53 protein-coding genes (2 of these 53 running past the window's edge) are annotated in these 55842 nt (G+C 69.6%); 34 read left to right on the forward strand and 19 right to left on the reverse strand.

The genetic code is table 11. The features are described 5' to 3' along the window. The 3 genes in view from ACQHIV_RS41750 to ACQHIV_RS41760 are tightly spaced (at most 26 nt apart) and all read right to left on the reverse strand, a layout consistent with a single transcriptional unit that may run on beyond the window. A protein-coding gene (locus ACQHIV_RS41750) for a helix-turn-helix domain-containing protein (RefSeq protein WP_427890255.1) crosses the window boundary here: on the reverse strand, positions 1-52 show its 5' portion. Its footprint begins 782 nt before the window's first position; 52 of the gene's 834 nt are visible here — the first part of the coding sequence; it begins with the start codon at positions 50-52; its stop codon lies beyond the left edge, outside the window. A 26-nt stretch (positions 53-78) separates the two neighbouring features. Next, on the reverse strand, positions 79-627 hold the full coding sequence (locus ACQHIV_RS41755) for a DUF6879 family protein (protein WP_427890256.1): 549 nt from the start codon (positions 625-627) through the stop codon (positions 79-81). Next, positions 627-824: a hypothetical protein gene (locus tag ACQHIV_RS41760; RefSeq protein ID WP_427890257.1), complete on the reverse strand. Its 198-nt coding sequence runs from the start codon at positions 822-824 to the stop codon at positions 627-629. The genes ACQHIV_RS41755 and ACQHIV_RS41760 overlap by 1 nt, the downstream gene beginning before the upstream one ends. A gap of 541 nt (positions 825-1365) precedes the next feature. Between ACQHIV_RS41760 and ACQHIV_RS41765 the strand changes: the two genes are divergently transcribed. Next, entirely contained in the window at positions 1366-1656 is a 291-nt protein-coding gene (locus ACQHIV_RS41765) for a hypothetical protein (RefSeq protein WP_427890258.1), read from the forward strand. A gap of 250 nt (positions 1657-1906) precedes the next feature. Here ACQHIV_RS41765 and ACQHIV_RS41770 read toward each other — a convergent pair whose 3' ends face one another. Continuing rightward, the gene (locus ACQHIV_RS41770; RefSeq protein ID WP_427890260.1) at positions 1907-2860 is read right to left on the reverse strand and encodes a hypothetical protein; all 954 of its coding nucleotides are present in this window, start codon (positions 2858-2860) and stop codon (positions 1907-1909) included. 61 nt (positions 2861-2921) lie between these two features. On the opposite strand from ACQHIV_RS41770, the gene ACQHIV_RS41775 reads away from it, so the two are divergent. Beyond that, positions 2922-3887: a helix-turn-helix transcriptional regulator gene (locus ACQHIV_RS41775; RefSeq protein WP_427890262.1), complete on the forward strand. Its 966-nt coding sequence runs from the start codon at positions 2922-2924 to the stop codon at positions 3885-3887. On the opposite strand, the gene ACQHIV_RS41780 is transcribed toward ACQHIV_RS41775, so the two are convergent. Beyond that, positions 3878-4360 carry a MarR family transcriptional regulator gene (locus ACQHIV_RS41780; RefSeq protein WP_427890264.1) on the reverse strand — a complete coding sequence of 161 codons (483 nt, stop codon included), beginning with the start codon at positions 4358-4360 and terminating at the stop codon, positions 3878-3880. The two genes, ACQHIV_RS41775 and ACQHIV_RS41780, sit on opposite strands and share 10 nt — an antisense overlap. A gap of 66 nt (positions 4361-4426) precedes the next feature. Here ACQHIV_RS41780 and ACQHIV_RS41785 point away from each other — a divergent pair, with 66 nt between their 5' ends. Next, positions 4427-5059, forward strand: a complete 633-nt coding sequence (locus ACQHIV_RS41785; protein ID WP_427890266.1) for an NAD(P)-dependent oxidoreductase — start codon at positions 4427-4429, stop codon at positions 5057-5059. Here ACQHIV_RS41785 and ACQHIV_RS41790 read toward each other — a convergent pair. Beyond that, a complete protein-coding gene (locus ACQHIV_RS41790) occupies positions 5004-5516 on the reverse strand; it encodes a hypothetical protein (RefSeq protein WP_427890268.1) in 513 nt (170 codons plus the stop codon). The two genes, ACQHIV_RS41785 and ACQHIV_RS41790, sit on opposite strands and share 56 nt — an antisense overlap. After that, positions 5513-6472: a P1 family peptidase gene (locus tag ACQHIV_RS41795; RefSeq protein ID WP_427890270.1), complete on the reverse strand. Its 960-nt coding sequence runs from the start codon at positions 6470-6472 to the stop codon at positions 5513-5515. Before ACQHIV_RS41795 ends, ACQHIV_RS41790 begins: the two co-directional genes overlap by 4 nt. A 104-nt stretch (positions 6473-6576) precedes the next feature. Here ACQHIV_RS41795 and ACQHIV_RS41800 point away from each other — a divergent pair, with 104 nt between their 5' ends. The 3 genes from ACQHIV_RS41800 to ACQHIV_RS41810 are packed head-to-tail and all read left to right on the forward strand — an operon-like array spanning position 6577 to position 8205. Then, positions 6577-6840 carry a phosphoribosyl-ATP diphosphatase gene (locus tag ACQHIV_RS41800; protein ID WP_427890272.1) on the forward strand — a complete coding sequence of 88 codons (264 nt, stop codon included), beginning with the start codon at positions 6577-6579 and terminating at the stop codon, positions 6838-6840. Between the two features lie 50 nt (positions 6841-6890). Further along, positions 6891-7739, forward strand: coding sequence for an ATP phosphoribosyltransferase (gene hisG / locus ACQHIV_RS41805; RefSeq protein WP_427890273.1), 849 nt, complete (start codon positions 6891-6893; stop codon positions 7737-7739). A 1-nt stretch (position 7740) separates the two neighbouring features. After that, complete coding sequence (locus ACQHIV_RS41810) at positions 7741-8205, forward strand: PH domain-containing protein (protein ID WP_427890275.1); 465 nt, start codon at positions 7741-7743, stop codon at positions 8203-8205. Here the strand turns inward: ACQHIV_RS41810 and ACQHIV_RS41815 are convergent. Beyond that, on the reverse strand, positions 8183-9064 hold the full coding sequence (locus tag ACQHIV_RS41815; protein ID WP_427890277.1) for an aldose 1-epimerase family protein: 882 nt from the start codon (positions 9062-9064) through the stop codon (positions 8183-8185). The two genes, ACQHIV_RS41810 and ACQHIV_RS41815, sit on opposite strands and share 23 nt — an antisense overlap. Positions 9065-9155: 91 nt before the next feature. Here ACQHIV_RS41815 and ACQHIV_RS41820 point away from each other — a divergent pair, with 91 nt between their 5' ends. From ACQHIV_RS41820 to ACQHIV_RS41830, 3 genes are read left to right on the forward strand one after another with little or no spacing between them, the layout of a single operon-like run. Next, the gene (locus ACQHIV_RS41820) at positions 9156-9494 is read left to right on the forward strand and encodes a YciI family protein (RefSeq protein WP_427896670.1); all 339 of its coding nucleotides are present in this window, start codon (positions 9156-9158) and stop codon (positions 9492-9494) included. Further along, entirely contained in the window at positions 9494-11161 is a 1668-nt protein-coding gene (locus tag ACQHIV_RS41825) for a DUF6596 domain-containing protein (protein ID WP_427890278.1), read from the forward strand. Before ACQHIV_RS41820 ends, ACQHIV_RS41825 begins: the two co-directional genes overlap by 1 nt. After that, a complete protein-coding gene (locus tag ACQHIV_RS41830) occupies positions 11158-11946 on the forward strand; it encodes a class I SAM-dependent methyltransferase (protein ID WP_427890280.1) in 789 nt (262 codons plus the stop codon). The genes ACQHIV_RS41825 and ACQHIV_RS41830 overlap by 4 nt, the downstream gene beginning before the upstream one ends. Here the strand turns inward: ACQHIV_RS41830 and ACQHIV_RS41835 are convergent. Together ACQHIV_RS41835 and ACQHIV_RS41840 are read right to left on the reverse strand one after the other, a co-directional pair. Further along, positions 11900-12571, reverse strand: a complete 672-nt coding sequence (locus ACQHIV_RS41835; RefSeq protein WP_427890282.1) for a uridine kinase family protein — start codon at positions 12569-12571, stop codon at positions 11900-11902. The two genes, ACQHIV_RS41830 and ACQHIV_RS41835, sit on opposite strands and share 47 nt — an antisense overlap. Continuing rightward, the gene (locus tag ACQHIV_RS41840) at positions 12558-13046 is read right to left on the reverse strand and encodes a hypothetical protein (protein ID WP_427890284.1); all 489 of its coding nucleotides are present in this window, start codon (positions 13044-13046) and stop codon (positions 12558-12560) included. The genes ACQHIV_RS41835 and ACQHIV_RS41840 overlap by 14 nt, the downstream gene beginning before the upstream one ends. An 88-nt stretch (positions 13047-13134) precedes the next feature. Between ACQHIV_RS41840 and ACQHIV_RS41845 the strand changes: the two genes are divergently transcribed. Next, the gene (locus ACQHIV_RS41845; RefSeq protein WP_427890286.1) at positions 13135-13626 is read left to right on the forward strand and encodes an SseB family protein; all 492 of its coding nucleotides are present in this window, start codon (positions 13135-13137) and stop codon (positions 13624-13626) included. A gap of 52 nt (positions 13627-13678) precedes the next feature. On the opposite strand, the gene ACQHIV_RS41850 is transcribed toward ACQHIV_RS41845, so the two are convergent. Genes ACQHIV_RS41850 through ACQHIV_RS41860 form a run of 3 tightly spaced genes read right to left on the reverse strand, consistent with a single transcriptional unit; the run spans position 13679 to position 17381 of the window. After that, positions 13679-16210 carry an FtsX-like permease family protein gene (locus ACQHIV_RS41850; RefSeq protein ID WP_427890288.1) on the reverse strand — a complete coding sequence of 844 codons (2532 nt, stop codon included), beginning with the start codon at positions 16208-16210 and terminating at the stop codon, positions 13679-13681. A 14-nt stretch (positions 16211-16224) separates the two neighbouring features. Further along, positions 16225-16959, reverse strand: coding sequence for an ABC transporter ATP-binding protein (locus tag ACQHIV_RS41855; protein WP_427890289.1), 735 nt, complete (start codon positions 16957-16959; stop codon positions 16225-16227). Further along, positions 16956-17381 carry a DUF1707 SHOCT-like domain-containing protein gene (locus ACQHIV_RS41860; RefSeq protein WP_427890291.1) on the reverse strand — a complete coding sequence of 142 codons (426 nt, stop codon included), beginning with the start codon at positions 17379-17381 and terminating at the stop codon, positions 16956-16958. Before ACQHIV_RS41860 ends, ACQHIV_RS41855 begins: the two co-directional genes overlap by 4 nt. 142 nt (positions 17382-17523) lie before the next feature. On the opposite strand from ACQHIV_RS41860, the gene ACQHIV_RS41865 reads away from it, so the two are divergent. After that, positions 17524-18237 (forward strand): TetR/AcrR family transcriptional regulator, encoded by a 714-nt coding sequence (locus tag ACQHIV_RS41865; protein WP_427890293.1) that lies wholly within the window; start codon positions 17524-17526, stop codon positions 18235-18237. Between the two features lie 63 nt (positions 18238-18300). After that, positions 18301-19461, forward strand: coding sequence for a serine hydrolase domain-containing protein (locus tag ACQHIV_RS41870; RefSeq protein ID WP_427890295.1), 1161 nt, complete (start codon positions 18301-18303; stop codon positions 19459-19461). On the opposite strand, the gene ACQHIV_RS41875 is transcribed toward ACQHIV_RS41870, so the two are convergent. Both ACQHIV_RS41875 and ACQHIV_RS41880 read right to left on the reverse strand, forming a co-directional pair. Further along, entirely contained in the window at positions 19451-20611 is a 1161-nt protein-coding gene (locus ACQHIV_RS41875) for a glycoside hydrolase 5 family protein (RefSeq protein ID WP_427890296.1), read from the reverse strand. The genes ACQHIV_RS41870 and ACQHIV_RS41875 overlap by 11 nt on opposite strands. A gap of 40 nt (positions 20612-20651) precedes the next feature. Then, positions 20652-21668, reverse strand: coding sequence for a LacI family DNA-binding transcriptional regulator (locus tag ACQHIV_RS41880; RefSeq protein WP_427890297.1), 1017 nt, complete (start codon positions 21666-21668; stop codon positions 20652-20654). Between the two features lie 84 nt (positions 21669-21752). Here ACQHIV_RS41880 and ACQHIV_RS41885 point away from each other — a divergent pair, with 84 nt between their 5' ends. The 3 genes from ACQHIV_RS41885 to ACQHIV_RS41895 are packed head-to-tail and all read left to right on the forward strand — an operon-like array spanning position 21753 to position 24831. Beyond that, complete coding sequence (locus ACQHIV_RS41885) at positions 21753-23051, forward strand: ABC transporter substrate-binding protein (RefSeq protein ID WP_427890299.1); 1299 nt, start codon at positions 21753-21755, stop codon at positions 23049-23051. Then, entirely contained in the window at positions 23051-23929 is an 879-nt protein-coding gene (locus ACQHIV_RS41890; RefSeq protein ID WP_380202308.1) for a carbohydrate ABC transporter permease, read from the forward strand. The genes ACQHIV_RS41885 and ACQHIV_RS41890 overlap by 1 nt, the downstream gene beginning before the upstream one ends. Then, positions 23926-24831 (forward strand): carbohydrate ABC transporter permease, encoded by a 906-nt coding sequence (locus ACQHIV_RS41895; RefSeq protein ID WP_427890302.1) that lies wholly within the window; start codon positions 23926-23928, stop codon positions 24829-24831. The genes ACQHIV_RS41890 and ACQHIV_RS41895 overlap by 4 nt, the downstream gene beginning before the upstream one ends. Here the strand turns inward: ACQHIV_RS41895 and ACQHIV_RS41900 are convergent. Next, a complete protein-coding gene (locus tag ACQHIV_RS41900; RefSeq protein ID WP_427890304.1) occupies positions 24821-25663 on the reverse strand; it encodes a phosphotransferase in 843 nt (280 codons plus the stop codon). The two genes, ACQHIV_RS41895 and ACQHIV_RS41900, sit on opposite strands and share 11 nt — an antisense overlap. Before the next feature lie 61 nt (positions 25664-25724). Beyond that, on the reverse strand, positions 25725-32009 hold the full coding sequence (locus ACQHIV_RS41905) for an RHS repeat-associated core domain-containing protein (RefSeq protein WP_427890306.1): 6285 nt from the start codon (positions 32007-32009) through the stop codon (positions 25725-25727). Positions 32010-32154: 145 nt separating this feature from the next. On the opposite strand from ACQHIV_RS41905, the gene ACQHIV_RS41910 reads away from it, so the two are divergent. The 7 genes from ACQHIV_RS41910 (at position 32155) to ACQHIV_RS41940 (ending at position 42626) form a co-directional block, all read left to right on the forward strand. Continuing rightward, a complete protein-coding gene (locus tag ACQHIV_RS41910) occupies positions 32155-36195 on the forward strand; it encodes an RICIN domain-containing protein (protein ID WP_427890308.1) in 4041 nt (1346 codons plus the stop codon). Between the two features lie 45 nt (positions 36196-36240). Next, the gene (locus ACQHIV_RS41915) at positions 36241-36921 is read left to right on the forward strand and encodes a TetR/AcrR family transcriptional regulator (protein WP_427890310.1); all 681 of its coding nucleotides are present in this window, start codon (positions 36241-36243) and stop codon (positions 36919-36921) included. Next, entirely contained in the window at positions 36918-37934 is a 1017-nt protein-coding gene (locus tag ACQHIV_RS41920) for an FAD-dependent oxidoreductase (protein ID WP_427890312.1), read from the forward strand. The genes ACQHIV_RS41915 and ACQHIV_RS41920 overlap by 4 nt, the downstream gene beginning before the upstream one ends. Positions 37935-38154: 220 nt before the next feature. Beyond that, positions 38155-38871, forward strand: a complete 717-nt coding sequence (locus ACQHIV_RS41925; RefSeq protein ID WP_427890314.1) for an ABC transporter ATP-binding protein — start codon at positions 38155-38157, stop codon at positions 38869-38871. Further along, positions 38868-41372: an FtsX-like permease family protein gene (locus tag ACQHIV_RS41930; protein ID WP_427890316.1), complete on the forward strand. Its 2505-nt coding sequence runs from the start codon at positions 38868-38870 to the stop codon at positions 41370-41372. The genes ACQHIV_RS41925 and ACQHIV_RS41930 overlap by 4 nt, the downstream gene beginning before the upstream one ends. After that, positions 41362-41799 carry a hypothetical protein gene (locus ACQHIV_RS41935; RefSeq protein ID WP_427890317.1) on the forward strand — a complete coding sequence of 146 codons (438 nt, stop codon included), beginning with the start codon at positions 41362-41364 and terminating at the stop codon, positions 41797-41799. Before ACQHIV_RS41930 ends, ACQHIV_RS41935 begins: the two co-directional genes overlap by 11 nt. Then, entirely contained in the window at positions 41796-42626 is an 831-nt protein-coding gene (locus tag ACQHIV_RS41940; protein WP_427890319.1) for a hypothetical protein, read from the forward strand. The genes ACQHIV_RS41935 and ACQHIV_RS41940 overlap by 4 nt, the downstream gene beginning before the upstream one ends. Here ACQHIV_RS41940 and ACQHIV_RS41945 read toward each other — a convergent pair. Then, the gene (locus tag ACQHIV_RS41945; RefSeq protein WP_344746950.1) at positions 42605-42979 is read right to left on the reverse strand and encodes a DUF1844 domain-containing protein; all 375 of its coding nucleotides are present in this window, start codon (positions 42977-42979) and stop codon (positions 42605-42607) included. The genes ACQHIV_RS41940 and ACQHIV_RS41945 overlap by 22 nt on opposite strands. Before the next feature lie 294 nt (positions 42980-43273). Between ACQHIV_RS41945 and infC the strand changes: the two genes are divergently transcribed. The 6 genes from infC to ACQHIV_RS41975 all read left to right on the forward strand — a co-directional run bounded on the left by infC (position 43274) and on the right by ACQHIV_RS41975 (position 47280). Continuing rightward, positions 43274-43951 carry a translation initiation factor IF-3 gene (gene infC / locus ACQHIV_RS41950; RefSeq protein WP_380202322.1) on the forward strand — a complete coding sequence of 226 codons (678 nt, stop codon included), beginning with the start codon at positions 43274-43276 and terminating at the stop codon, positions 43949-43951. Between the two features lie 81 nt (positions 43952-44032). Next, complete coding sequence (gene rpmI / locus ACQHIV_RS41955) at positions 44033-44227, forward strand: 50S ribosomal protein L35 (protein ID WP_141853049.1); 195 nt, start codon at positions 44033-44035, stop codon at positions 44225-44227. 80 nt (positions 44228-44307) lie between these two features. After that, positions 44308-44700: a 50S ribosomal protein L20 gene (gene rplT / locus ACQHIV_RS41960; RefSeq protein WP_131367113.1), complete on the forward strand. Its 393-nt coding sequence runs from the start codon at positions 44308-44310 to the stop codon at positions 44698-44700. A gap of 20 nt (positions 44701-44720) precedes the next feature. Then, the gene (locus tag ACQHIV_RS41965; RefSeq protein ID WP_427890323.1) at positions 44721-45524 is read left to right on the forward strand and encodes a TrmH family RNA methyltransferase; all 804 of its coding nucleotides are present in this window, start codon (positions 44721-44723) and stop codon (positions 45522-45524) included. Beyond that, positions 45521-46411 (forward strand): CehA/McbA family metallohydrolase, encoded by an 891-nt coding sequence (locus ACQHIV_RS41970; RefSeq protein WP_427890324.1) that lies wholly within the window; start codon positions 45521-45523, stop codon positions 46409-46411. Before ACQHIV_RS41965 ends, ACQHIV_RS41970 begins: the two co-directional genes overlap by 4 nt. A 161-nt stretch (positions 46412-46572) precedes the next feature. Beyond that, positions 46573-47280 (forward strand): hypothetical protein, encoded by a 708-nt coding sequence (locus ACQHIV_RS41975; protein WP_427890326.1) that lies wholly within the window; start codon positions 46573-46575, stop codon positions 47278-47280. Here ACQHIV_RS41975 and ACQHIV_RS41980 read toward each other — a convergent pair. After that, positions 47270-47974: a TetR/AcrR family transcriptional regulator C-terminal domain-containing protein gene (locus ACQHIV_RS41980; RefSeq protein WP_427890328.1), complete on the reverse strand. Its 705-nt coding sequence runs from the start codon at positions 47972-47974 to the stop codon at positions 47270-47272. The genes ACQHIV_RS41975 and ACQHIV_RS41980 overlap by 11 nt on opposite strands. A gap of 55 nt (positions 47975-48029) precedes the next feature. On the opposite strand from ACQHIV_RS41980, the gene ACQHIV_RS41985 reads away from it, so the two are divergent. From ACQHIV_RS41985 to ACQHIV_RS42010, 6 genes are all read left to right on the forward strand, one after another. After that, the gene (locus ACQHIV_RS41985; protein ID WP_427890330.1) at positions 48030-49550 is read left to right on the forward strand and encodes an MFS transporter; all 1521 of its coding nucleotides are present in this window, start codon (positions 48030-48032) and stop codon (positions 49548-49550) included. A gap of 13 nt (positions 49551-49563) precedes the next feature. Next, positions 49564-50460, forward strand: a complete 897-nt coding sequence (locus ACQHIV_RS41990) for a hypothetical protein (RefSeq protein ID WP_427890332.1) — start codon at positions 49564-49566, stop codon at positions 50458-50460. Next, positions 50453-50797: a hypothetical protein gene (locus ACQHIV_RS41995; protein WP_427890334.1), complete on the forward strand. Its 345-nt coding sequence runs from the start codon at positions 50453-50455 to the stop codon at positions 50795-50797. The genes ACQHIV_RS41990 and ACQHIV_RS41995 overlap by 8 nt, the downstream gene beginning before the upstream one ends. A gap of 86 nt (positions 50798-50883) precedes the next feature. After that, positions 50884-51993 (forward strand): phenylalanine--tRNA ligase subunit alpha, encoded by a 1110-nt coding sequence (pheS, locus tag ACQHIV_RS42000; protein WP_427890335.1) that lies wholly within the window; start codon positions 50884-50886, stop codon positions 51991-51993. Further along, positions 51993-54566 carry a phenylalanine--tRNA ligase subunit beta gene (locus ACQHIV_RS42005; protein ID WP_427890337.1) on the forward strand — a complete coding sequence of 858 codons (2574 nt, stop codon included), beginning with the start codon at positions 51993-51995 and terminating at the stop codon, positions 54564-54566. The genes pheS and ACQHIV_RS42005 overlap by 1 nt, the downstream gene beginning before the upstream one ends. A 151-nt stretch (positions 54567-54717) precedes the next feature. Next, positions 54718-55842: the 5' portion of a gamma-glutamyltransferase gene (locus ACQHIV_RS42010; RefSeq protein ID WP_427890339.1), read on the forward strand. Its footprint extends 420 nt past the window's final position; the window shows 1125 of its 1545 coding nt (coding positions 1-1125); it begins with the start codon at positions 54718-54720; its stop codon lies beyond the right edge, outside the window.

Raw genomic sequence — 55842 nt, forward strand, 5'->3', positions numbered from 1 at the left:
GGAACTCACGCAGCACGCCTGCTAGATCGCGACCACTCGAAGTGTCGTCCATACCAGTCATACGCGGCCGGGCTTCTCCTACTCTCGGTGGTTGGCTCGCCAGTACTCGGGATGCTGGTTCCACCACGCATCGAAGTCCGTGCCGGCTGCGAGTGCGGCATCGCGGGTCCGACGATACGGTACGACGTCGTCCGCGAGGCTCGCGCCGAGATACACGCCCTGTGCGTCGTAGTGCATCCGCAGGACGGTCTGGTCATCCATGAGCCAGAAGTCCTCGAGTATCTCGATCCCAGTGGGCAACTCGGTCTCGGTGAGGTCGAGGATGTGGATCTGTTCCCCGGCCGCCGCGTTCGGGACGTATCCCCACTCGCATTCGTAGCGAAGGTAGCCGGTCAGGGGAGTGCGCAGGACGTGGACACGGTGGCGGAGTTTTCCTGCAGCTCGTTCGCTGCGTAACTCGTCGAGCCATGGCCCCTTCCGGTCCGGGTCCGGGTCGGGCTCACCGGCGATATAGCGCGCGACGTCACCGCCGTCCGAGCCGACGTCATAGTGATCGAGCGTTTCGAGGCGGAAGGCGCTACGTCGATAGCCTTCGAAGATCGCGTCGACCTCGTCCTCAGGCAACATCAACGGCTCTCCCAAAGACTTCTGGGGAACCGGATGACGACTTCATCCGGTCCGGCCGTTGCCAGCAGCTCGTCGTCATCTCGGACGATCGAGCCGACAACGTAGACGGAGTCCGGATCGCTGTCCTTGGCCCAAGCGGCTGGACAGGTCTTCTTGTCTGGGCACTCATCACCGGCAAGTCGTCGCAGCTCTGACATCGGTCATCCTCCGTCGATCAAGGGCAGTGTCAGGGTCAGTCTACATAATTGCTCACAGGATTGGAATATGACGCCAAGAAGTCCCGATGGCGACTTGATATTCCAAGTAACCTAGGAATACTCTCTTCCGGTCGTGCTCTCTCGAGCCTCGACGGATACCTCAGGCAGGCTCCAGGGAGCGCAGATGAGCGAAGCGAGATCAACGCCGACGGGGGACGTACTCGACGAGGTGCGCAGAACCCTCGATGAGCGACGGCCCGCGGAGGAGACAATGCGGGCGATCCGGCGCCTCCTCGAGCCTGAGGCCGTGCGGAGGCCCGTCGAGTTCACTGATCGTGGCTGGCCGGTCCTGCGGCCGGCCACGGACCATGCGTCAATGGCTGGGCGCACTTCGCTCCACGGCGAGAGTGTGCACGCTGCCGGCGACCAGTCGTAGCAACTGCGGCTCCGGCAACGTCCATCCGTGGACCGAGGTTCCCGGACACAGGCAAGGGACATTCATATGGCACACCCACCATCGGATGAGCGGTACGCCGGGGAGTTGGCCGAGACTGCCGCTGCGGATCCGGCCTACTGGTATGCGTGCGGGTTCATGGACGGCAACCCGCCGCTCGGCGGTCTGCTGCTGGCATACCTTGCAGATGAGTTTCCGCCAGGTGCCGATGCCGATCACGGAGATGTCGCGGTTGCCGTCATGGCGCGGATGTTCGCCGATGCGTTCGCCTGCTGCCCGCACAGGCATGTCGAGCTCGCCTTCATGCAGTGGATGGGTCGCGCCCTGCCTGTGGAGTGGTCTGCCGCGTCTGGTCCTGATCTATCCGCCCGACCGTGAGGAGCAATCAGGCGGGGGATGGTTCCACACTCACCATCCATTACCTGCCCCTGCGCCCACAGGCCGCGCCAAGGGCCCACAGTCGCCACCGGCCACCCTGCATTTCACTCGCGGGCCTCCGCCTAGCAGTCACACGCCGGCGGCAGCCGGCAAAAAGCCGGCGCCAGCCGGTGGGTGGGTGGGAGCGCGCGGAGCGGACGCGTCTGAGGAGCAGCGCGACGAAGCTAGCGGCTGCGGAGCACGTGGGGGCTTATTCCTCCACGCGGGTGTGTTCCATGTACCAGTTGACGGTCCAGGTGTTTCCGCCGTCTGTGGAGAAGGATTGTTCCCAGGCGGCTTTGTCTGTGCCGGGTGTCCAGAGGAAGCGGACGTCGATCGGTTCGCCTTCCCACACGTCGGGGCCTTCGAAGGTGCCGGTGTCGTTGGTGAAGGAGCCGATGACTGGGGTTTCCAGTTGGCCGCGGGTGCTGTTGATCCAGTGGATGGACCAGGTGCGGGTCGCCGGGTTGAACAACCGGAACGTCGCGCCGCGGAAACCCTCGCTCGGGAACCAGCCTTCGTCGAAGCTGATCGCTCCGTCGAAGTACGTCGTGGCCTGCATCGTCGCGTCGTGTTCGTACCAGGTGAAGGGCTCTCCGAGGACTGGCCGCCGGCGGCGGTTGTGGAAGGACCAGCGGCCGATGAGGAAGTCGAAGTTGTCGGTGACTTTCGGGATGTCGAGCGCCGGCGGCGGAGTCGGCCGCCGCCTGAAGTCCATGATCCAGTTGGTTTCCCAGGTCGCGCCGCCGTCGGCGGAGTACGCCTGCTCCCAGTGCGCGGCCTCCGCGGTGATGTCGGACCACTCGTAGCTGCATAGGATCGGTCGGCCTTCGTGTGTGTCCTCGCCGACCAGCCGGCACCGCGTCCCGTCGGCGGACCACCCGCCGTGCACCGGCGGATACAGCTCCATCGTGGTGCTGTTGACCCACCAGATGCTCCATTGCCTGCTCACCGGATCGAACAGCCGCAGCGAGAGGCCGTACGTCCCCTTCGTCGGGAAGCGCATCTCGTCGATGCTGATCTGGCCGTCGAAGTACGTCCGCGCGCTCGTGGTTCCGTCGTACTCGAGCCACTCGTCGCATCCGGCGAAGGCCTGCTTCAGTGTGCGGTGGTGTACGTCGAAGTACCCGTTGAGGAAGTCGAAGTCCCCGGTCACCTTGTCCATGCGTCCAGCGTGCGAGCAAAACCTGACAACCCATGGCAGTGATCCGAACTAACCTCGGTGTATGCGTTCGAGCCGGCTGCTTTCGATCCTGCTGTTGCTGCAGACGCGTCGGCAGCTGACGGCGCGGGAGCTTGCTGACGAGCTCGAGGTGTCGCTGCGGACGATCTACCGCGACGTCGAGGCCCTCGCGGCTGCAGGTGTCCCCGTGTACGCCGACCAGGGCCGTGCAGGCGGGTATCGCCTGGTGGAGGGCTACCGCACCCGCCTGACCGGCCTGACCGAACAGGAAGCGGCTGCCCTGTTCCTGGTCGGTATGCCCGGTGCTGCCGCAGCACTCGGGCTGACGGCCGAGACGAGTGCGGCCGAGCTGAAGCTGCTCGCAGCGCTCGCCCCGGACCAGCGGGACCGGGCTGGTCGCTTGAAGAACCGCTTCCACCTGGACCTGCCCGCTTGGTACCAGGATGCAGAGAACTCACCACAGCTCGCAGCCGTCGCCGACGCCGTACTGCACGACCGCCGTGTCCGCGTGCTGTACCGCAGGTGGGAAGAGCCCCGCGAGGTCGAGCGGCTGCTCGAGCCGTACGGCCTAGTACTCAAGAACGGCAGCTGGTACGTCGTAGCCGCAACAGCCGGCGGACTACGCACGTACCGCGTTTCCAACATCCTGGAGCTCACACCGACCGACGAGCAGTTCGAACGCGCTGACGGCTTCAACCTGGCGCAGTACTGGCAAGAACACCTGGAGGGGTTCGACAGGACACGCTTCACCGCGCAGGCGGTCCTCAAGGTGTCAGCCAGGCTGGCCGGGAGGACGTACGACATCTCGTATCCGGCACTCGTCAAGGCCGTCGCGGCCGCCGTACCGGAGCCGGACGGGAGCGTTGTGGTGACGGTCCCGATCGAGTCGGTGCAGAACGCTGCAGCCACGCTGAGCCGCTTCGGTGACGCCCTAGAGGTGCTGGAGCCGCAGGAGCTCCGGGCTGAGCTGAAGGAGCTCGGCCGGAAGCTCCACGACCTCTACTCCTGACCCAGCTCCCCGTTGGCTCGCTGCCCGGCCTCCGTGCTGCGCCTTAGGAAGTCAGCGATGACCGTGAGCTCAGCCTCGCTGTAGTCCTCGAGTACGTCGTCCATCGCGCCGATCATCGGCTGGTACAGCCGGAAGACCTCCGTACTGCGGTCCGGAAGCACCCGGATCGCCACGCTCCGTCGGTCCGCGCGGGCGCGGTCGCGGGCGATCCAGCCGCCGCGTTCGAGCCGGTCGAGGATGCCGGTCAGCGTGGCCGGGTGCAGCCCGGCCTGGCGGGCGAGGGCGCTCGGGGTGAGCGGTCCGTTGCGGGCGAGGACGTCGAGGCAGTCGAGGTCGACGTCCTTGAGCGCCAGCTTGCCGCCGATCTGGTGGTTGAGCAGCGCGAGCTGGATCCGCAGATCGCGGAGCGCGGCTTTGATCTCGTTCCCGGTCCGCCGGCGGTGCCGTACGTCACCTTGTTCTGTCTGTTCCATATATTATGATTTCCGTACTATATGAGTTGCAGATGAGATTACGGTAGCGCACAGGAGGCGGTTCGGATGCGGATCACGGTGTTCGGCGCGACGGGCGGGATCGGCGGCCACGTCGTACGGCAGGCGCTGGCGGCCGGCGAGAAGGTGACGGCGGTGGTCCGTACGTCGTCGGCGTTCGACCTGGAGCACCCGTCGCTGGAGGTCGTCCGGGTGCCCGGGCTGGACGCGGCGGCCCCGCTGCGCGAGGCGATCGACGGCAGTACGGCGGTCATCTCAGGCGTCGGCGCCCGCGGGCGAAAGGACGGGCCGGTCGCGTCCCGCAGTACGAAGTCGATCCTCGCGGCGATGGACGCGGTCGGCGTACGGCGGTTCGTCGCGGTCAGCGCGGCACCGCTCGGGCCGACGCCCGGGGACTTCCTCAACAAGCGGGTGGTGTGGCCGCTGATCAACGCGTTCGCGGCCGAGGTGTACGCCGACCTGCGGGTGATGGAGGCGGACATCATGGGCAGCGCCGCGGAGTGGACGATCGTGCGGCCGCCGAAGCTCAACGGCAAGCCGTTCACCGGGCACTACCGGACGGAGGCCGGTGGGACCGTCAGCCGTGGGTATCTGATCTCGCGTGCCGATGTGGCCGACCTGATGCTCAAGTCGCTGAGTGACCCGGCGTTGGTGCGTCGGCCGGTTGGCGTTGCGTACTGAGGTCGCGCGACAGGTGGGAACGGCGGAGGCCGTGGGTGAGTAGGTAGCGCAGGTCAGGGGCTGTGTCGTACATGAGTTGGGTGTGGAAGTAGTTCACGTACTCCAGGACGGCGGCTGCGGTGAAGACCAGGCCTGGTGCGGTTTTGGCGCCAGGGTGCTGTAAGAGCGACCAGATGGTGTAGACGCCGCCGGCAGCCAGCAGTAAGAGGTTCCAGCGGCGGGCGTGGGTGAACCAGCGCGCGCCAGGCAGGGGGCTGCGGGGGCGTTGGCGGAGCTTGAGGTGCCAGTAGGCGGCGCCTTGGAGCAGCAGCAACGAGAAGAGCGCGTAGCCGGTGAGGTTGGCGGCTGTTGCCGGTAGGTCGACGACTTGGAACCAGATGACGTACTGCAGGGGGATGTTGACGAGTTCGAGGGTGGCGAGGGAGCGGAGGCGGCGGGTGATCCGGGAGCGGGTCACGCGGGCGGCCGGATCCTGTGGTGGGGGACCGCTTGGGCGGTGCGGTTGCGGAAGCCGGTAGTGGTTCGGGCCATGGTGAGGGAGTTGAGGAGGGCTTCCTCGACCGATTCGGTGACGGCCTGGAACGGGGTACGGAGGTCGCGGTCGGCGTAGGACGGCGTACGGCTGGTGGTGAAGGCGATCGCGTAGTCGCCGGAGCCGGGGGCGTAGTCGGAGCCGACGCGGGCCATCGCGAAGATCGCCCGCCGCGCGAGGCGGCCGAGCTGGCGGGAGTCGAGCGGGAGGTCGGTCGCGACCACGATCATGCAGGAGTTGCCGTCCGCGTCGATCGGCTCGGCGGGGATCGGCCGCCCGAGCACGGTCAGCACCCCGGAGAAGTTCGCCTGCACCAACGCACCGACAGTTCCTTCAGTCAGAGTTCTGGACGAGGTGCCGATGCCGGCTTTGAAGCCTAGGGCGGCTGTGCCGGTGCCGGCGCCTTCGCAGCCTTCGAGGGGGAGGGCGGAGGAGGCGGTGTCCAGGGCGGTGTGGACGTGGGCGGGGGTGATGGGGCGGCGGCGGATGTCCGAGAGGTGGCCGTCGTTGGTCTCGCCGACGACGGGGTTGAGGCTGGTCGCCTTCGGGTCGCGGTCGAGGAGCCAGGTCACGAACGCGTCCGCGACCCGGAACGTGCTCAGCGTCCCCGTCAGCAGGATCGGCGTCTCGATGACGCCGAGCTCCTCCACCTGCGTCGTTCCGATCAGCTTCCCGTACCCGTTGCCAACAGCAACCGCCGCCGGCAGCGTCGCCTCCCAGCCGTCCGGGACGATCGCGGTAACGCCGGTGTTCACACCGTCGCCGGTGACGGTCGTCTGCCCGACACGCACCCCAGGTACGTCGGTGATCGCATTCAGCGGCCCCGTGGGCAGACTGCCGACAACCACCCCCAGCTCGCGAACTCTCCGAGGACTCTGCATCCGGTTATCGTCACCCACAGGCCGCAGCATCTCACCGGCCGGGGGTCCGCCTGCCGGACCTGGCGACGAGGGCGCTGCTGGCGCCCCGTAGGCTGGGCGGCGCGATGAAGACTTTTGACGAGCTGTTCGCCGAGTTGGGTGAGAAGGCGCGGACGCGGCCGGAGGGTTCCGGGACCGTGGCGGCGCTGGATGCCGGCGTGCACGCGATCGGCAAGAAGCTGGTCGAAGAGGCCGCCGAGTCCTGGATGGCCGCCGAGCACGAGGGCAAGGAGCGGGCCGCGGAGGAGCTGTCGCAGCTGCTGTACCACGCCCAGGTGATGATGCACGCGCTCGGCCTGGACCTCGAGGACGTGTACCGACATCTGTAGGAGCCGCCTCCACAGATCACCGGTTCACACCCCCAGAAAGGGCAGTCGCCATGCTGCGCGTCGCAGTACCGAACAAGGGCTCGCTGAGCGAAGCCGCCATCGGGATCCTCACCGAAGCCGGCTACAAGCAGCGCCGGACCACCAAGGACCTCACCCTCACCGACTCGGCCAACGAGGTCGAGTTCTACTACCTGCGCCCCCGCGACATCGCCGTGTACGTCGGCGAGGGCACCCTCGACGTCGGGATCTCCGGCCGCGACCTGGTGCTCGACTCGCACGCGGACGCGGACGTGATCATGGGCCTCGGGTTCGGCTCGTCGACGTTCCGGTTCGCCGGAAGGCCCGGGGTCGCGGACTCCGTGAAGGACCTGGCCGGCAAGCGGATCGCCACGTCGTACGCCGGGGTGCTCCAGGACCACCTCGCCGAGAACGGTGTCGAGGCGTCGGTGGTCCGCCTGGACGGCGCCGTCGAGTCGGCCGTCCAGCTCGGCGTCGCGGACGTGATCGCGGACGTCGTCGAGACCGGTACGACGCTGCGCCAGGCCGGGCTCGAGGTGTTCGGCGAGCCGATCCTGCAGTCCGAGGCGGTGCTGATCAAGCGGCACGGCGTGGACGTCCCGCCGAACGGCCTGCAGCAGCTGGTACGCCGGCTCGAAGGCGTCCTGATCGCGCGCAACTACGTGATGATGGACTACGACATCCGCGCCGAGGACGTCGACGCGGCCACCGCGGTCGCGCCCGGGCTGGAGTCGCCGACCGTCTCGCCGCTGCACCGGCAGGGCTGGGTCGCCGTCCGGGTGATGGTCCGGCGGGCCGACGCGCAGCGGCTGATGGACCAGCTCTGGGAGGTCGGCGCGCGCGCCATCCTGACCACCGACATCCACGCCTGCCGGATCTGAGATGGCGTCCCGGGACCGGCTGCTGACGTTCCATCCCCGGATCGTGTGCGCGATGTCGGCCGGGATGGGGCTGTCGCTGATCGCCGTGTTCGGGGTGATCTGGTTCCGGCTGTCGCCGGCGGACCGGGCGACGTTCGACTGGTTCCAGCGGATCACGTTGCTGGCGTTCTTCGGCGCGGTGCTGTGGATCCTGTACCGGATGTCCACGCTGCGGGTGACGGCGTACCCGGACCGCTTGCGGGTGCGGAACGTGTTCAAGTCGTACACGCTGAAATGGTCCGAGGTGACCGCGCTGCGGTTCCGCCCAGGGGACGCGTGGCTGCAGCTGTTCGATGCCGCCGACAACCGGATCGGGATCCTCGCCGTACAGGCCTCGGAGGGGGCGCGGGCGACCCGCGCCGCCAAGCAGCTGGCGGCGGTCGCCCGCGAACACGGCGCCGGCGCTAGACCGATACCTGGAACGTAGTCGTGTGGGACTCGCCCGGCCGCAGGACGATCAGGTCCTGACCGGAGCGGAACGCGTCCGGCGGGCAGGTCATCGGCTCGACGGCGAGCGCGCTCCGGCCGACCGGTTCGCCGGTGAACAGCTGCAGCCACTTCGTGTCGCTGCTCAGGACGGACCGGTTGCCGGTGTCCGGGTCGGTGAGGGTGACCGACCATGTGCCCGGCAGGTCGGTGAACGCGTTGTCGATGACGGTGGCGCCGATGCTGCGGCCGCCGCGGAAGTCGTACGCCGACCCTTCTACCGGAACCGAACCGGTCGGGGCCATCCTTTCCGACAGTTCCAGGCGCTCGGCTGCTTCGAACTCGAGTACACATTCGTCGAGCGGGCGTCCTACCGTCAGATACGGATGTGCTCCGTAACCGTACGGCGCCGCGGTCCTACCAATGTTCGTAGCGGTTGCTGTTACTTGCAGGTGATCGGTGAGGCGGTAGGTGACGCGGAGGTCGAGTTGGTGCGGGTAGCCGGGTTCGCCGTGGAGGCGGTGGGCGAGCTCGACGGTGGACTCGTCGGAGGCGTCGTCGGTGCGGTGCCAGTTCGCCCAGCGGGTGAGGCCGTGGATGGCGTTGTGCCGGGCGGGCTCGCTCAGCGCGAGGTGCTGGGTGACGCCGTCGAACGTGTACTCGCCGTCGGTGATCCGGTTCGGCCACGGGAACAGGTGCTGGCCGATCCCCGCGTGCGCCAACTCGTCCTCGCCGTACCCGAGCAGCACCGGGCGGCCCTCGTACGTGAGCCCGCGCAGCCCGCCGCCGACACTCACCACGGTCGCCTCGTACCCGCCGCCCCGCAATCCCCACTGATCACCCGAAGGCAAGACACTCATGCCGCCAATCCTCACCCAACCTGTCCACAGATGGCGAACCCGTTCGTGGTGATGGTGTAGACAGCCACCCAGGAGGTACGACGTGAAATACATGCTGCTGATCAACGCCGGTGAGCTCGACCCACGGAACGCGCCCGTCGGGTGTGAGCCGGAGGACTGGATGCGGTTCGACAAGGAGATCCAGGACGCGGGCGTGGTGGTCGCGTCCGAGTCGCTGGCCGACCTGGTCACCGCGACCCGGGTCCAGGTCGCGAACGACGGCAGGCGGACCGTGGTCGACGGGCCGTTCGCGGAGACGCGGGAGGTGCTCGGCGGGTTCTACGTGATCGACGTACCGGATCTGGACGTCGCGCTGGAGTGGGCCGCGAAGTGCCCGGGGTCGCGGGGCGGCGGCTCGGTCGACGTCCGGCCGGTCGCCGACTTCGGCTGATGGACCAGGTCGGGCACGTCTTCCGGGAGGAGCGCGGCCGGTTGCTGGCCGCGCTCGCCCGGCGGTTCGGCGACCTCGACCTGGCGGAGGAGGTGACGTCAGAGGCGATCGAGGCGGCGCTCACCCGCTGGCCGGTGGACGGCGTACCGCCGAACCCGGGCGGCTGGCTGATGACGACCGCCCGGCGCAAGGCGGTCGACCGGCTCCGGCGCGACCAGGTGTACGCCGCGAAGCTCGCGATCCTGCAGGTCGAGGCGGACCGCCCCGCGCCGCAGGCCGTCGGCGACGAGCTGCCCGACGAACGGCTGCAGCTGTTCTTCACCTGCGCGCATCCGGCCCTCGCGCCGGAGGACCGTGGCGCGCTGACACTGCGCTGCCTGGCCGGGCTGACCACGCCGGAGGTGGCCCGCGCGTTCCTGGTGCCGACCGCGACGATGGCGAAGCGGATCGTCCGGGCGAAGAAGAAGATCCGCGAGGCCCGGATCCCGTTCCGGGTCCCCGGTCCGGACGAGCTGCCGGAGCGGCTGCCCGGCGTACTGCAGGTGATCTACTCGGTCTTCACCGAGGGGTACGCCGCCAGCTCCGGGCCGTACCTGCAACGCCTGGACCTCGCCGAGGACGCGATCCGGCTGGCCCGGATCCTGCACTGCCTGCTCCCGTCGGAACGTGAGGCGGGCGGTCTGCTCGCGCTGATGCTGCTGATCCACGCCCGCCGCGACGCCCGCAGCGGACCGCACGGCGCGATCGTGCTGCTCGAACACCAGGACCGCGCCCGCTGGGACCACGACCTGATCGCCGAAGGCCGCGCCCTGGTCGTCGCTGCGCTCACCGGCGGTCCCGCCGGACCGTACGCCGTCCAGGCCGCGATCCACGCCGTCCACGACGAGGCCCCCGACTTCGCCGCCACCGACTGGCCGCAGATCGTCCAGCTGTACGACGTACTCCTCGAACTCGAGCCCTCCCCGGTGATCGCGCTCAACCGGGCCGCCGCGATCGCGTTCCGCGACGGCCCCGAGGCCGGGCTCGCGCTCCTCGACGAGATGGCCGCCGAACCGCGGCTGCGCGACTACCACCCGTATGCCGTCGCGCGGGCCGACCTGCTGCGCCGGCTCGGCCGTTTGCCCGAGGCAATCACCGCGTACGAGCAGGCCGTCGTACTCGCGGGATCCGAACCGGAGCGTGCGCACGCCCGTGACCAGCTCGCCGAGTTGGGGCAGACTGCCGCCATGGAGACCGTTTACGAAGCGGCGGGTGGGTCCGAAGGTCTGGTGCGGCTGGCGGCCGCATGGCACGAGCTGGTGATGGCCGATCCGGTCGTCAGCCACGCGTTCCACGGCGGGGCGAAGCCCGATCACACCGAGCGGCTGGCGGCGTACTGGGGCGAGGCCCTCGGCGGGCCGCCGGCGTACACGACGACGTACGAGACCGAGGCGTTCGTCCAGCGGCTGCACTCCGGGAACGGCGAGCACGACGAGATGAACCGGCTTGCGATCGACTGCTTCGACCAGGCGATGACGGATGCCGGCCTGACCGACCCGCGGGTCCGCCAGGTGCTGCACGACTACTTCGCCTGGGCCACCTTCAACACCATGTACCAGCACCGCGGCGAGGACATCCAGGACGGCCAGGCGGTCGTCCAGTGGTCCTGGGACGGGCTGCAGGCGTGACCGACCGGCTCTCCCGGCTGGCCCAGAGCTGGGACCAGGCGGCCGAGGGCTACGAGCAGTACTTCGTCCCACGCTTCGCGCCGTGGGTCCGCACCGCCGTCGACACGCTCGGGTCGTCACTGCCGGACGGCCCGATCCTCGTACCGTGCTGCGGCACCTTCCCCGAACTCGACCTCCTCGCCCCACGCTTCCCCGACCGAAAGCTCGTCGGCCTAGACCTCTCAGCCGAGATGGTCCGCCTAGCCCGCAACCGCGCGGGGGGATTGGCCGAGGTGGTGCAGGGGGATGCGGGCCGGCTCGATCCGGGGTGGGGGGCGGCGGGGGTGGTTTCGGTGTTTGGGCTTCAGCAGCTTCCGGATCCGGTGGCGGGGATCCGATCCTGGTACGACGTGCTGCGACCCGGTGGCCGGCTGTGTGTCGTGTACTGGCCGGAGGTCGCGGAGGAGAGCGGCCCGTTCGCGCTCCTCGACAAGGTCGTCGGCCACGCCGACAGCGCCTGGGAGGACGCGTTGATCCCCGCCCTCGACGGCGCGGTGATCGAACGCGACGAACTCGTCTCGTACCCGATGGTGCACCCCGACGCGGCGGCGTACTTCGACGCCGCCAACCTGCACGGCCCGCTCCGGGCGCGGGCGCTGGAGCGCGGTGACGCGTACATCGCCGACCTCCGCGCGCGGTACCTCGCGGAAGCACCCGTGGGCGAGTGGACCCACCACCCGCGGGCGCGCCTGATCGCCGTCAGGAAGCAGCCGAATCGTGGAGAGGCAACGCCACCGACGTCGTGACCAGCTCGAGGGCCGGGTCGAACGGGATCGACGAGTTGCCGTCGACGACCACGTGCGCCCGCGACCGGGTCGCCTGCTCGGCGAAATGGTCGCGCTCCCACCGCATCCACTCCAGCCAGTGGTCGCGGAGCGCCTCGCCGTCGCGTTCGATCCCGCGGTCCAGGCGGACCTGGTTGGACGTCTCCACCCACAGCCGCAACGACTGCCAGTGCGCGGCGTCCCGGTCGCAGGCGGTGACACCCTCGACGATCAGCAGGTCGACGGTGTTCGGTACGACGTGCAACTCGTCGTACGCGCGCTTGTACCAGTCGTACCGGCGGTAGCGCCCCTCGCGGCCGTCGGCCAGCCGTTGCAGGACGTGGTCGCGGAGCAGAGCGAACCCACGCTCGGCGCCGGTCCAGCCGTCGTACAGGTCGTCCATGTGGATCACGGACGTGTTCAGGTCGCGCAGTTTCGCGCGGGCCTCGAGGCGGGCGGCGACGGTGGTCTTGCCGGAACCGGCCGGTCCGTCGACGCCGATCAGCCGGGTCCTGCCCAGGCGCGGGGGGCCGGCCTGAACGTTGTCCAGCAGCGAGTCGATGGTCAGGGGCGAGCCGTGGTCAGCGGCTTTCTCAGTTGATTCCATGGCGCTTCAGGATGTCCTCGATCTCGTCGAACTCCGACGATTCGGGCTGCTTCGCCTTCCCCTTTGACGGCTTGGCAGCTTGTGCGGTGGCGGCTGACGCCGGGGCGGGACCGGTGGCGGTCAGCTCTCCCGCGGGCGAGGCGGGTTTCTTCTTCTCCGATGCCTTGGGTGTGCGGCCGCGGGCGACGCCGGACACCACGTACAGCACGACCGAGACGCCGAACAGCGCGACTCCGGCCCACACGGTCGGCGAGAAGATCAGGTGGGCCGCCCAGCTCACGACCGAGCGTACGACCTCCCAGAGAACCTTCAGCAGGCCGGTCATGTACAGCGACACCGGCAGCAGCGACCAGGCCACCCCGCGCGTCCCCGCCGCGATCCCGCGGCGCCGCCAGGCGAACCACGAGCCGATCAGTCCGAGCAGCGTCAAGCCTGCGCAGAGCGGCAGTAGCGTCGAAGCGTCGTAAGTAGGCACATGTCCAGGCTCGCACAGATGGCGCGTGAACCAAGAGGGGAACAGCCCTGACGTACCCCTGAAACAGTGCACAGGGAAGAATGCAGCCGTGCAACCAGAGCGGCGCTTGGCCTTCACCGGGTTCGACAACGACGACGGTACGGCGGATCCGGCGCTGGCGGCCGCGCTGGCCGCCGGGGACGACGGCGCGGTGCTCGCGGCGCTCACCCGGGCCCGCCTGCTGGTGCCGGTGGTGGCGATGCTCGGCGAGGTCGAGTACGACGCGAACGGGCTCGCGCAGGACAAGACCTCCGACATGGCCGTCGTACTGCTCCAGGGGCAGGACGGGCGGAACGCGCTGCTCGCGTTCACCGGCACCGAGAGCCTGGCCCGCTGGGACCCGGCGGCCCGCCCGATGCCGCAGCACACGAAACTGGTCGCCACCGCGGCGGTCCAGGAGGGCGCGGCCGCGATCGTCCTGGACATCGCCGGCCCTGCTCCGGGCGTGATCGAGACCGACGACGTACGGCGCCTGGCCGCCGGCCTCCAGGTCGTACGCCTGGAAGACGGCGGCTACGCGTGGGTCGAACCCACGGGCTGACCCGCTCCCCGGAAAGAACTTCGCGCCTGGTGACGACTTCTTTCCGGAAAGCTCACCCGACCGGTGAGCTGAGGGCGTCCATCGGCTTGGTGCGCATCGCGATCCGGCCGGTGATCGCGGTCGTCGGCAGCACCAGCAGCAGTACGACGGCCACCCAGGCGAGCAGGATCCACGCCGGCCCGGACGGGATCGGCCAGCCGCGGGTCGCGACCGCGATCGGGAACACCGTGAACGCGGCCGTGACCAGCCCCGCGACCAGCCCGAGCGCCGCGATCAGCAGCCCCTCCAGGCCGAGCATCCGGGACACCTCGCGGCGGGTCGACCCGGTCAGCCGCTGGAGGCCGAACTCGCGCCGCCGGTCCAGGACCGCGACCGCGATCGTGTTGATCGAGGCGATCGCCGTGTACGCGACCGCGATCGCGGCGAGCAGATAGCCGATCCACGCGTCCACGCCGAGCCCGGTGTCCAGCCCGTCCGCGAGCCCGCTCCGGCCGCTGATCGACGTACCCGGCCACTGCGAGAGATCCAGCTTCTTGTTGCTCGTCTTGAGCAGCAGTTGGTTGGGGAGACCGGTTGTGGTGTGGGCGGCGAGGAGTTGCGCGGGCAGCAGGAGGGATTCGTAGCCGGACGGTCCCTCGGCCAGCGCGACCACCTTGAGCTTGACCAGTGCGGCGTCGCCCAGCCGTACGCCGAGTTCCGAGCCGACGTCGACCTTCAGCTTCTTCGCCGTACCGGGCGGGATCGCGATCGTGTTGCCCGTGAGGTCGTCGAGCGAGCCCTTCTTCACCTTGCCCTTGTAGACCGGACCGCTCAGGCCGAGCAGCGGCCAGGCGTCGCTGGTGTGGGACTTGTCGTACGGCGCCTCGATCCAGCCCTTGCTGCGGACCAGTTCGGAGACCTTGGTGACGCCCGGCATGGTCCGGGCGGCGGTGGTCAGCGAGGCGGGGATGCCGCCGGTCGTGGAGGTGATCACGACGTCGCCGTCCAGGTTCTCGGTGAAGGCGTCGACGGCGGCCTGCTGCTGGGTGGTCTGGGAGTAGATGTTGCCGATGGCAATCGCCGTGGCGATCGTGATCGGGACCAGGATCGCGCCGAACTGGACGGCGCGGACACGGAGGTTGATCACGGCCAGCGTCCCGCTGGTACCGCGCTTCTCGACCAGGCGGGTGATGCGGGGGATGAGCGCGCGCTGGATGACGAGCGGAGCGAGTACGGCGACCGCGATCGAGCCGGTCAGCCCGGCCGGGCCGCCGATCGCCGCAGCGTTGGCAGGACCCATGAACGGGGTGGAGAGCGCGATCGCGACGGTGCCACCGGCGAAGACCAGGCCGACGAGCAGCCGGACGCGGCCGACGGCGACGTTCGGTACGGCGGCCTCGGCGAGCGCCTGGATCGGGCGGATCCGGGCGGCGCGGGCGGCGGCGAAACCTACGGTGAGGCGCAGTACGGCGAAGGTCAGTACGGCGGCGCCGGCGAACGGGAGCGGGCCCTGGTCGAACCGCAGCTGCGGCGGGACGATGCCGCCGTCGGCCAGCATCCCGAAGATCCAGGTGCCGGCGATCCGGCCGCAGAGGAGGCCGAGGACGAGGCCGAGTACGCCGACCACCATGGTCTCGGCGATCACCATCTTGCCGACCTGGCGTGGGGTGGCGCCGCTGGCGCGGAGGAGCGCGAGTTCGCGGCGGCGCTGCCGGACTGAGAGGCCGATCGTGGCGGACACCACGAGCGCCATCACCACGGCCACCATGCCGCCGAACACGCCGGACATGATGATCAACGGGAGGCTGGTCGCAATCCCCGAGAACTCCGCGACACCTCGCTCGTCGCCGGTGTAGGCCTTCACCCCGGCCGGGAGGTCGAGCCGCTTCACGAGGTCCCGCAGCGACGTACCGTCCGCCGGAAACACTCCGATCGCATCGATGCCGGCCGGTACGTCGGCATCCGAGAGGAACACCGTCGGCACGTCCACCTGGTGCTCGGCGACCGCCGTACCCGCGAGCGTGTACGTCCGCGGCTGACCCGCGACGGTGATCGTCTCCTGCTCACCAGGCTTGCTCGATCCGACCAGCCGCTCGTCCAGCACCACCTGTCCGCTCCGCGGCGCATGCCCGTCGGTCAGCCGGTACGGCGTGAGCGCAGCGGACGCCCACCCGTGCCCGGCAAGCACACCCGCGCCGGGGTCGGTCGCCCCCGCGCCGTCGGCACCCGACGTGCTGGCCGTGCCGGGCCTCCCGCTTGGCCCGCCCGCGCCCGCGGCGGGGGTGAGGGCTGCTGGGAACGAGCGGTCGGGGACTGCCTTCTCCACGCCTGGGGTGTGGGTGAGTTGGGTGAGGAGGGCGGGGTCTACGCGGTGGCGTTCTGGGAGGGCGGCTGAGCCGCTGCCGTCCGGTGGGTGGTAGGCGGGGTCGCCGGTGACGACGATGGGTGCCGCGGCGAGGCGTTGGGGTGGGGCGTTCAGGCGGAGGCCGGTTTCGAGGAGTCCGCCGGCGGCGCTGAGCAGGGCCCCGCCGAGCAGGACCGCGACGAATATCGCGAGGAACGCGGCGGTCCGATACCGCAGGGTGGTGACGGCGAGGCGCAACATGAGTCAGATCTCCCTCAACGGACTGTGGTGCTCAGATGGGCGAGTTCGGTGGCTACGGAGTCGGGGGTGGGGCGGGTGGACTCGGAGACGATCCGGCCGTCGACGAGGAAGACGACGCGGTCGGCGTACGACGCGGCGACCGGGTCGTGGGTGACCATCACGATGGTTTGACCGAGTTGGCGGGACTGGTCGCGGAGCAGCGTGAGGACCTCGAGGGCGGTGGTGGTGTCGAGCGCCCCGGTCGGCTCGTCCGCGAACGTGATCGCGGTCCGCCCGGCCAGCGCTCGCGCAATCGCGACCCGCTGCTGCTGTCCACCGGACAGCTCGCTCGGCCGGTGCCGGACCCGTTCGCCGAGCCCGACGCGCCGGATCACCTCGCTCACCCAGGCGTTGTCCGGCTGCTTCCCGGCCAGCGTCATCGGCAGTACGACGTTCTGCCGCACGGTCAACGCCGGCATCAGGTTGAACGACTGGAACACGAACGCGACATGCTCCCGCCGCAACTCCGTCAACGCCGTCTCGTCGAGCCCGTCCAGCGACTGCCCGGCCAACTCCACCGACCCGGCCGAAGGCACGTCGAGCCCGGCAGCGCAGTGCAGCAACGTGCTCTTCCCCGACCCCGACGGCCCCATCACCGCGGTGAACGACCCGGCAGCAAACCCGTACGTCACCCCGGCCAGCGCATCGACCGCGCCGGGCCCGACGCCGTACACCTTCCGTACGTCGGTCAGCTGCACCGGCGCGCTCATGCCGCGACCAGCACGTCGCTCTTGCGGTGGTACGACTCGTTCGTCCACCACAGCATCGCCACGATCGCGCCGAGACCGAGGTCCGACCACAGCCACCACGGCCCGTCGAAGTGACCGAAGACCGCGAGTGCCATCCAGACCACGAACTGCACGACACAGGCGACCAGCCACACCCCGGTGAAGGCCTGCAGCGCCAGCGTCAGCCCGCGCGGCGGGGCGGCGTTCGCGACGCCGGACAGGATGTTCCGGAGTTCGCCGCGGGTCCGGGCCGCGAGCACCCGCTGCTGCCGGTCGCTCGCCTGCGACGGGGTGAGGGCGGCCTGCCGTACGGCGCTGTCCAGCCGGGCGATCGCGGCGCGGCGGTCGGTGTCCGTGAGCGCGACCTGGTCGGGGGTCAGCAGGCCTTCGAGCAAGGTGTTCATGGGGGTGGGTCCTTTCGAGTGGGTTCCGATGTGAAAAAGCGTAGGGGTTGAACAGTTTCGGCCGCGCGGTGCTCAGGACCCGTTTCGAGGTGGTGCTAGCACCCCTGTTCGGCGCCGTCCGGCGTACGACAGGATGGGAGGTATGACCGAGGACCGCGGGGCGCTGCCGCCCGGGCTCGCCCTGTCCTGGGGCGTGCAGCCAGTGCAGCGGCGTGGGCCGAAGCCGGCCCTGACGGTCGAGCAGATCGTGGCCACCGGCATCGAGTTCGGCGACCGGGACGGGTTCGAGGCGATCTCGCTGCAGCGGATCGCCGGCCGGCTCGGCGTCACCACGAACGCGATGTACCGGTACGTCCGCTCCAAGGAGGAGCTGATCGTGCTGGTCCACGACAAGGCGATCGGCCCGCCGCCGGAACTCCCGGACGGCTGGCGGCCGGCCGCGATCGCGTGGGTCGATGCCCAGGTCAAGCAGTACGCCGAGCGCCCGTGGCTGCTCGACGTACCGATCCGTGGCGCGCCGGCCACGCCGAACATCCTGCGCTGGGTCGAGGTGATGCTCGCCGCGCTCGACCAGACCGGCCTGAACCAGCACGACAACCTCGGCTGCCTGATGCTGCTGGACGGCTGGGCGCGCAACTACGCGGGTCTCGCGCGGCAGCTCGGCAACCGCGAGGGTACGCCGGTGCAGGCCGAACAGGTCGGCCGGTTCCTGGTGCCGCGGCTGCTCGAGGGCGGCTACCCGACGGTGGCGTCGCTGTACCTGAACGCGGAGTACCAGGACGAGCTCGACGACGACCTGGAGTTCGGGCTGGCCCGCATCCTCGACGGCATCGAGGCACTGATCGCGAAGCAGTAACGCCGGCGAAACAGCCTGCGGAGTTGGATCTCAGTGGTCATCGATCACGTGAGGAGCACTCCCTTGGCACAGCAGAGCAGCAGGCGTACCTTTCTCCGGCGGTCCGGTCTGGCCGTCGTACCGGTGGTTGCCGGCGGCGCCTCGGCCCGGCCCAGCTCCGCGCGGGAGCCCAGGTCGTTCGACGAACTCGAGAAGTACCTGGACAAGCTCCAGGCCGACGATTCGTTCTCCGGCACGGTCCTGGTAGTGAAAGCTGGTCGTCCGGTCGTGTCCCGCTCGATGGGGTACGCCGATCGGGAGCGGCGAATCCGCAACCGGGCCGACACGATCTTCTGCCTCGCCTCGGTGACGAAGATGTTCACCGGGGTGGCGATCGGGCAGCTCGTGCAGCGGGGGTCGCTCGACCTGGTCGATCCGATCGGCAAGTACCTGAGCGGGTTCGAGGACGGGATCGGCGACAAGGTCACGATCCAGCAGCTGCTCACCCACACCTCGGGCCTCGGCGACTACATGCAGCTCCCCGGGTACTGGGAGGAGTCCGCGACCTGGACGACGCCGCAGCAGGCGATGGACGGCGTCCTGCGCTTCATCCGCTCCGAGCCGCTCGCGTTCGCGCCGGGCACGGCGGCGAAGTACAGCAACTCCGGCTTCCACGTCCTCGGCTGCATCGTGGCGAAGATCGCGGGCGTCTCGTACTACGACTACATCCGCACGAACATCTTCCGCCCGGCCGGTATGACGTCGTCCGACTTCACCCTGCTCGGCCAGTGGCGGACCGACCCCCGGTTCGCGCATCCGTACCCCACCGACGAGTCCGGCAAGCGGTACGACGCCCTCGCCGCGGGCAAGTTCGGCCTGATCGGCACCCCGGCGGGCAACGCGTTCGCGACCGCGCCCGACCTGGTGCGGTTCGTCAAGGCGCTGACCGGTGGCAAGCTCCTGAGCCCGACGTGGCGGGACGTGTTCGTGACGCCGAAGTTCTCGCAGGGGACACTGCCGGCCAAGCCCGGGCTCCCGGCGATCATCAACTTCTTCGGGTACGGCGTGGACAGCTCGATCCTCAACGGCGGACTGATCACCGGCCACACCGGCGGAGCACCGGGCGTCAGCACCAGCGCCGAGTGGTACCCGGAGCTCGGGTACACCGCCGTACATCTCGGCAACTACGACCCGGCCCCCGGTACGAACGTCAACCAGGAGCTGCGTCAGGTGCTCACGAGCTGATCCGGACCGGGCCGTCCGCGCGGGCCGCGACCCACCGCAGATGGAACTCGCTGCCGGGGGCAACTTCCGCGCGTCGGCCCGGTTCGGTCCGCAGATCGACCGGCGCCCGCAGCGTCGCCACCGGCTCCCGCCGCGGTACGCCGTTCAGCCGGACGTCGGCGATCACCTCCGCGAACGCCTGCGCGGCCGGTTTCCGCTGATGATCGACGGTGAACAGCCCGAGGTCGTACTCACGGTCCGGGAAGTCCAGCAGCCGCCGGTCGATGTCGTGCGACGACCACCAGGTCACGCCGTACAACGCCGGATTCGTCAGCACGCTCGAGACCGTACGGCGGGTGAACTCGGCCTGCAGGTCGACGGGAATGTCCGGCCCCGGTACGCCGACCTCCTGCAGCCACACTGGCCGCTCTGGCGCCAGCGACCGGGCCAGCTCGATCAGGTAGTCGGCATGCGTGAGCGTGGCCGGCCCGAGCGGACCGTCCACTCGTGAGACCCCGTTGAAAACCCACGAGTGCACGGTCGTCAGGTCGCCCAGGTCCACGGCGTCGGCCGCGAGGAACGGGTGGTCGCCCTTGTACCAGGCGTCGTCGAAGACCGAGTGCAGCCCGAGCACGTTCGGCGCCGCCTTCTTCAGCGTGATCAGCAGCTCGTGCGCCCACGCCGTCGAGGTCGCCGCGGTGGTGGAGCTGTCCGGCCAGAGGTTGTTGACCTCGTTCCCGAGCGTGATCGCGAAGACGTTCGGCCGGCTCGCGACCGCGCGCGCCACGGTGTCGACGTACGCCGTGAGGCCCTCGCGGACCGTCGGGTCCTCGAACAGGCTGCTCTTGTGCCAGGTCAGCACCCACGACGGCAGGAAGTCGAAGCTGGACAGGTGCCCCTGGATCAGGTCGACCGCGACGGTCAGGCCGTGCTCGGCGGCGGCGTCGATGGTGTCCAGCAGGTCGGCGATCGCCTGCTCGCGGATGATCGCCCGGTTCGGTTGGATCCATGGCCAGACCGGGAACACCCGGACGTGGTCGAGGCCCATCCCGGCGAGGTCCGCGAAGTCCCGCCGGACCGCGTCGCCGTCGTAGTCGAGCCAGCTGTAGAACCACCCCGCCGACGGGACGTAGTTCGCACCGAACCTGGGCGCGGTGGTCTGCAATGCCATGGCGTGGATGCTAAATCGGTTTAGGCCGGTAGCGCAAACATTACGCGGGTGGTGCGGTCGACTCGCGCACGGTGAGCACCGGATCGGCGCTGCGCCGGTTGATCACCGTGCTCGGGTCCGCGAGCGTGTCCAGCAGCACCTCGGCGGCCTGCCGGCCGAACTCGAAGGTGTCGCGGGACAGCGCGGTCAGCGCCGGGTGCATCAGCTGGGTCAGGATCGAGTCGTCGAACGCGACGATCGACAGCTCGCCGGGCACCGGCACGCCCATCTCCATCGCGACGCCGAGGCCGGCCACCGCCATCACGTCGCTGTCGTAGACGATCGCGGTCGGCCGGTTCGGCTGGGAGAGCAGCTTGCGGGTGATCGCGGCGCCCTCCGCGTCGCTGAAGTCGGTGGTCAGCGACGGCGCGTCGAGCAGCCCGAGCCGCGGTGCCGCGTCCCGGACCGCGCGGATCCGGCGCTGCGTGTGCTGGAAGTCCGGCGTACCGGCGACGTGCGCGATCCGCCGGTGGCCGAGCGCGGCCAGGTACTCGACGATGGCCAGCATCGCGTCCCGGTCGTCGGCCCAGACCGAGGCGAGCGCGCCCTTGCCGCCGCGGCCGCCGATCACCACGGCCGGCAGCTCGAGCGCCTTGAGCTCGTCGATCCGCGGGTCCTTCACGGTCAGGTCGACCAGGATCACGCCGTCCACCCGGTGCTCCGAGGCCCACCGCCGGTACACCTCGATCTCGGCCGCGGTGTCCTCGACGATCAGCAGCTGCAGCGAGATCGACTCCGCGGACAGGCCGGACTGGACGCCGGACAGCAGGTGCGCGAAGAACGGCTCGACGCCGAGGGTCCGGGCCGGGCGGGCGATCACCATCCCGACCGAGTCCACCCGGGACGCGCCGAGCGCGCGCGCCGCGCTGTGCGGCCGCCAGCTCATCTGCTCGGCGATCTTCAGGATCCGCTCGCGGGTCGCGTCGCTGACCCCCGGCCGGCCGTTCAGCGCGAACGACACCGCACCCTTCGACACCCCGGCCCTGGTCGCGATGTCCGCGATCGTCGGTCTCGCCATCGTGGTACCTCCTGCCCTTGACAGCGGATTCTACGATGTGGATAGTTCGGGAGCTATACCGGTTTATCAAATCCAGGAGATCCCATGCGTAGACGCCGTCCGGCGCTCGTGGCACTTCTTGCCGCCGCCGCCCTCACCCTCGCCGGCTGCGGCCTCGGTTCCGAGGACTCCGGCAGCAGCAGCGGCGGCGCGAAGCCGACCGTGGACGCGAACGCCCAGGTCACCGGTGAGGTCAGCTTCCAGACCTGGGCGCTGAAGCCCAAGTTCACGTCGTACGTCGAAGGCGTGATCAAGGCGTTCGAGGCGAAGTACCCGGGCACCCACGTCACCTGGCTGGACCAGCCGGGCGACGGCTACGACAAGAAGGTGCTGAGCCAGGCGTCGGCCGGCCAGCTCCCGGACGTGACCAACCTGCCGCCGGACTTCGCGCTCTCGCTGGCCAAGCAGAACATGCTGCTCGACGTGGCGGCCGCGGACCCGAAGATCAAGGACGAGTACGTCGAGGGCGGCGTCCAGGCGTACGAATACCAGGGGATGAGCGGCACGTTCGGCTACCCGTGGTACCTGAACACCGACATCGACTACTGGAACGCGACCAAGTTCGCCGCGGCCGGCCTGGACGTGAAGAACCCGCCGAAGACCTTCGACGAACTGCTCGCGGCCGCGAAGACGATGCACGACAAGACCGGCGGCAAGGAATACCTGATGAGCCGGCTGCCGGGCATCGGCGACTTCACCAACGCCGGGATCAAGATCCTCTCCGACGACGGCAAGAAGTTCGTGTTCAACACCCCCGAGGCCGCCGCACTGCTGGACAAGTACCGCGACGCCTACAAGGCCGGGTACATGCCGCGCGACATCCTGACCAACGAGTACCTGGGCAACTCGAAGCTCTTCACCCAGGGCAAGGTCGCCTGGACCACCGGTGGCGGCAACGCGATCCAGGACTTCATGAAGGACAACCCGTCGCTGAAGGGCAAGGTCGTCCCGTCGCCCGCGCTGGACACCCCGCCGCTGTACGTGCAGGGCCTCTCGGTGTCGGCGAAGACGAAGAACCAGGCCGCCGCGATCGCGCTCGCCCGGTTCGTCACGAACGCCGAGAACCAGGCCGCGTTCGCGAAGATCGTGAACATCTTCCCGTCCACCAAGGCCTCCGCGCAGGACCCGTACTTCTCGAAGTCCGACGGTACGCCGGAGAGTGACGCGAAGGTGCTCGCGTTCCAGTCGCTGGCCAAGGCGAAGAACCTGCAGCCGCCGGTGATCAGTGGCGCGACCAACGACTTCATCGGTCAGCAGATCTCGTTGGCCATCTCGGGCAAGATCTCGTCGCAGGCCGCCCTCGACGCCGCGGTGGCGAAGGCCAACCAGCTGCTCACCTCCTGATGCGTTACAACCGGTGGTTCACCCCGTGGGTGCTGGTGATCCCGGCACTCACGTGGTTGCTGGTGTTCAACCTGTGGCCGTCGATCAACACCGTCATCCTGTCGTTCACGAACGCCAGGCCGATCGGCGGCGGCCACTTCGTCGGGCTGAAGAACTTCGAGACCCTCCTGCACGACGAGCAGCTGCGCTGGGCCTTGCTGAACAGCGTGATCTACATGGTGGTCTGCCTGCCGTTCCTCACGGTCCTGCCGCTGCTGCTCGCCGTACTGGTCGAGAAGAAGCTGCCCGGGATCACCTTCTTCCGTACGGCGTTCTACACACCAGTGGTCGCGTCCGCGGTCGTCGTGGCGCTGATCTGGCAGTGGATCCTCGACGACCGCGGCCTGGTCAACGGGCTGGCCGAGAAGCTCGGGTTCATCTCCGGGCCGCTGCCGTTCCTGTCCGACCAGTGGCTGTTGTTGCTGAGCGCGATCAGCCTGACGATCTGGAAGGGGCTCGGGTACTACATGATCATCTACCTGGCCGCTCTCGGGAACGTCGGGCGGGAGCTGCACGAGGCCGCGGCGGTCGACGGGGCCTCGCCGCTGCGCCGGTTCATCCACGTGACGATCCCCGGCGTCCGCGGGACGATGATCCTGATCTCGATCCTGATCTCGGTGTCGGCGCTGCGGGTGTTCTCGGAGCTGTTCATCCTGAGCGGCGGCAAGGGCGGTCCGGGCGGCCGGGACAACTCGGTCGTGATGCTGATCCAGCAGTACAGCCAGGGCTTCGAGGGCAACCTCGGGTACGCGTCGGCGCTGTCGATCGTGCTGTTCTTCGTCACCGTCGTACCGATGCTGGTGCTGGCGCGCCTGAACCGCAGAGGAGCCGAGGCATGACGGCTGTGACCGAGCGACCCGTCTCGAAACCTTCAGCCTCTCCGGCCGGCAAGCGGAGTCGTGCGTTCGGGTTCAACTCGGTGTCGCCGCGGGAGAAGGTCGCGCGGTACGTACTGCTGGTGTTCGTGCTGCTGATCACGATCGGGCCGTTCCTCTGGCAGCTGTCGACGTCGCTGAAGGGGTCCGGCGAGGACATCTACACCCGGATCCCGCGGCTGCTCCCGGCGCAGCCGACGTTCGCGCACTACAAGGAGGTCACCGACACGATCCCGGTGCTCGACTACGCGCGGAACTCGCTCGTGGTCGCCTTCCTGGTGGTCGGCGGCAACATCATCGGCGCGTCGCTGGCCGGGTTCGCGATCTCGCGGCTGCAGTTCCGCGGGCGCAAGCTCGTGCTCGGACTGTTCCTCGCGACGCTGGTGCTGCCGGGCGAGGTCACGATCATCTCGCAGTACGTGACGGTCCGGGAGTTCGGGCTGGCGAACACGCTGGTCGGCGTCGCGCTGCCCGGCATGATCGGCGCGCTGAACGTGCTGCTGATGTACAACGCGTTTCGTTCGTTGCCCGTCGAGGTGGATCAGGCGGCGGTGGTGGACGGTGCGAACGCCTGGCAGCGGTTCCTGTACATCGGCCTGCCGTCGGTGCGCGGGACGATCAGCGTGATCGCGATCTTCGCGTTCATCGGCGCCTGGGACGACTTCCTCTGGCCGCTGATCGTGCTCACCGACCCGAACAAGTACACGCTGACCGTCGGCTTGCAGTACCTGTCCGGCACCTTCAGTAACAACCCGCGGCTGATCGCGGCCGGCACGATGATCGCGTTCATCCCGATCGTGATCGTGTTCGCCACCCTGCAACGCTTCTTCTTCAAGGGCGTCGAGGAAGGCGCGGTCAAGGGATAGGTACGGCGAACTCCAGCCAGTGCGTGACGTCCGCCGCCGTGTGATGGCGGATCGACCAGTCGACTTGGCGCAGCGCCATGTGAGCCCAGTAGAGCCGCAGTACGTCGGGTTCGAGGGCGTCCTGGAGCAGCTCGTCGAACCAGCCAACGTCCGCGCCGGGCAGCCGGACGTGGGCGCTGAACCGCAGCGTGACCAGGCCGAAGCGCCGGTCCCCGCGGCCGATCCCGTCCCAGTCGACGATGCCGGTGATGGTGCCGGCATCGTCGACCAGCACGTTCCCTGGGTGGAAGTCCAGGTGCACCAGGTCGTCGCCGGTCATCCCACCCGGCTCGGCACGCCCGACGTCGCGGATCCAGCCGAGCAGCTTCCGGGTCCGGTCGTCGTACCGCTCGAGCGACTCGTGCAGGCAAAAGCCGGGGCCGCTCTCGAGCAGGTGCATCGACGGCACCGGCAGTTCGGGCGCAACCCCGGCGAACCGGTCCGCCAGCGAGATCATTGCCTCCAGCAACGCCCGGTCCACCGTCGCCGGCGCCCGCCCCGGCAGCCGCTCCTGCACCACCCCGCCGTCGGCGACCAACTGGTACCGCGGAACCGGCAGCCCCGTTCCCCGCGCCGCGTCGAGCGCCACCGCCGTACGCCGCAACTCGCCGACGTCCCCGGCCGCCCGCGTCAACACCCCGTCCCGCCCGTCCGGCCACCGCACGAACGCCGCCCCCACCTCACCACCCGCCGCCTCCCCGACAAACTCCAGCCCGGCCCCGGTACTGCGGTTCACCTCGTCCACCAACTGACGCGCGTCGAGCTTCGGGACAGGAGGCGGCAACTCGCTCATCCGCCGACCGTACCGAACCAACGCGGAACGGGCGCCCCGATTCCCCGGGGCGCCCGCGCGCTCAGCAGCCAGAGCCCATCGCGTAGATGTGCTTGCACTCGTAGTTCGGGTTGTCGGGACCCACCGGCACAGTCCTGGTGACGTCGGCCCAGACGTTCTTGAACCACTGGACGACGTCCAGGCCCCGTCGGATATCCGCCGGGCTCGGTGTGAGCATCGCCCGCCCGCAGGCACCCCAGTCGACGCCGTGTGGTCCGTTCACGCAGTTCCACAACCCTGCCGCGAGCTGCGGGCCGACGAACGCGATCGCTCCGAGGACGCACCCGACGCCCAGTGACGCTCCGCAGGCGATCCCGGCCCCGAGCGCGCCCGGGAACGACGCGATCCAGGTGAAGGTCCAGTTCACGTCACCAGGGTCGTTCTGCCCGTAGGGGTTGTCCTGGTTGTCGGCGTCCGGCGGCGCGCCACCGCCGGAGGCGCCACCTCCTCCTCCCTTCGCGTGGTCGTCGATGGCGAAGGCGGCGGCGAGGGCATTGACCGAGTTGGCTACGCGGTTGACCGATTCGGCGGCGGCGCGGAGGCCGTTCATGGCGGCGTCGATCTCCTTGGCCCGGTCGGGGACCCAGCGTTTGACGGTTTTTGCGACCTCTTCCAGGACTCTGACGAGTTCGTGGACGATGTGCACGATCTGGCGGATCCGGACGATCGTCTTCACCGCTTCGGAGCGGAACAGTGCGGCGAGTGCGTAGTTGTGGAAGACCTGCGCCACCATGCTGGCGAACGCGAACAGATACGCCTTCACGACCAGCGTGACGATCTCGCGGCGGTACTCGATGATGCGTTTGGTGACGACCTTGATCCGGGTCTTCAGCTCCTTGACCACGTCGTACACGTAGCGCTGCCCGTCGGCGTCGCTGAAGGTGACCGGGCTGTTGTTCGCGTACGCGTAGGCGTTGAGCTGTTGTGGATCGTTGAAGTCGACGACCGGGTCGGCCGAGACGAACTTCCCGAGCGCCGCGTCGTACTCACGTGCCCCGAGATGGGTCAGCCCGGTCGACGTGTCCTCGGTGCCGCCGACGAACCCGCGGTGGGTCGCCCAGTCGTCGGGTGTCGCGCCGCGGATCTCGCCGTACGGCGTGGTCCGGCGCCGCTGCACCGACAGGGTGTCGGCGTCGATGGTGAGGTTGGTGGTGCCGTGGTGGTCGGACGCGAGCCAGGTCAGTTGGGTCGCGCCGGTGCGGACGGCGATCGGGGTGTCGCCGAGTGCGTAGTACCTGGTGCCGAGGACGGAGCTGTCCGGCCTGAGCAGTACTTCGGTGTCGCCGATGAACAGGGTGCTGCCGGAGCCGTCGCGCCGGATCAACCGGTTGCCGTCGGCGTCGTACACGAAGCTTGTCTTCGCTGCACCGGAGGTCACCGTGCTCAGGTGTCCTTCGGCGTCCCAGGCGTAGGTGTCGCCGGCGTGGGTGGTCTGGTTACCGCGGGCGTCGTACCCGAAGGTCTTGTCCTTGGTCGTGCCGTCCGGTCCGGTCTCGCTGACCTTCTGGACGGCGTGGGGCAGGGCCTGTCCGGCGGCGGGGTAGGTGTAGGTGCTGGTCGTGGTGCCTGCCGGCATGGTCGTGCTCTGGGTCTTGCGGTTGCCGACAACGTCGAACGTCCAGCTCTGCAGGTATGGCGCCGGCCCGCCGAGCGTGTCCTTGCTCGATGCGGCCGCACAGTCTCCGCTCGACGGTGTCCAGGCCTGCGTGAGCCGGCGGTAGCCGTCGTACGTGAAGCACTGGGTGTCGTTGAGTGCGGGATTGGTGCCGTCGGCCGGGGTGTCCGTCACCTTGGTGACGTTGCCCGCGGGGTCGTAGCTGTAGTGCACGTCGGACTCGCGCTGGTTCGGTGTCAGCACGCTGGCACGGGACAGGCGGTGTGTGCCTTCCTCGTACTCGAAGGACTGCTGGATCCAGTTGTCGCCGCGGCCCATCGCCTGTGTCTCGACTTCGCGGTACGGCGTGTACACGGTGCCGCGGACGTAGGTGTCGGCCCCGGTGAGCGTGGACGGCAGGCCCTGGTCGTCGTACCCGATCTTCAGGTTCTCGGCCGGCAGGCCGCCGACCGCGGGCAGCGAGGTCGTGTCGGGCTTGCCGTCCGGCGTGTAGGTCATGCCGACCGAGTAGGTCCCGGCCAGCTTGCCCTCGGCGGACGGGATGACCAGGTCACTGCCCGTCGGCCGGCCGCCGTTGTCGTAGCCGGTGTAGCGCAGGGTGTACGCCGCTCCGTCGACGTACCGGGTGCTGCTGGTCAGCGAGCCGGGCTTGACGGTGTCCCACACCCATTCGGCGAGTTTGGTGGTGCCTTGGTACTCGGCGGTCTTACGGCCGGCATCGTCGTAGGTATAGCTGAGGGTGACGTTGCGGGCGTCGGTGCTGGTGAGAAGTTCGTCCCTGTCGTCGTAGGTGTACTTGGTCTCGCCCTTGTCCGGTTCGACCGCACGGATCAGCCGGCCACGGACGTCGTAGTCCGAGGTCCACACGTTGCCGGCCGGGTCGGTGACCTTGGCGAGCTTTCCGGCCGCGTTGTAGCTGTAGAGCGTGCGGTCGTACGCCCCGGTCGGGTCGCTGCCGTGGTACTTCCAGATCTCGGTGGTACGGCCTTCGACGTCGGTGAACGTCGTGGTGGCCTGCTCGCCGTCCGGCGGATCGATGGTCTCGACGCCGGTCCCGTTGGTGTGGCTGGTGTGCCAGAGCTCCTTGCCCAGCGAGTAGAACGTCTCCAGCGCCGGCCGGCCGAGGTCGTCGTACTGCGTGACCTTGCGGCTCGGCAGCTTCGCCGGGTCCGTCGGCTGTACGACGGTCGTGCCCGGGGGAGCGGAGTTGTAGTACGGGCCGTCCTCCTGGACCTCCAGCCCGCGGGCGTCGTAGCGGTAGTCGGTGATGATCCGGCCGTCGCCGTCGGCCGCCGGCTGCTGCGTCTGGCGCTTTCGCATCAGACCGTCGAGCAGGTCGTAGCTGGTCGACACTGTGCCGTCGGTGGCCTGGGTCTCGGTGGTGACGACGTTCGGCTTGTCGGTGCCGGTCGCGTAGCTGACCTTGGTGCTCGGGATGCCGTTGCGGTCCGTGCCGGGCAGGAAGGTCGCGGTGACGCGGCCGAGCGGGTCGCGCCGGGTGTCGGTCCGTCGGCCGGCCTGGTCGACGGCTGCGAGTTCTTCGCCCCACGCCGGGTCGAGCTCCGTGGACGTGGTGAGTCCGGTCGGCAGTGTCGTGGTCGTCTTGGTGACCGGTCCGGTGGCCGGGCTGTAGTTCACCTGCGTGGTCTTGTCGAGCGCGTCCGTGGTCGACCTTACGCGTCCCTGTGCGTCGTACGTGCTGGTGCCGACCGTTTGGTACTGCGGCGTGCCGTCGGCGTTCCAGCCCTTCAACCGCTCGGTCTTGGTCTTGTTGCCGGTGGTCGGCGCACCGCTGTCGTAGGTCATCCGGTCGTCGCTGACGACGTTGTTCGCGGTCGGAGGCGTGTCACACGTTCCGGTCGCGACCTGCTTGCGGGTCGGCAGGTCGACGATGCCCTTGGCGGTGTTCGACGCGTACTCGTACCGCGTGCAGGTGTCGTCGGCGCCGTTCGCGGAGTCCTTCTGGTCGTACGTCGTCGCCACCGCGCCGTCGGCGGCGTACGTGTTGCTGGAGACACTGCTGCGCCAGCCGGTGCCGCTGGCTTCCTGGTCGCGGACGGCGGCCTGCTGCACGATGAACGACTGGGTCGTGGTGGCGGGCGTCGTACCGGACGTCTCGTTGGTCCGGCTGGAGGTCGCGTTCGACACCCACGGGTCGGTGATGGAACGGGAGACGATCTTGCTGCCGTCGTACGTCGTCTGCTCCCGCTGGGTGCCGGACAACGGAGCCCTGTCCTCGAGCGCGGTGCCGGCGGAGTCGGTCACCTTGACGTCCTTGGTCGTGCCGTCGGCCTTCAGGTCGCCGTCCATTCCGCGGAAGTAGGTGTTCTCGGTGACCTGCGCGTCGGCGCCGGATCCCTTGGTGACGCGTACCTTCTCGTAGCCGCGCCACTGCGACCAGGTCTTGCTGTCGACCTCGACCAGACCCTCCTCGTCGTCGTGGTGCCAGGCCGGCGCCGAGAGATAGTCGACGGTTGTGGTCACCGGGTCGAGTCCGGTGGTGAGGTCGGACTCGGTGACGGTGCTGACGACGTACTTGTTGAACCAGTCCTGCCGTTCGGCCTGGCCGGGTGGCGTCCACTTGATCTGGTGGCACCGCATCCCGTTGCTGTCCGGCGTGGGCACGTTGTCCGGCAGGCTGCAGTCCGGGCGCAGGTAGTCGACCGTCAGCTGCCCGCCGGTTCCGTAGGTGATCGTCTGCATCCGGGGCCAGTTCATCGCCGGCAACCCGTCGGCCCCGACCACCCGGTTGGCCAGCATCATCGACGCGAACGTGACCTCGGGGGTCGCCATCGAGCCGCCGACCAGCCCGGTGTTCGTGATCCCGTCCAGCCACAGCATCGGCGATCGGGTGTCCTTCGGGTCGAGGAAGCTCTGCCGGAAGCTCCAGGAGCTCACCGGCTGGTACGACGTCCCGCGCCACACGGACGTGGTGACGCCGGTCAGCCGTTGCTTGGTCCAGAACGTCGGATAGAAGTGGTTGTCGCAGTTCGTCGTACTCGTGCATTCCTGGTCGAGCGGGGTGTCCGGGTAGTCCGACGGCGCGCACGCGCTACCGGTGAAGCACCGGTCGGCGGTCGTGAAGTCGACGACCCCGACCGCCTTGTCGAGGAACACCCGCCCGTCGGCCTGTCCGTACTCGATCCGTTTGATGTTGCCGGCCCGGGTATACGTCGACACCGTGGTCGCGGTGGCGTTCCGGGCGTAGTTGTTGTTCTCCTTCGAGTAGAACAGGCTCATCGTGTTGCCGTGGGTGTCGACGACGTAGTCGAGGTTCCAGCGGTACGCCTGGTCGCAGTACGAGTTGGCGAACGCGGTCTGGTTGCACGGCTCGCCGGCGTTGTTGCCGAACACCGGCACGGTCCACGTCGAGTTGGTGTCCTGGCTCGCGGAGGTGTTGCCGGGGATCTTGTTCAGCCCGAAGTAGAACTTCGTACCGGACTTGTCCGTGATGACCCAGTACTCACCTTTCGCGCCCGGGATCTGCCCGGTCGGACCGCCGTCGCCGTTGTCCGCGCCGTACAGCCGCTCGACCTTGGTTCCGTCGTCGTTGCGCGGGTGCCACGTACCGGTGGCGTCGTCCTTCACCAGTTCTCCGCCTGCGCCGTTCAACGTGAAGGTGGCGTTGTCGGTGGCCCAGCACACGTCGCCGACCGGCTTCGTACCGTTGTTGCCCTTCTGCTCGGTCTTCGAACCGCATGACGCGTAGCGGCGCTCGATGCTGCCGCCGGGCGTCAGTTCGAAGCCTGCGCCGGCCCATGACGCCTGGCTGTTGGCCGAGCTCGTCCGTCCGTCGACGCTTCCGGACGAGTAGCCCAGTGTCAGGTCAGGGCTCGGTCCACCCAGGCTCGGCGGTGCCTTCATCGGATAGTTCCAGCTGAAGTCACCCGACTGACCGCCGGCCTGCCAGGTCGCGGTTTCGTTGAGCGAAGTACTGGTACTGCTGCCGGCGTCGCTCGCTGCCGCGGCCTGTACGGCGAAGACGCCGGACGCGGGGACGTCCGCCGTCAGTGCGCCGACGCCGTCGTTCTGCGTTGCCAATGGGGTACCGGTCCCGCAACCGGCCTTCTTCGGAGTCGAGGCTGCACAGTCCGGGAGCCGGACGAGTCCCAGACGCCGGTTCCAGTCGCCGCCGAACGCGGTCCGGAAGGCCGAGTAGTCGACCTTGAGCGCGACCTGGCCGGACTGCTTGGCGACGTCGGTGCGGGTCAGCTTGATGCGCAGTTGATTGCCGGTACGCCCGAGGAGATCGACGCGGACCTTCCCAGGCGAGTCCGCCAGTGGTCGACCCGCGGCCAACGCGCGATTCGCTGCCGTGCTCGGCCCGATCGCGATCGGCAGGGAGCCTGCCTGGGCGAGGGCTTGCTTCGCTGTCCCTGCTTGCTGCGCCGAGATCGCGGCCGCCGGTGGCAGTGCCACCTCGGCGGTGCCGGGAGCGGGCCAGTGGGGTGAGGGATTCGAGGTGACCGTACGATCGGCGTCCGCGTCGGGCGTACCTGCACGCGCCTTGACCGCGGTGACGTCGACCGACGTCTCTTTGCGCTGGGTCAGGGCCGGGGCCTTGGGCTTCGCCGGCTTGTCCGTTGTGGTCGCCGCGATGGCGCCGGGGGCCTGCAGGGTGAGGACGAGGCTGACGCCGAGCGCGGCGGAGATGAGGATGCGCCGTCGGCGCGCGCGGTGCGGAGTGGGCATGGGTACTCCTGGTGCCTGGGCGGAAGGGCTCCGTCAGTGCAGCCGCCGGAGCCTGCCGAAGCAATCCATTCCAGCCAGGTGGAAATCCGGTGAGGCCATTCGACGGCCGTGGAAACGCTGTCCGGCAAGGGTTTCCGGTGTCATCGTGACGGCACATCCGTCCGTGCTGGGGAGGCCGCTGGTGAAGGTACGGCGCTGGACAGTCACGTCACTCGCGTTCGCGGTCGCACTCGGATTCCTGGCCGCACCGACCCACCCCAGCACCGCAGCGGCCGACCATCCACCGGCAACAGCAGTAGCTGGGGAGGAATCGGAAGCTGCGGCGGCTGAGGTGGCGGCGGCGTCGGTGACCGCGCGGGCTACTGGGCATCGGGTTGAGGTTGCGTCGGCGGGGACCGCGTCTGCTCAGGTGTACGTGAACCCCGACGGCCGCCGCACCCTCGTCCAGCACGCCGGGCCGGTCCGGGTCCGCCGCGGGGCCGGCTGGACACCGGTCGACACCACGCTCCACCTCACCGCCGACGGAACGGTCCGGCCGGCAGCGACCGCGGCGCCGCTCGTACTGTCCGGCGGCGGCACCGGCAATCTGGTTGCCCTCGGCAACACCACGCGCCAGGTCCGGCTCGGTTGGCCCGGCCGGCTGCCCGTACCGCGCCTCACGGGCAGCACCGCGACCTACCCCGACGTACTGCCCGGCGTCGACCTTCAGCTGCGCGCCGAGGCTGCCGGATTCGCCGAGCTGCTGGTGGTGAAGTCCGCCGCCGCGGCGAAGAACCCGGCCCTGCGCCGGCTGAGCCTTCCGCTTAGCGCGACCGGCCTGACGATCAGCACCCGCGCCGACGGCACGACCGTCGCGGTGGATACCGGCGGCCGGGTCGTGTACGCCTCCGGGCAGGCGGTCATGTCCGACGCCAACGGCACCGAACGCAAGGTCCGCGCACAAGCCGTCCCCGGACACGTCGTCCTCACACCTGACCTGTCCCTGCTCAGCGCCCGGGGCACCAGGTTCCCGGTCACCATCGACCCGTCCTGGTCGGACGTCGCCGGCGACATGTGGACCCACATCAACAACCGCGACGACTCGACCCGGAACACGTCGTACTGGAACTACGACCGCGACGAAGGTGCGAAGACCGGCTGGGCGTACGACGACTCCGGCAACATCTACCGCTCGCTGTACCGCCTCGACCTGGGAGACGTCGGCGGCGCCGAGATCCTCAGCGCACGGTTCACCATCACCCTGCACTACACCCCGAGCTCCACCTCGACGTACGTCGACCTGTATCGCGTCTCACCGATCGACCGGTCCCAGAGCGTGACGTGGAACAACACGACCTGGTACCAGTACCTCGGCGGCGCGCAGGGAGCGGCGTACAACACCCCCGACGTCTCACTCGGGTACCAGACCGACGCCCTGAAGAGCCTGATCCAGCAGCTCGCGGACCAGCACGCACCGACGGTCAGCCTCGGTCTGCGGGCACCCGACGAGGACGCGGCGCACCGGCTCGAGTGGAAGAAGTTCCGTGGCGAGACCGCCGCGATCGAGATCGTCTACAACAACCTGCCGCTCGCGCCGACGAAGGTGAACTTCAGCCAACCGAAGACCTGCGGTACGACGGCCGCGCCGACCGTGATCAGCAGCACGCATCCGTCGTTCGCCGCGATCGCCTCCGACCCGGACGGCGACACGCTCCGCACCCGGCTGACGATCCAGCGAGCGTCCGACGACGCCGTCCAGTACACCGCCGACTCCGCCCTCACCAGCTCCGGAGCCGCGTTCGGCTGGCCGGAGCTACCGGACGGGCAGCTGGCGGCCGGTACGACGTACTACTACACCGCCCGCAGCGACGACCAGGTCCACGCACCCGCCACGGACTTCGGGCCGGCGAGCCCACGCTGCTACTTCACGGTCGACGCCGTACCGCCGAACCAGCCCACGATCACCTCCACCGACTTCCCGAACGGGTCAGCCGTGACGCTGCTCCGAACGACCGGTTTCGTCACCTTGCATCCCGCCGCGGGCGACAGTGACGTCGTCGAGTACCAGTACGGCTCGCAGCGAGACAAGACCGTTCAGCTGGTGGAGGCCGCCGCGGACGGAACAGCGACCGTCCCGGTGACGGTCTGGCCGGACTCGCTGACCGGCCTGCCGACGCGAAAGCTCTACGTCCGTGCCGTCGACAAGGCCGGCAACGTCAGCGCAGCGACCCAGGGCTGGGACCTGGTCGCGAAGTCGGCCGGCGCCCCGCCCGTCCGGCACGTTCCTGGCGACGTCAACGGTGACGGACGTGCAGACGTCAGCTTCACCCTCGACCAGGGATTCGGGCGCACCACCGTCTGGACCGCGCTGGCCACGCCTTCCGGTCTGGCGACCGGCACCGTCGCCTGGGACAGCGGCGGCAACGGCGGCTTCCAGCTCTCCAGGACGCGCTCGGTGACCGGCGACTTCGACGGAGACGGCCGCACCGATGCCGCGATGTTCCGCGACGAACCGGGCGGCATCGTCGGACTCTACGTACTGCCGTCGGACGGCAACCGTCTCCTGTCACCGTCCGCGCCGGTCTGGCGCAGTACGCCGAACGCCTGGACCGTCGGTACCGCACGGATGCTCGCCGCCGAGGTGACCGGAGACACCAAGACCGATCTCGTCGTCCAGGTGAACTCCGGCAACGGCGGCTGGCAGGTCCTGGTGTTCCCGGGCGGCAACCTCGCGGCGCCGCGTCAATGGCTGCAGACCGCCGCGGGCTCGGGCGACTGGTCCCTCAGCCGTCCGGTTCTGGCCGACGTCAATGGCGACGGAAAGGCCGACCTTGTCAGCCTCGACAACCGAGGCGGATGCCGCACGACCGCGAACGTCTTCGCGTCGACCGGATCGGCCTTCGCCGCCGCTACCCAATGGTTCGACAGCGGCGCGGGCGGCTTCTGCTGGGACAAGGCCAACGCCGTGGCCGGTGACGTCGACGGCGACGGCAACCAGGACGTGGTGGCCGTGTACGACGACGGCGACCAACAGACGTCCCTCAAAGTGCTGCGTTCCACCGGCAGCGCGCTGGTGCTTTCCCAATGGTGGCAGGACAAGTCCGGGTTCGACCCGCTGAAGACCGCACTGACTGTCGGGGACTACAACGGGGACGGCAAGGCCGACGCAGCGCTCGTCTACTCACTCGACGGAGGCGGGCGAGAGGTCTATCTGCTGTCGTCCAATGGCTCAGCCTTCGACGCACCCGTGTCAGGCTGGCGCGAACCACGCATCGGTGCCGGGACAGGCCCGAAATACGACGTCGAAACCCGGACGTACGAACTGGTGTCCCGGCTGAGCGGTCGCTGCCTGGAGGTCGCGGGTGCAAGCCAGACCGTACCCGCGGACATCCAGCAGTGGGACTGCTTCGGCGGCCTCCACCAACGCTTCCGGCTGGTCCCGGTGGCCGGCACCGAGCAGTACGAGATCCAGGCGGTCCACGTCAACATCGCGCCCAAGCCGGCAGACGGCGTACCGCGCTGCTTCGACGTCCACAACCAAAGCCCGGCCGATGGCGAGCAAGTCCTGCTCTGGCATTGCCTCGACCAGGCCAATCAGCAGGTCACCCTCGAGTACGTCGAAGGCAGTAGCTACAGCACCGTCTTCCGGCTGCGATTCGCCCACAGCAGCAAATGCGGTGCGATCGCGGACAGTGCCACCGGCAACGGCGTCAAGCTCGTCCAGGAACCCTGCGACACCGGCGCCGAGCAACAGTTCGTCCTGCGAGCCGCACTCAACAGCCCCCAACTCGACGGCCGCTACAAGATCACCTCGCTGCAGGGCGGCATGTCCCTCGACATCACCAACTGCGACCCGGCACAAGGCGTTCGTACCTGGGACTACATCGCCGACAGCCCCTGCCAGAAGTGGCAGCTGAAACCGCTCGGCGACGACATCTACCAGATCGTCGATCCCAGCACGAACACCGCACTCCAGACCTCCGGCTGCTCGCGCGCAACGCACGCGACGGTGATCGCCTTCCCGGTCGACGAATCGGACTGCCAACGCTGGCGGATCGAACCCGCCGGGGACGGCTGGAGCATCCACCAGGCCGACACCGGCCTGTCCCTCGACGTCAACGGCTGCAACCCGGCGCACGGCCAGCTCGTCGACACCTGGCCGTACTGGAACGGCCCGTGCCAACGCTGGCGGATCGACAAGCTCTGAGGCGACGAACTTGTTCGTAACGAACATGTTCGTTACCCTGGAGGGGTGAGCGAGGAACCCAGGAGCAGGAGAGAGCGGCCGGCCAAGGCGGCGTTGTCGCGGCGGGGGATCGTCGCGGCGGCGGTCGAGGTGATGCGGGCCGAGGGGATGGACCGCGTGACGATGCGGCGGCTGGCGAAGGAGTTGGATACCGGGCCGGCGTCGCTGTACGTGTACTTCCGGAACACCGCGCTCCTGCACGGGGCGGTGCTCGACGACCTGCTGGCGACGGTGGATCTGTCGGCGGTGCCGGCCGCGGGTGGCTGGCGGGAGCGGATCGCTTCGGTGCTCACGTCGTACACGCGGGTGCTGTTCGAGTACCCGAGCCTGGCGCAGTCGGCGGTGTCGGCGCGGCCCGCGGGGGAGAACTACCTGCGGTTGGTCGAGGGGCTGCTCGTGTTGCTGGACGAGGGCGGCGTACCGCCGGCGCAGGCTGCCTGGGGTGTGGACCTGCTGTTGCAGCTGGCAACGGCGACGGCTGCCGAGCATGCCGGCGGCGACGACCCGGAGGCGTGGGGGGTGGCGCGGGCCGCGTTGCTCGCGGTGCGGCCCGAGACGCATCCGCGGATCGCCGCGCTGGGGGAGGACCTGTTCAGCGGGCCGGGGGAGCGGCGGCTGGCCTGGGGGATCGACGTACTGCTCAACGGGGTGCTCGGCACTCCACGCACAGGAGGTGAGTCGGCATGATCGCGATCATCGGGGCCGGGCTCGGCGGACTGATGCTGGCCCGGATTCTGCACGTCAACGGCGTCGAGGCCGTCGTCTACGAGGCGGACGCGTCGCCCGTGGCGCGGACGCAGGGCGGGATGCTCGACATCCACGAGGACTCCGGCCAGCTCGCGCTGCGCGCGGCGGGGCTGTACGACGACTTCCTGCCGCTCGTGCTGCCGGGCGGCGAGGCGATGAAGGTGTACGACAAGCACGGCGTACTGCGGCACGCGGACGATGGCGGCAACGGCCGGCCCGAAGTACACCGGAAGGCACTGCGGGACCTGCTGATCAGCAGCCTGCCCGACGGCATGATCCGCTGGAACTCGAAGGTCGACGGGGAGTTGCCCGAGGCGGACCTGGTCGTCGGGGCGGACGGCGCGTGGTCGAAGGTGCGGGCGCTGGTGTCGGACGCGGTCCCGCGGTACGCCGGGATCTCGTTCGCGGAGCTCGACCTGCTCGATCCCGGCGTACGGCATCCGGAGAGTGCGGAGCTGGTCGGCGGCGGGTCGATGTTCGCGCTGTCGGACGGGCGCGGGCTGCTCGCGCACCGGGAGCCGGACCGCCTGCACGTGTACGCCGCCTACCGCGCGACCGAGCATGCGCCGATCACGGCCGAGGTATTGGAGAGGACCTTCGCCGGCTGGGACGACGCCCTGCTCCGGCTGATCCGCGAGGCCGACGGCGAGCTGATCCCGCGGCCGATCCACGCGCTGCCGATCGGGCACCGATGGGAGCCGGTGCCGGGCGTCACCCTGCTCGGGGACGCCGCGCACCTGATGTCTCCGTTCGCCGGCGAGGGCGCCAACCTCGCCCTCCACGACGCCGCCGAACTCGCCGCCACGCTGATCGCGGGCGACCCGCTGGACACCTACGAGTCCGCCATGTTCACCCGCGCCGAACAGTCCGCCCGCGAGTCGGCCGACAACCTAGAGCTCTGCTTCGCCCCCGACGCCCCCACCGGCTTGGTCAATTTCTTCCGCGGTTTCTAGGGGGTGCCGCCCGGTCCCACGCCTACTGCGCGGCACTCGGCGGGCACCTCGCCGAGCGGGAGCGAAGGGCACGATGACACCACATCGAGCCCTCCGCTCCCGCTCACCGAGGCACTCCGCCGAGCGCCTGCTCGCTACGGCGTGGGACCGGGCGGCACCCCCTAGCTGCGGGGTCAATCAAGTTTGCGCCGTAGATACCGGGTATGCATACTCAGTATCCATGGTGAACGAGCAGGGGTTGGTGGTGCGCGACCTGATCCGGGTCCACGGGGACGGTGCGCGGGCGGTGCAGGCGTTGCGGGGTGTGGACCTGACGGTGCGGCCGGGGGAGCTGGTCGCGGTGATGGGGCCGTCGGGGTCGGGCAAGTCGACGTTGCTGACCTGCGCCGGCGGGCTCGACCGGCCGACCGGCGGGCAGGTGCTGCTGGACGGCAAGGACCTCACCGCGCTGAGCCCGACCGCGGTCGCGGCGGTCCGGCGACGGCTGATCGGGTACGTGTTCCAGGACTTCAACCTGATCCCCGCGCTGACCGCGGCCGAGAACGTCGCGCTCCCGCTTGAGCTGGACGGCGTACGGACCCGGGCGGCGCGCAAGCAGGCGCGGGCGGCACTGGCCGAGGTGGACATCGTGGACCTCGCGGACCGGTTGCCCGACGACATGTCCGGCGGCCAGCGGCAGCGGGTCGCGATCGCGCGGGCCATCGTCGGCGAACGGCGGCTGCTGCTGGCCGACGAGCCAACGGGTGCGCTCGACTCGACCACCGGCGAGGCCGTCCTTCAGCTACTGCGGGACCGCTGCGACCAGCACGGCATTGCCGGTGTGCTCGTCACACACGACGCGCGGCACGCGGCCTGGGCCGATCGGGTCGTCTACCTGCGTGACGGCCGCGTCGACGGCCAGACGGAGGCCCTGCAGGATGCGGACGTGCTGCTGTGAAACTCCTCAACGACTGGGTCCTGGCGTTGCGGCTGGCCCGCCGTACGGCGCGACGCACGCTGGGACGGACCCTGCTGATTGCCGCGCTCGTCGGCCTGCCTGTGCTCGCGGGTAGCTGGTTCAGCGTCGTACACCGAGGTACGCATCCCACAGGCGAGCTGCTGGCGCGCACGGTCATCGGGTCGGCCGATGCGCGACTCACGGCACCGTCCGCACGCACCGACGTACGCGGTGCCCTGCCGAGCGGGTCGCAGTACGCCAGAGCGAAGTCGCTCGCCAGCGACATCGAACTGCGCGGCAACGGGACCGCCCTGAACGTCGGGCTCGTCACGGGCGACTTCTCGGACAGCATGCTCGCCGGGACCTACCGTCTCGACGCAGGGCGGATGCCTGCGAAGGCGAGCGAGGTCGCGCTGTCACCTGTCCTGGCGGACCACCTGGGGCTGCACCAGGGCAGCGTTCTGACCGCTGCGAACGGGACGAAGTACCAGGTCGTCGGCGTTGCCCGCACACTCGACCTCCCCAAGTCGCGACTGGTGTTCGCGACGCCCGCTGTGGGCGACCCGGACTCGCAAGCGGAGTACCTGGTCGACCTGCCGAACGGGGTGGACGTCAACGCGCTGGCTGAGAAGCTGAGCAAGCACGGCATGACTCTTGAGTCCAGGGCCTCCATCATCGACCCGCCCGCGACGCCCCGCGGTCCCGTTGGCGGTACGGCGGCACGCGTGCTCATCGTCGGCTTCGGCGTACTGGAGCTCGTGCTGCTCGCAGGCACGGCCTTCGCGGTCGTAGCGCGTCGGCAGACCCGGGAGCTCGGTCTTGTCACCGCGGTCGGCGGTACGTCGGCCGACGTACGACGGGTCGTGCTGGCACAGGGCCTGTACGCCGGACTGCTCGGCGCGGGCGGCGGGCTCGTGATCGGCGTGGCGACTGCGCTGGCCGGGAAGTCCTGGTGGGAGGACGCCACCTCGACGCTCATCACTGGCTGGCAGCTCCCATGGCTGCAGCTGCTCGGCGTCGTCGCCGTCGGGCTGGTGGCTGGGCTCGCCTCGGCGCTGGTTCCGGCGATCGGAGCGGCGCGACGACCACCGTTGGCTGCCTTGGCCGGCCGGTTCAGCGCGGTCGTGGGTGCGGTCCGGCTCCGGCGCGTCACGCTCGTACTGATCGCCGCCGGGCTGGTGCTGTCCGTCGTCGGCAACATCCAGTTGGCCTCCGCGCTCGACACCGCCCGGCAGCAGCGCGCGGCCGCCGACCCGGCCCAGATCTCGCGGGTCGCCTCGGCCTCGCCGACGCTTCCGGTGGCAGTGGTCGTCGCCGGCATCACGCTCGTCGTCGCCGGGCTGGTCTGGATGCTGCCCGCGCTCGTCGGCAAGGTCGCCGGGCGGTTCCGCAGGCTACCGCTGAGCATGCGGCTGGCACTCCGGGACGCGTCCCGGCACCGGCACCGCACCGGCCCGGTCACGGCGGCGATCATGATCGCGGTCGCCGGTACGACGGCGCTCGGGTTCGCCGTGGTGAACCAGTCCGCCGCCAAGGCACAGAACTACGAACCGGCCGGGCGGATCGGGGACGCTGTCCTGCGGTTCGACGGCGACATCCCGTACTCGGCGCAGCTGGTCGACCGCGTCCAGGCCCTGCTGCCGGTGGAGCAGCGGTACGAGGTCGGCACCGTCGTACTGAACGGCACGAAGGCGACCGACGGGTACGTCGCGAACGGCAGCGTCTACTCGACCGGCTACTCGCTGACGGCGGTCGATCCGGCGTACATCGCGCGGTTCCTCGACTGGGGCCGGCGGGCAGCGGAGGCGCTGCGGCAGGGGAAGGTCGTCGTACCGCTGGCGACGATGGCGCACGACGGGAAGGTGAAGCTCGCGCGGGGGGACGACCTGGACGGGCGGCAGACGTTCCAGTACCCGGCCGCGGTCGTGCCGTCGCCGCCGAGAGCCGGTGTGCTGGCGTGGTCGGCGCTGATCAGCACCGATGCCGCGCGACGGCTGGGGACGGCCGGTGTGGATGCGGTGCACTTCAGTCTGCGGGAGGAGCCGAGCGCGGCGCGGCTGGCCGCGGTGGCGAGGCTGCTCGGTCATGAGGACGCGTTGAAGGTCGAGCACGGGTATCAGAGCCCGGTACGCAAGGCCTCGATCGGGCTGCTGATCGCAGGGCTGGCGGCAACGCTGCTCGGCGTGGCCATGTCGGTCGCCTTGTCGATGTCAGAGGGGCGTGCGGACTTCTCGACGCTCGCTGCGGTCGGTGCGCCGCCCAGGTTGCGTCGCGGGCTCGCGGCTGCGCAAGGCTGGTTCCTCGGGCAGCTCGGTTGTCTGCTTGGCGTGGCAGTGGGCGCCTTGTACGGGTTCACCGCGCACAGCGTCGTCGGCTCGCCGACGGTCGTCGTGCCGTGGGCCGTGATCGCTGGTGTCGCCATACTCGTGCCCTTGTTCGCTGCTGCAGTGCCTTATGCGCTGACGCGTTCCCGCTTGGAGCTGGTACGCCGTGCGGACTGAGCTGAGGATCGCGCGGGTAGTTGTCGCTGTGGTGGGGCTCGTGCTGCTCGTCAACGGGTCCGTCCGCGGTACGGACGACCTGTGGCCGTTCGGGCCGATGTCGCAGTACTCGATGGTGGTCGCCGACGACGAGTCGATCGTCTTCACCCGGATCAGCGCGGTCACCGACGCCGGCCCGACTGTCGACGTACCGCTGAACATCGAGGGTGCCGGGGTGGCCCGGGCCGAGATCGAGGCGCGGGCGGGGGAGATCGTGAAGGACCCGTCGCTGCTCCAGCAGGTGGCGGACGGGTGGGCGCGGAAGCACCCGGACAAACCGAAGTACGTGACGCTCCTGCTGATCCAGGACACCACGACGCTGGTCGGCGGCCGGGTCTCCGGCCCGCCGGTGCCGCGGATACTCACCACCTGGAAGGTACGCCGATGAAGTGGTTCACGCCCTCGATCGCGATGGGGCGGATCGCCTGGCTGCGGACGGTCCTGTACCTGTTCGTCATCCTCGACATGCACGCGTTCGTCCGCGACACCCTGCTCAAGGGCGAGCATCCCGGGCTGTACCAGCCGCTGTTCCTCGCCCGGCTGTTCGACCTCCCGGAGCCGACGGTGGCGAACACCACCGCGCTGTACTACGTGCTGATCGCGGCCTGTCTCCTGGGCGCGACGAACTACCTCCCGCGGGTCGCGGGCTGGATCGTCGCACCGGCGTTCACCTGGTGGGTCCTGATCGGGATGAGCGACGGCAAGGTCGACCACGACCACCTCGCACTGGTGATCGCGTTGTGGGTGCTGCCAACGGTCGGCCGCGCGTCGTACGGCGACCGGACCACGTCGGAGGCGGCGGGCTGGGCGGTCCGGTGCATCCAGTTGTGCGTGATCGCGACGTACTTCCTGTCCGCGATCGCCAAGCTCCGCAGCGGGCACTGGACGCTGGCGTGGCCGAGCAGCGCCGTACTGACCTGGGCGATCGTACGGCGGCCGCATGCGGTGGGGGAGTTCCTGCTGCAGCACCCGTGGATGCTGCACGTCATGCAGTGGGTCGGGATCATCGCCGAGTTCTGCTCGCCGGTGATCCTGTGGCTGAAGGGGCGGTGGCAGCTGTTCGGAGCCCTGTTCTTCCTCGGGTTCCACGCGGCCACCACCGCGATCCTACTGATCCACTTCCTGCCGACGGTGGTGTGCTGGCTCGCCTTCGCACCGTTGGAGCGGATCCGGGTCCGGCGCGTACGCAGGTCCTACTTGGCGGCGGCCGGGTAGACGGCGCCGGTGTACTTCTCGCCAGGGCCCTGACCCGGCTCGTCCTGGATCGAGCTGGCCTCCCGGAACGCCAGCTGCAGCGAGCGCAGCCCGTCCCGCAGCGGCGCAGCGTGGTGGTGGCCGAGGGACGGGCCGGCCGCGTCCAGCAGGCCGGCCAGTGAGTCGATCAGCGACCGCGCCTCGTCGAGGTCCTTGTGCTCCGGCAGGTCGGCGGCCAGGCCGAGGTTGACGGCGGCCGCGCTCATCAGGTGGAGTGCGGCGGTGGAGATGATCTCCACGGCGGGCACCTCGGCGATGTCGCGGGAAGCGGTCGCGAGCGGGTCGGGCTGCGGAGTGGCATCTGCGTCGGTCATGCTGCTACTCTTACATGGCGACCGACCTGGTCCGTTGGTGACCCCTGACCGGAATAGTCAAGGGACGGCAACGGTTCAAGTCTAAGCGGAGGGCCACCTCCCACCCAGTCGATGAACAGTCGGCGGGTCCCGGTCAACGTACGGCGTACCTCCCCGCGAGGGTTGGGACGTCGTACCGCTGGGAATTGGGCCTTCGTGTGATCGCACGAGGGCCTTCGTGTTTTTCAGGAGGCCCACCGATCACGAGGTGGCACCCAGTACGAGTTCAACCCAGGAGGACCCATCACCACTGATTTGCGCGTCAACGAGCGCATCCGCGTTCCCGAGGTGCGGCTGGTCGGACCGAACGGTGAGCAGGTAGGCATCGTCCGGATCGAGGACGCACTGCGGCTGGCCCAGGAGGCGGACCTCGACCTGGTCGAGGTCGCGGCGACCGCCCGGCCTCCGGTCTGCAAGTTGATGGATTTCGGCAAGTACAAGTACGAGACCGCGCAGAAGGCGCGCGAGTCCCGCCGGAACCAGACCAACACCATCATCAAAGAGATGAAGCTGCGGCCGAAGATCGACCCGCACGACTACGAGACCAAGAAGGGTCACGTGGTGCGGTTCCTGAAGGCCGGGGACAAGGTCAAGATCACCATCATGTTCCGCGGACGTGAGCAGTCCCGGCCCGAGCTCGGGTTCCGGTTGCTGCAGCGGCTGGCCGAGGACGTCAGCGAGCTCGGCTTCGTCGAGTCCTCGCCGCGCCAGGACGGCCGGAACATGATCATGGTGCTCGGACCGCACAAGAAGAAGTCCGAAGCGCGCGTGGACGTGGAAGCCGAGAAGGCGCAGCGGAAGGCCGAGCGGGAGGCCGAGGAGGAAGCGGAGCGCAAGGAACGCGCCGAGCAGGCCCAGGCTCACGAGGCCGAGCGCGCCGCCGGCGCCACCAAGAAGCCGAAGGGTCCGGCCGACAACCTCGACCCGGAGTGACGTCTCGCTCCGGCCGCGCAGGCTGCCGGAGCCGGCACACCGAAGATCGAGTCAACGAAGAAAATCAGGAGCAGAACAGCCATGCCGAAGATGAAGACCCACTCGGGGATGAAGAAGCGGGTCCGGGTCACCGGGTCGGGCAAGATCCGTCGTGAGCAGACCGGTATCCGGCACCTCGCCGAGGCGAAGTCGTCGAAGCGCAAGCGTCGCCTCTCGGGCACCGTCGAGGTCGCCCCGGCGTACGTGAAGAAGGCCAAGAAGCTGCTCGGCATCTGAGCACCCCCACCCCCCAGCACATCCCCCGCCGAGTGGGCACCGTCCCGGCTCCGGCGCAGAAATACAAGGAGTAACACCTCATGGCACGCGTGAAGCGGGCAGTCAACGCCCACAAGAAGCGCCGGGTCGTACTCGAGCAGGCCAGCGGCTACCGCGGCCAGCGCTCGCGGCTGTACCGCAAGGCCAAGGAGCAGGTCACCCACTCGCTCGTCTACGCCTACCGTGACCGCAAGGCGCGCAAGGGCGACTTCCGCAAGCTGTGGATCCAGCGCATCAACGCCGCGGTCCGCGCCGAGGACCTGACCTACAACCGCTTCATCCAGGGCCTGCGGCTGGCCGAGGTCGAGGTGGACCGCAAGATCCTCGCCGACCTGGCTGTCAACGACCCGGCGGCGTTCTCCGCGCTCGTGCAGGTGGCCAAGGCCGCCCTGCCGGCGGACGTGAACGCGCCGAAGTCCGACGCCGCGGCCTGAGCACCACCCGTACCCCACAAGTGGCGAGCCCTGGTCTGTTGACCGCGCAGTCCGCGCGGATCAAGCAGGCCCGGCGGCTCGCCACTCGTGCGTTCCGGCGCAAGACCGGCCGGTTCCTGGTCGAGGGCCCGCAGGCCGTCCGGGAGGCGCTCGAACACCGTGAGCTCGTGCTCGAGGTGTACGCCGAGCCCGCCGTCGCGACCCGGCACCGTGACCTGCACGACCTGGCCGCGGTCGCCGGCGTCTCGTGGTTCGAGGTCGACCGGGCCGCGATCGAGGCGCTCAGCGAGACCGTCACGTCGCAGGGCGTGGTCGCGGTCTGCTCGCTGGTGGACGTCCCGCTGCGGACCGATGCGGTCACGCTGATCGCGGCCGGCGTCCAGGTCCGCGATCCGGGCAACGTCGGCACCTTGATCCGTACGGCGGACGCCGCCGGCGCCGATGCCGTCGTACTGTCCTCGGAGTCCGTCGACCCGCACAACCCGAAGGCGGTCCGGGCCAGCGTCGGCAGCATCTTCCACGTGCCGATCACCACCGACGTCGACATCGTGGACGCCGTGCGGGCGTGGCGCGAGCAGGGGCTGCAGGTGCTCGCCGCGGACGGGTACGGCGCGACCGACCTGGACACGTGCATCGACGACGGCACGCTGGCGAAACCGACCGTGTGGCTGTTCGGCAACGAGGCGCACGGTCTGCCGGACGGCATCAACGCCGTCGTGAACCACTCGGTGAAGGTGCCGATCTACGGCCGCGCCGAGTCGCTCAACCTGGCCACCGCCGCGGCGATCTGCCTGTACGCGTCGGCCCGCGAGCAACGCCGATGATCTTCGACCTGCCAGGCCGGTTCTGGCGCGGCAACCTGCACACGCACTCGAACCGCTCCGACGGGTTCCTGTCCCCGGCCGAGACGGCCGACGTCTACCGGACCGCGGGCTACGACTTCGTGTCGATCACCGACCACTTCCGCCCCGAGTACGGCTACCCGGTCACCGACACCCGCGACCTGCGCACCGGCACCTTCACCACCCTCATCGGCGCCGAACTCCACGCGCCCCGCACCGAGGCCGGCCAGCAATGGCACATCGTCGCAGCAGGCCTCCCCCTCGACTTCCCACCCCCGTCCGACTCTGAAGACGGTCCTGGACTGGCACGCCGAGCCCGTGCCGCCGGTGCATTCGTCGGCATGGCCCATCCATCAGCCTCACTCCTGACAGCGTCGGACGCGGAGAGCCTGGATGCCGCCCACTCGATCGAGGTCTACAACGCGCTGGCCGACCGCGAGAACCGCGGCGACAGCTGGCACCTCACCGACGTCCTCCTGAACCGCGGCCACCGCTTCACCACGTACGCCGCCGACGACGCCCACCTGCAACCCCAGGACCCACCGCCGTGCCAGGCCTGGGTCCACGTCCGCGCCGAGTCCCTCGACCCCGACGCCCTCCTCACCGCGCTGAAGGCCGGCCACTTCTACTCCAGCACCGGCCCCGAGCTGTACGACGTACGCATCGAGGGCGACGAGATCACCGTCCACTGCTCACCCGCCACCAAGATCCTCCTCACCGGCGGCCACCCCGGCGCCGAGGTTGCCCAAGGCACCGACCTCACCGAACACACCTTCCCCCTCCGCCTCTTCAACGGCACCCACTGCCGCCTCACCACCGAAGACACCACCGGCCACCGAGCCTGGACCAACCCGATCCATCTCGGTTGACGTCCCGCCGGGGCGCGTGTCAGCGTTGGGGTAGTGCGCGTCAGGGCGCCTCCTCTTCGCGGCAAGCACTGAGTGCACCTGACTGCTGGATCTCGAGTCATGGCCGAGGGACCCTTCGGGACGGCCTGGTCAGCGGAGCGGGCTGTCTGGAAGGACTGTCGATGTCGACCACACCGCTGCCTGCCAAGGCGAGTCTCAGTCAGTTGCGCGCGCGGGCGAAGGAGCTGCGGAAGGCGGTCGTCAAAGGGCGGCCGGACGCGATCGAGCGGGTGCGCGCGCAGCATCCGGCGTACGACGGTGCCGGGTTCACGCTGCGGGACGCGCAGCTGACGATCGCCCGCGAGTACGGGCTGGCGAGCTGGCCGGAGCTGATGGAGAAGGTGGCTACCGAGCTGGTCGAGGGCCGCGAGCTGCACCGGTACTTCGGGGTCGAGCTGAACAACGAGACCTGGGACCTGCTCGAGGAGATCGACGAGACGAGCCCGCTCGAGGACCAGGAACGCCTGCTGTACGGCGCGTACGCCGCCTGCCTGCACTGGCTCGAGGCCGGGAACGAGGCCAACCATGCCCGCGGGGAGCACCTGATCGCCCGCGCCGCGCTCCGGATCGGCCGCGCCGAGGCCGGCCTGCTCCACGCCCGCCGGTGCCTCGAACTCGTACGGGCGTATCCCGCGCAGATGGGCGACTGGGACGAGCCGTTCGCCCGCGAAGCACTCGCCCGCGCGCTGGCGGCGACCGGCGACACCGCCGGAGCGCGGCGGGAGCTGGAACGCGTCGAGGAACTGGCGGTGGCGATCTCCGACGAGCGGGACCGGGTGGTGCTGCGCGAGGAGCTCGCCAAGGAGCCCTGGTTCGGTCTTACTTCCTGACGCGGGTCTGGAGCCCGTCGAGGAGCGCGTCGAGCCCGTAGACGAAGTTCTCGGTCAGGCTGCTGTCGAGGTCGGTGGCGGTACGCCGACGGACGGACTCCTGCATCTCGGGGTAGTCGTCCGCCGCCGACTGAGCCTGTTCGAGCAGCTCCGCGACCCACTCCTGCTCGGACTGCCCGGACCGCCGGTGCATCTCGCGGGTCGCGACCTCGGCGCTGGCCGTACCGAGCGCGTACGACATCACGCTGCCCAGCGCCAGGTCGACCTCCCTGTCGGAGAACCCGGCCGCGCCGAACAGCACGACCCCGCGCGCGCCGAGCCGCATCGCCTTCGGCCCGATGCTCGGCCGGGTGTACATCACCTCTGGCAGCCACGGATGCCGGAGGATGGCGGACCGCAGGCTGTGGCCGAACAGCAGCGCCCCGCTCCGCCACCCGGCCAGGTCCGGTTCCGGTACGTCGATCTCGCCCCAGACCTCGTCGATCAGCAGGTCGATCAGGTCGTCCTTGGTCGGCACGTGCCAGTACAGGCTGGTCGCGCCGGCGCCGAGCCTGGCCGCCAGCTTCCGCATGCTCAGCCCGGCCACGCCCTCGGCGTCCAGCACCTGCATCGCGGCGGCCACGATCTGCTCCCGGCTCAACGTCTCGCGCGCGGGTGACGCCTTCCGTTCCCGGGTCCAGATCGTCTCTCTCATGCGCCCATCCTACTAACCACTCGCACGACGTACGAGTTCGTCGTACAGTGTGCGAGTGACTAGTACACCGTTCGAGTCGTCCGAAGCCGCGACCGGGCATCCCCGGCGCTGGTGGATCCTGCTGATCCTGTGCCTGAGCCTGATGGTGCTCGTCGTCGACAACACCGTCCTGAACCTGGCGATCCCGTCGCTGATGCGCGACCTGGACGCCACGCCGGCGGACATCCAATGGGTGATCGACGCCTACATCCTGGCGTTCGCCGGGCTGCTGCTGACCGCGGGCAGCCTGTCCGACCGGTACGGGCGCCGCAAGATGCTGCTGATCGGGCTGGTGCTGTTCGGCGCCGCCTCGCTGCTCGCGACGCTCGCCGCGAACCCGTGGCAGCTGATCGCCTGCCGCGGGCTGATGGGCGTCGGCGGCTCGCTGCTGATGCCGAGCACGCTGTCGCTGCTGTTCACCGTGTTCCCGCCGGAGGAGCAGCGCAAGGCGATGGCGGGCTGGTCGATGGTTGCGATGGTCGGCGTGGTGGCCGGCCCGACCGTGGGCGGCGTACTGCTGAACCACTTCTGGTGGGGCTCGATCTTCCTGCTGAACGTGCCGATCGCGGTACTGGCGATCATCGGCACGGTGGCGCTGATCCCGGAGTCGAAGGGCCCGGCGCGCGACGTCGACCCGGCCGGTGCGGTGCTGACGATCGTCGGCATGGCCTCGATCGTCTGGGCGATCGTGTCGATCCCCGGCAACGGCTGGGGGTCGGCGAAGGTGCTCGGCGGGCTGGCGGTCGGGATCGTCGCGCTGACCACGTTCGCGCTGTGGGAGAAGCGCAGCGCGCACCCGATGGTGCCGCTCGCGCTGTTCAGGGACCGGCGGTTCAGCGGGACGAGCTTCTCGATCGTGCTGCTGTCATTCACCGCGGGCGGGCTGATGCTGGCGTTGACGCAGTACCTGCAGTTCGCGCTCGGGTACTCGCCGCTGAAGGCCGGGCTGGCGCTGATCCCGTACGCCGTGGCCGCGACCGTGTTCAACGTGCTCGGCGCGACGCTCGGGAAGAAGCTGGCGGACCGGACGCTGATCGCGCTCGGGCTGATCGTGATCGCGGGCGCGTTCGGGATCCTCACGCAGGTGTCCGACTCGACCGGGTACGGCCTGCTGATCCTGGGGCTGCTGGTGATGGGCATCGGCGGTGGCCTGGCCGGTCCGGCGGCGTACACGTTGCTGATGCAGGCCGTTCCGCCGGAGCACCGCGGCGTCGGGTCGGCGATGAACGACACCGTTCAGCAGACCGGTGCGGCGCTGTCGGTCGCCGTACTCGGCAGTGTGCTCGCGGCGGCGTACTCCTCGGCCCTGCCGGACTCGGTACCGGAGGCCGCGCGGAAGTCGATCGCGGACACGCTCGCGCTCGGCCCGGACTTCTTCGCCGCGGCCAAGCACGCGTTCGTCGACGCGATGTCGATCGCGATGACCGTCGGCGCGATCGGCGCGGTCGCCGGTGCGGTCGTCGCGCTGACCGTCCTCCCGAAGCCTGAGCCGAAGATCCAGGACGAGGTCGCACCGGTGGACGACCCGGTGCACTGACAGCATTCGCGGTATGACGCGACGGTGGCTGATCGACCTGCCGACCCGGATCCACCTGTGGACCGCCGAGCTGGAGCTCCGCCACCGTCCGTCCGCCGACCCCGAGCGGCGCCGGAACCTCGACGTACTGCGGGCGTACCGGAAGAGCCGGGCCTTTCCGCGCAACGACACCGGCCTGCGGAGTACGCCGTACTTCGTGGACTCGGCGGGCCGGCACTGCGCCGTCGGTCAGCTGATGCGGATGTCGGGTGCGCGGGACGCGGTACGCCGCATCGCGGCCGAGGCGAATCTGGCCCGGCTGGATGCCATGGACCCGGCCGTACTGGCGGACTGGACGAAGCGGTCCGGGCTGACGAATCGCGAGCTGGCTCGCATCCAGCCGACGTACGGCAACGAGTCGCAGTGGGCCGTGGACGTGCTGCTGTGGTCGGCGCTGGTGATGCTCCCGCTCGCGTTGCTCTCGTACCTCCTCGGCCGGATCCGCAGCCAGGCGCGGCCCGCCGCGGTGATCGCGGTGGTGGCGCTCTGCACGGTGCTGACCTACGTGATGTGGGGTGAGCTGAGCGGCGCCGGTTCGGGTTCGGGCCTGCTCGAGTGGAGTACGTGGTGCCTCGTCCTGGTCGGGCCGCTGCTCGGTGCCGGGGCGATCGCGTGGCTTGTGCGCGCGGGGCGGATCGCGGACGAGGCGGTACCTTCGGCTTCCGGTCTGCTGACCGGAGGTCTGGCGACGTTGTTCGCCGCGGTCTACCTCGTGCTCGACGTCGTCGTACCGGATCCGAGCGACCCCGCTCCCGGCGTCATCAGCATGGGTCCGGACCAGCCGATCCTGTGGGCCGCACCCGCGCTGGTGGCGCTCGTCGCCGGGTTGGTGACCCTCGCGTGGGCGCGGAGGACGCAGCGTCGTGCCTGAGTTCCAGGAGGTCGCCAACGCTGTCCTGCTGGCCCTGCTGATCCTGCTGCCGTTCGCCCTCGGGACAATGCTGAGCGGACGGTCGCGCGGGAGCCGCCGCGTGCTGAAGTGGTCCCGCCGGCTGGCGATCACCACCGTCCTGCTGACGATCGCGTACGACGTCACCGGCGCGATCTGCCTAATCCTGGCGGAACCGTCGCCGGGCCACGAACCGTGGACCGACCCGTCCGCCGTCGTCGCCTACCCGACCTTCTTCCTCCCGATCGGCGTCGGCGCCTTCCTCGCCGGTCTCGGCATCCTCGTGGGGGCGATCAGGGCCCGCCACCGGCTCGGCTGATCCGGGGTTGTGGACGGGCGATTCACGGGATTGGGGTTGGGGTTTCTAGACTGCAATCCGCAGAAGTTCCGAATTGAGAGCGAGCCATGTCCGGTCCCAACACTGATTACGACCCGGTCGAAGTGACGCCGCTGCATGCCGACGAGGTGGAGCGGACCCGCGACGAGGCGCTGACGGCGTTTACCGGGGCGGCCGATCTGGCCGCCCTGCAGGAGGCGAAGTCGGCTCATCTCGGGGACAAGTCGCCGATCGTGCTGGCCAACCGGGAGATCGGCGCGCTGCCGCCGCAGGCCCGCAAGGAGGCCGGGCAGCGGATCGGCGCCGCCCGGAAGGCGATCAACGAGGGCTTCGCGGCCCGGCTCGCGGTGCTCGAGGCCGAGCACGAGGAGCAGTTGCTGGCCACCGAGCGCGTCGACGTGACGCTGCCGTGGCACACCCCCGAGCTCGGCGCCCGGCACCCGCTGTCGCTGATCTCCGAGCAGGTCGCGGACGTGTTCACCGCGCTCGGCTGGGACGTCGCCGAGGGGCCCGAGGTCGAGGCCGAGTGGCTGAACTTCGACGCGCTGAACTTCCAGCCCGACCACCCGGCGCGGCAGATGCAGGACACCTTCTTCGTCGAGCCGGCCGGCTCCGGGAAGGTGCTGCGCACGCACACGTCGCCGGTGCAGGCTCGGTCGATGCTGAGCCGCAAGCCCCCGATCTACGTGATCTGCCCGGGCCGCGTGTTCCGCACCGACGAGCTGGACGCGACCCACACGCCGGTCTTCCACCAGGTCGAGGGGCTCGTCATTGACGAAGGGATCACGCTCGCGCACCTGAAGGGCACGCTCGACCACTTCGTCGTGTCGATGTTCGGTGAGGGTCTCGAGGCGCGGCTGCGGCCGAACTTCTTCCCCTTCACCGAGCCGTCGGCCGAGGTGGACCTGAAGTGCTTCGTCTGCCGCGGCGCGTCCGTCGGCAACCCGGACCGCCCGTGCCGGACCTGCGGCAGCGAGGGCTGGATCGAGTGGGGCGGCTGCGGCGTGGTGAACCCGCGGGTCCTGCAGGCCAACGGCATCGACACCGAGCGGTACTCCGGGTTCGCGTTCGGCATGGGCCTGGAGCGGACGCTGATGTTCCGCAACGGGGTCGAGGACATGCGCGACATGGTCGAGGGTGACGTGCGGTTCAGCCGCCAGTTCGGGATGGAGATCTGATGCGGGTCCCACTGTCATGGCTTCGTGAGTACGTCGACCTGCCGGCCGGCGTCACCGGCCGCCAGGTCGCGGAGCAGCTGATCCGGGCCGGCCTCGAGGTGGAGACCGTCGAGGAGTCCGACCTGACCGGCCCGCTCGTGGTCGGCAAGGTGCTCACGTACGAGAACGAGCCGCAGAAGAACGGCAAGACGATCCGCTGGTGCTCGCTCGACATCGGCAAGGACGAGCCGCAGTGGGTGGTCTGCGGCGCGCACAACTTCGAGGTCGGCGACCTGGTGATCGTCGTGCTGCCGGGCGCGGTGCTGCCCGGCGGGTTCGCGATCTCGGCGCGGAAGACGTACGGGCACGTGTCGAGCGGGATGATCTGCTCGAGCACCGAGCTCGGCCTGGGCGACGACGGTACGCACGGGATCGTGGTGCTCGAGCCGGGCGAGGCCACGCCGGGTGACGACGCGATCGAGCTGCTCGCGCTGCGCGACGACGTACTCGACATCGCGGTCACGCCGGATCGTGGGTACTGCCTGTCGATCCGCGGGGTCGCGCGCGAGGCGGCGACGGCGTACGGGGTACCGCTGAAGGATCCTGCTCAGCTGGCGCTGGACGGGTCGGGGTCGGGTGGTTACCCGGTGCGGGTCGACGACGCCGAGGCGTGCAGTGTTTTCGTCACGCGGACGGTGACCGGGATCGACCCGAAGGCGCTCTCGCCGCGGTGGATGCAGAAGCGGCTGCTCGCGTCCGGGATGCGGCCGATCTCGATCGGCGTCGACGTCGCGAACTACGTGATGCTGGAGCTCGGGCAGCCGATCCACACGTACGACGGGGCCCGGCTGGCCGGCGAGATCGTCGTACGGCGGGCGACCGCGGGCGAGAAGCTGATGACGCTCGACGACCAGACCCGCGAGCTGGACACCGAGGACCTGCTGATCACCGACGACTCCGGCCCGATCGGTGTCGCCGGGGTGATGGGCGGCGCGTCGACGGAGATCTCCGAGAACACCGCCGACGTGGTGATCGAGGCCGCGCACTTCGACCCGATCGTGATCGCGCGCGCGTCGCGTCGGCACAAGCTGTCGTCGGAGGCGTCGCGCCGGTTCGAACGCGAGGTCGACCCGGCCCTGCCGAGGTACGCCGCCCAGCGGGTCGCGAACCTGCTGGCCGAGTACGCCGGCGGCACGATCCTCCCGGCCGAGACGGTCACCGACACCCACCCGTCCCCGTCCCCGGTCACCCTCCGCGCCGACCACGCCGCCCGCGTCGCAGGCGCGGCCATCACCCTCGACGACACGCTCCAGCACCTCCACTCGGTCGGCTGCACGGTGGAGGTCGCGGCGGCCGATGCGGTTGCGGCTCCGTTGGCGGCCGGGGTGAACGCTCCTGCGCTCCACACGGTCGGCACCACCACGTTCGGATCCTCGACCCTTGCCGGTGACGATCTGCTCACTGTGGTTCCGCCGTCGTGGCGGCCGGATCTGCGGGATCCCAACGACTTTGCCGAGGAAGTCATTCGGCTGTTCGGGTACGACAACGTGCCGTCGATCCTGCCTGCCGCTCCCGGCGGGCAGGGGCTGACGGTGTCGCAGAGGCGGCGGCGGAAGGTGGCTACCGCGCTGGTCGGTGCGGGGCTGACCGAGGTCGTGTCGTACCCGTTCACCGGCGACGCCGACTTCGACGCGCTCGGGCTCCCGGCCGACGACTCCCGGCGTACGACGGTGAAGCTCGTCAACCCGATCTCCGACGAAGAGCCGTCGATGCAGACCACCCTGCTCGCGACCCTTCTCCGGACCGCCGAGCGGAACGTCGGCCGCGGCGCGAGCGACCTGGCGATCTTCCAGACCGGCCTGGTGTTCCTGCCGAAGGCGGAGACGAAGCCCGCGCCGCTCCCGTCGGTCGCACACCGCCCGAGCGACGCCGAGGTCCAGTCGCTGTACGACGCACTCCCGGACCAGCCGCTGCACGTCGGCGTCGTGCTGACCGGTTCGCGGACGCCGGCCGGCTGGTGGGGCAAGGGCACCCCGGCGGGTTGGGCCGACGCGGTGCAGATCGCCCGGCTGATCGCGTCCGTGGTCGGCGTCGAGCCGGTCGTCCGGAACGTCGAGCTTGCGCCGTGGCACCCGGGTCGGTGCGCGGAGTTCCTGGTCGACGGGAAGGTTGTCGGGCATGCGGGTGAGCTGCATCCGAAGGTGTGCCAGGCGTTCGGGCTGCCGGCCCGGTCGAGTGCGGTCGAGCTGGATCTGGACGCGCTGATCGCGGCGGGTCCGGAGTCGGTCACCGCGCATCCGTTCTCGTCGTACCCGGTGGCCAAGGAGGACGTGGCGCTGATCGTCGCGGCCGACGTACCGGCGGCCGACGTACAGGCGGCGCTGGCCGAGGGTGCGGGCGAGCTGCTGGAGTCGGTCCGGCTGTTCGACGTGTACACCGGTGCGCAGATCGGCGAGGGCAAGAAGTCGCTGGCCTTCGCCCTCCGCTTCCGCGCCCCCGACCGCACCCTGAAGGAGAACGAGGTGGCCGACGCCCGCCAGGCCGCCGTCCAGGTGACGGTCGACCGCTTCGACGCCGTCCAACGGGTCGGCTGACAACCATGCCCACGGGCCCCCGCTCAAGCCGCCCGGCCGCTTCACGCCGGGCGTGCTTGAGTGCGTCTTCACAGCGCTTCGGCGGGTGTGGCCCCGCGCGGCAACCTGGTGGGCCGGACCCGGCGGTTCGCCGCGCGAGCGGCGGCCGGCGATGAGTGCGAGGCATCCGCGGGTTGCCGTCGCGGCGCCTAATGCGGCGGCTGCTGACGCCGGGGTGCGGGTGGCTGCTGAGGGTGGTAACGCGGTGGATGCGGCGATTGCCGCCACGCTCGTCACGATGGTGAACGAGATCGGGGTGGTGTCGCCGGCATCGGGTGGGTTCGTGACCTTGCAGGTGGCGGGGGCGGAGCCGGTCACGATCGACGGCTGGGTGGAGATGCCGGGGCGCGGCCTGCCGGGTGAGCGGTTCGGGCAGGGCGTCTGGGACGTCACCACCGATTACGGCGGCGGTACGACGACCACGGTCGGCCACGGGTCCGTCGCCACGCCGGGCGGGATGAAGGCGCTCGACCTGGCGCACCGCCGTTGCGGCAAAGCGCCGTGGCGTGAGGTGGTCCAGCCCGCGATCGACGTCGCCCGGAACGGGTTCGCGCTGAGCCGCACCTCCGGGTACTACCTGGGCTTCACCCACGAGATCATCTTCGGCTGGCACCAGCCGAGCCACGGTGTCGTGCACGACGACGACGGCACCGTGATCAAGGCCGGCAGTACGGTCGTCATCCCCGAGCTCGCCGAAGCGCTCGAGCTGATCGCCCGCGACGGCGCCGAGACGATGTACACCGGCGAGCTCGCGCGCCTGCTCGTCGAGGACATGGCCGCGAACGACGGCATCCTCACCGCCGAGGACCTCGCGGCGTACGAGGCGATCGTCCGTCCGGCCCTGATCGTGAAGCAGAACGGCTGGCGCCTGGCCACCAACCCGCCGCCCGCGGTCGGCGGTGTCGCGGCCGCCGCGATGCTCGCGCTGCTCGACGGCGTACCGGCCGACGGCAGCTGGCGCCAGTCGGAGCTGGAGCGCCTGATCGACGTGCAGTACGCCGTCCTCGGCCGCCGGCTCGCCGAGCTCGACGCGGAGGACGTACGCCGTCTCGAAGGGCAGAAGCTCCTCGACCTGGCCGCGGCCGGCGACCTGCGCGCCCTGACCTCACCGAGTACGGCGACAGTCTCGGTCGTCGACGACGAGGGCGACGCGTGCGCGATCACGGTTTCCTCCGGCTACGGCTCCGGCGTACTCACCCCGGGCACCGGCATCTGGCTGAACAACGCGCTCGGCGAG

The organism is Kribbella polygonati (genome assembly GCF_050320105.1).
GTDB lineage: Bacteria > Actinomycetota > Actinomycetes > Propionibacteriales > Kribbellaceae > Kribbella.

Excerpts from the sequence above, each read along its gene's own strand:
- ACQHIV_RS41755 (WP_427890256.1), bottom strand. The coding sequence starts at position 627 with ATGTTGCCTGAGGACGAGGTCGACGCGATCTTCGAAGGCTATCGACGT.
- ACQHIV_RS41760 (WP_427890257.1), bottom strand. The coding sequence starts at position 824 with ATGTCAGAGCTGCGACGACTTGCCGGTGATGAGTGCCCAGACAAGAAG.
- ACQHIV_RS41770 (WP_427890260.1), bottom strand. The coding sequence starts at position 2,860 with ATGGACAAGGTGACCGGGGACTTCGACTTCCTCAACGGGTACTTCGAC.
- ACQHIV_RS41775 (WP_427890262.1), top strand. The coding sequence starts at position 2,922 with ATGCGTTCGAGCCGGCTGCTTTCGATCCTGCTGTTGCTGCAGACGCGT.
- ACQHIV_RS41780 (WP_427890264.1), bottom strand. The coding sequence starts at position 4,360 with ATGGAACAGACAGAACAAGGTGACGTACGGCACCGCCGGCGGACCGGG.
- ACQHIV_RS41785 (WP_427890266.1), top strand. The coding sequence starts at position 4,427 with ATGCGGATCACGGTGTTCGGCGCGACGGGCGGGATCGGCGGCCACGTC.
- ACQHIV_RS41795 (WP_427890270.1), bottom strand. The coding sequence starts at position 6,472 with ATGCAGAGTCCTCGGAGAGTTCGCGAGCTGGGGGTGGTTGTCGGCAGT.
- ACQHIV_RS41800 (WP_427890272.1), top strand. The coding sequence starts at position 6,577 with ATGAAGACTTTTGACGAGCTGTTCGCCGAGTTGGGTGAGAAGGCGCGG.
- hisG (WP_427890273.1), top strand. The coding sequence starts at position 6,891 with ATGCTGCGCGTCGCAGTACCGAACAAGGGCTCGCTGAGCGAAGCCGCC.
- ACQHIV_RS41810 (WP_427890275.1), top strand. The coding sequence starts at position 7,741 with ATGGCGTCCCGGGACCGGCTGCTGACGTTCCATCCCCGGATCGTGTGC.
- ACQHIV_RS41815 (WP_427890277.1), bottom strand. The coding sequence starts at position 9,064 with ATGAGTGTCTTGCCTTCGGGTGATCAGTGGGGATTGCGGGGCGGCGGG.
- ACQHIV_RS41820 (WP_427896670.1), top strand. The coding sequence starts at position 9,156 with ATGCTGCTGATCAACGCCGGTGAGCTCGACCCACGGAACGCGCCCGTC.
- ACQHIV_RS41825 (WP_427890278.1), top strand. The coding sequence starts at position 9,494 with ATGGACCAGGTCGGGCACGTCTTCCGGGAGGAGCGCGGCCGGTTGCTG.
- ACQHIV_RS41835 (WP_427890282.1), bottom strand. The coding sequence starts at position 12,571 with ATGGAATCAACTGAGAAAGCCGCTGACCACGGCTCGCCCCTGACCATC.
- ACQHIV_RS41850 (WP_427890288.1), bottom strand. The coding sequence starts at position 16,210 with ATGTTGCGCCTCGCCGTCACCACCCTGCGGTATCGGACCGCCGCGTTC.
- ACQHIV_RS41855 (WP_427890289.1), bottom strand. The coding sequence starts at position 16,959 with ATGAGCGCGCCGGTGCAGCTGACCGACGTACGGAAGGTGTACGGCGTC.
- ACQHIV_RS41860 (WP_427890291.1), bottom strand. The coding sequence starts at position 17,381 with ATGAACACCTTGCTCGAAGGCCTGCTGACCCCCGACCAGGTCGCGCTC.
- ACQHIV_RS41865 (WP_427890293.1), top strand. The coding sequence starts at position 17,524 with ATGACCGAGGACCGCGGGGCGCTGCCGCCCGGGCTCGCCCTGTCCTGG.
- ACQHIV_RS41875 (WP_427890296.1), bottom strand. The coding sequence starts at position 20,611 with ATGGCATTGCAGACCACCGCGCCCAGGTTCGGTGCGAACTACGTCCCG.
- ACQHIV_RS41880 (WP_427890297.1), bottom strand. The coding sequence starts at position 21,668 with ATGGCGAGACCGACGATCGCGGACATCGCGACCAGGGCCGGGGTGTCG.
- ACQHIV_RS41885 (WP_427890299.1), top strand. The coding sequence starts at position 21,753 with ATGCGTAGACGCCGTCCGGCGCTCGTGGCACTTCTTGCCGCCGCCGCC.
- ACQHIV_RS41890 (WP_380202308.1), top strand. The coding sequence starts at position 23,051 with ATGCGTTACAACCGGTGGTTCACCCCGTGGGTGCTGGTGATCCCGGCA.
- ACQHIV_RS41895 (WP_427890302.1), top strand. The coding sequence starts at position 23,926 with ATGACGGCTGTGACCGAGCGACCCGTCTCGAAACCTTCAGCCTCTCCG.
- ACQHIV_RS41900 (WP_427890304.1), bottom strand. The coding sequence starts at position 25,663 with ATGAGCGAGTTGCCGCCTCCTGTCCCGAAGCTCGACGCGCGTCAGTTG.
- ACQHIV_RS41905 (WP_427890306.1), bottom strand. The coding sequence starts at position 32,009 with ATGCCCACTCCGCACCGCGCGCGCCGACGGCGCATCCTCATCTCCGCC.
- ACQHIV_RS41920 (WP_427890312.1), top strand. The coding sequence starts at position 36,918 with ATGATCGCGATCATCGGGGCCGGGCTCGGCGGACTGATGCTGGCCCGG.
- ACQHIV_RS41925 (WP_427890314.1), top strand. The coding sequence starts at position 38,155 with ATGGTGAACGAGCAGGGGTTGGTGGTGCGCGACCTGATCCGGGTCCAC.
- ACQHIV_RS41940 (WP_427890319.1), top strand. The coding sequence starts at position 41,796 with ATGAAGTGGTTCACGCCCTCGATCGCGATGGGGCGGATCGCCTGGCTG.
- ACQHIV_RS41945 (WP_344746950.1), bottom strand. The coding sequence starts at position 42,979 with ATGACCGACGCAGATGCCACTCCGCAGCCCGACCCGCTCGCGACCGCT.
- rpmI (WP_141853049.1), top strand. The coding sequence starts at position 44,033 with ATGCCGAAGATGAAGACCCACTCGGGGATGAAGAAGCGGGTCCGGGTC.
- rplT (WP_131367113.1), top strand. The coding sequence starts at position 44,308 with ATGGCACGCGTGAAGCGGGCAGTCAACGCCCACAAGAAGCGCCGGGTC.
- ACQHIV_RS41970 (WP_427890324.1), top strand. The coding sequence starts at position 45,521 with ATGATCTTCGACCTGCCAGGCCGGTTCTGGCGCGGCAACCTGCACACG.
- ACQHIV_RS41975 (WP_427890326.1), top strand. The coding sequence starts at position 46,573 with ATGTCGACCACACCGCTGCCTGCCAAGGCGAGTCTCAGTCAGTTGCGC.
- ACQHIV_RS41980 (WP_427890328.1), bottom strand. The coding sequence starts at position 47,974 with ATGAGAGAGACGATCTGGACCCGGGAACGGAAGGCGTCACCCGCGCGC.
- ACQHIV_RS41990 (WP_427890332.1), top strand. The coding sequence starts at position 49,564 with ATGACGCGACGGTGGCTGATCGACCTGCCGACCCGGATCCACCTGTGG.
- pheS (WP_427890335.1), top strand. The coding sequence starts at position 50,884 with ATGTCCGGTCCCAACACTGATTACGACCCGGTCGAAGTGACGCCGCTG.
- ACQHIV_RS42005 (WP_427890337.1), top strand. The coding sequence starts at position 51,993 with ATGCGGGTCCCACTGTCATGGCTTCGTGAGTACGTCGACCTGCCGGCC.